Source organism: Bacillus sp. 7_6_55CFAA_CT2 (genome assembly GCF_000238655.1).
Taxonomy (GTDB): domain Bacteria; phylum Bacillota; class Bacilli; order Bacillales; family Bacillaceae_G; genus Bacillus_A; species Bacillus_A cereus.
The window spans coordinates 1-44,720 of record NZ_JH414711.1 but is presented as its reverse complement, the minus strand read 5'-3'; the positions used below and the strand labels follow the sequence as shown (position 1 = coordinate 44,720).

Below are 44,720 nucleotides of genomic sequence, written 5' to 3'. Positions count from 1 at the left end.
GGTATAGTTTTTTTTATTTACTTAATTGCTTCATGAACTTTTAGTTGTTTCCCTTTAATCGTTGTAGTCTTCATGACTTTCAAGACAAGTGGTCCTTTTCCATTTAATATTTCAACGTAAGAAACATTATCTTGTATCGTAATAATACCTATATCTTCTGCTGTAACACCTTTAATTTTAGCAATTGTACCGACGAAATCTACCGCCCTAATTTTCTTTTTCTTCCCGCCATTAAAGTACAGCTTCATAATGCCTTTGTTGATATCTGCATTTTTATCTTTCTTTATAATTGGTTTAGCATGTATCTTTTCTTCAAATGCAGCTTTCTCTTTCATAACTTCTTCTTTTGAAGGTCCAATTGCCTTTGGAATTTCAAATCCAATATACTCCTCAATCTCTTCTAAAAATCTATTTTCATATGGTGTTATAAATGTAATAGCTTTTCCACTATTTCCAGCTCGTCCCGTTCTTCCAGTACGATGTACGTAGCTTTCTTTTTCAAGTGGAATATCATAATTAATAACATGTGTAATATTATCAATATCAATTCCTCTCGCAGCTACATCTGTTGCTACTAAATAACGGAATTTTCCTTTTCTAAAATCATCCATGACTTCAAAACGATCTTCTTGTACCATACCACCATGTATTTTGTCACAAGGATAGTTAGCTCGTTTTAATTGTCTATATACATGATCTACATTTTCTTGTGTACGACAGAAAATAATACAGCTATCAGGATTCTCAATCGTTGTTACATCTTTAAGTAGTGAAAGCTTCTCGTCTTCTATCACCTCAAAAAGAGTATGTTCAATTTTATCCGTCGTAATCCCAGCTGCTTTAATTTCAATATAAATTGGTGAATTCATATATGTACGAGACAATTTCTCAACATCTTCTGGAAGTGTTGCTGAAAATAACATCGTCATTCTTTTTGTAGGTAATTCATCAATAATTGCCTCTACTTGATCGATAAAGCCCATATTTAGCATCTCATCTGCTTCATCAATAACTAAATACTTCAAACACTCTAAAGAAAGGGTACCCTTCTCAATATGATCCAACACACGACCAGGAGTACCAACTACAATATGTGTCTTTTGCTTTAATTCTAATTTTTGACGTGCAAATGGAGATTTCCCATAAACTGCCGCAGCCTTAATCCTTTTGAATCGACCTATATTTGTAATATCTTCTTTTACCTGTACCGCAAGCTCTCTCGTTGGTGTTAAAACTAATGCTTGTGGTTTATTCTCTTCCCACTCCACCATTTCACAAAGTGGAATACCAAATGAAGCTGTTTTTCCACTTCCAGTCTGGGACTTCACAACAAGATCCTTCTTTTCTAATGCAACTGGAATAACCTCACCTTGTACTTCTGTTGGATGATTATATCCTAACCCAGTAAGTGCCCTTACGATTTCCGTACTTAGTTTATAATCAGAAAAACTTTTTTTACTCATATATTAACCTCATTTTATTTTGTATTATTTTCTTTTTTATCTTTTGTATACATTACTATCACCCTACTTATTATACTTGAAACCTCATATAAAAAGGTGGATCATGCCAGATTCATCTTTTTATATAGAAATAAACCTTATCATTTCATATAATGTTCAACTACTTGATAACATCTTTTGCTCGTATTGTTAGCATTAACCTTTTCATAGTATCCTACATCCACTCCAAAAAAATAAAAAGAATACATACAACCTTGTATAATTATCTTAATTTTTCAACCTTTTTCATAAACGAACAATAAAAATAAAAAAACGTTTTAAATTCGTTTTTAACGTTGTTTTTCAGATATAAAATCTACTTTTTCAAAAAATGTTAAGAAATACTTTGACTTCTTAATAAAAATAATGTAAATTATCCTATGGACGAACATTTTTGATTAATAAAAATAAAATATTCGTATTTTAGGGGTGTAAATGATGGAAAACGTATTCGACTATGAAGATATTCAATTAATTCCTGCAAAATGTATTGTAAATAGCCGCTCTGAATGTGATACAACTGTCACTTTAGGAAAACATAAATTTAAATTACCTGTCGTACCTGCAAATATGCAAACGATTATTGATGAAAGAATTGCAACTTATTTAGCTGAGAACAACTACTTTTATATCATGCACCGTTTCCAACCAGAGAAACGAATCTCATTCATTAGAGATATGCAATCACGTGGATTAATCGCTTCTATCAGCGTTGGTGTAAAAGAGGACGAATATGAATTTGTACAACAATTAGCTGCTGAGCAACTGACACCTGAATATATCACGATTGATATCGCACACGGTCATTCTAATGCTGTGATTAACATGATTCAACATATTAAAAAACATTTACCAGAGAGCTTCGTTATCGCTGGAAACGTTGGAACTCCAGAAGCGGTAAGAGAATTAGAAAATGCTGGTGCCGATGCAACAAAAGTTGGTATTGGACCTGGTAAAGTTTGTATTACTAAAATTAAAACAGGCTTCGGAACTGGTGGTTGGCAGCTAGCTGCACTTCGCTGGTGTGCAAAAGCTGCAAGTAAGCCAATTATCGCTGATGGTGGTATTCGTACACACGGCGACGTAGCTAAATCTATACGATTTGGGGCAACTATGGTCATGATCGGTTCTCTATTCGCTGGTCACGAAGAGTCTCCAGGGGAAACAATTGAAAGAGATGGCAAACTTTATAAAGAATACTTCGGTTCTGCTTCTGAATTCCAAAAGGGTGAGAAGAAAAACGTTGAAGGTAAGAAAATGTTCGTTGAGCATAAAGGTTCTTTAGAAGATACGTTAATCGAAATGGAACAAGATCTTCAATCTTCTATCTCTTACGCTGGTGGAACAAAATTAGATGCTATTCGTACTGTAGATTATGTTGTCGTGAAAAACTCGATTTTCAATGGTGACAAAGTATATTAATTCTTAAATTAACTTGAACCTTTCCGTAAATCGTTACTAGAAATACTACAAAAAAGGCAGCACACACTGCATCCACTGCAGTAGCTCAAATGATTAAAGAGGAAGTACAACCTGCTATCGATCGCTGGTGGTACAATGAAACATGCCGGAGTAGATATGTCAAAACCAGATGCAATCCGTAAAGCTGTTTCTTACGTTGGTTCATTAATTGATAAATTAGAGCATTCTTATCAAGTATAAAAAATAAGCCCTCGCTTTATGAGGGCTTATTTCATATTTACTTCCCAAACCGTTTGCGATATCCACATTTCCTGCAAAGTTCTTCAACCGCAACTCTTTTCGAAAATCCATCGACAATGTTTGTTGCTCTTTCACCTTCGATAATGTTAGAAAATGAATCATTATTAATATTCCCAAGGTTAATAATCCCTTCACCATCTAAACAACAAGGAATAACTGTTCCATTCGCTAAAATACCCGCTTGATTACGAAGTCCATGACAGAATCCTTTCCCATCATCCTCTTCTTCATGTAATGCTGGCCACTGGAATTCATAGTCTTGATTAATAAAGACACGTTCTGCAATTTTTATACCTTTTCCTGGTGTAAGCTTCTCTTCAATTTGATAAGATAGATCAAATTCATTTTCAATTATAGATAATAACTCTCTATTTTTCTGGATTTCAGCATTCGTTTTATTATCCTGAGTTAAATTCCATAACCTTAACGATACAATTAAATCTGATTGACTTGTCGCTTCCCTAATGAAGGAAAGTATACTCCTTACATAGCCCTCTTTATCTTGCGAACCTGGATGTCCATCAAAACTATGCAGTGAAAAATTCATTTGTCTTAACGCAGGCTTATTTAACAGCCTATGTCTTCTCTTATTAATTAACGTTCCGTTCGTTGTAATATTAACTTTAAACCCTTTTTCATGACTTAAGTCTAATAGTTGATCTATTTTCGGGTGGAGCAACGGCTCACCCTTCACGTGCAAATAAATGTAGTCTGTGTGAGGTTTAATTTGGTCTAATCTTTTAGCAAAATCCTCCACAGAAATGAATTGCTTCTGCCTTTCCGTCGGCGGACAAAAGCTACACGCAAGATTACATACACTCGTAATCTCCAAGTAAAACTTCTTAAACTTCTTCACCTTTAATTCCTCACTTCTCTAACTACTTATACTTTTTCCTCTTCATATTACAGCATATTTTTATGGAAATAGAAACATACTTATTTTAGGAAATCTACATACCATCTAATAATATTTAAAAGACCATCGGTAATTTTTGTCCAATGGTCTTTTTATCCTTTTATATGCAAAGAATAAATTTATTTATGATACGGTTCATCGTAACTATTCTAAATAAGGTTATTTTTTATTATTTTTATAATTAAATTTAACAAAAAAGGTAGTGCCTTCCGATCCTGTTTGAATTTCTATTTTTGCATTATGGCGGGCAGCAATGGCATAACATACACCTAACCCCAATCCAGTTCCATTATCTTTGGTCGTGTAAAACGGCGTACCCAGTTTCTCTAATACTTCAGGCCTGATACCTTTTCCTTGATCCCGCACTGCAAGCACCACACAATTTTGACCTTCCTTGTAAGTGCCAATGGTTAGAACTTTCCCTGTATTCATCGCTTCTAAGCCATTACGATATAGATTCATTAATAATTGCCGTATTTCATTACGATTTAAAAGTAATTCTGGAATGTCATTTGTATCGACTTGAATATATTTATTTTGATTGTACGTATCAATCTTTATTAAAGGAATAATATCGTGGATAATTGAATTTAAATCTAACATCTGCAAATCCGATTTCCTTGTATTACCCATTGAGAGAAATTCAGTAATAATAGAATTGGCACGGTTAAGTTCTTCAATCATTAAATGAAAGTACTTATTATGTTTCTCATAGGTATTCTCTTCTTTTAATAACTGTAAAAATCCTAGTACTGTTGTCATTGGATTTCTAATTTCATGGCTGATACCTGCTGCCATTTGCCCTATTAAATCTATGTTGGATAATCTTTTCAATTCCTGTTCATATTTCTTTTTTCCGTTATGTTTTTAAAAATACAACAAATACCATCATCATACGGGTATGCAATAACTTCATGCCAATATTCATCTGCAGTAGAAAGAAATTCGAAATGAACTGTAGTTCGCTCTGACATCGCACGATGAAATTCCTTATACATAACTGTGTCGATTTCACTCGGGAAAACATCCCATATATTCTTTGCTAATACATCTTTTGCTGTTTTTCTTTTCGGAAAATATTGGTGCTTATTTACGTATGTAAATTCCCATTTATTATTTAAAATAAAAAATCCATCCGTAATACATTCAATCACACTTGTAACTTTTTCATTAGCAGCAGCTAGCTCTCTCGTTCGCTCTTCCACTATGCTTTCTAGTTGATCCATATATGACAAATTCGAAAACGTAGGGGCTGTGGCATCAACGATAGATTTTGCTAGTTGAAGTTGAGAATGATCATAATTGTGAGCTTTTCCTTCTTTGCCAACGACGATTACCCCTAATACTTCTCCAATTGAAACCAATGGAATCATCAATAGACCCTTATTATCTATATTTTTTGTTTGAATAACTTCTTGAATCTTGGCTTCATAGCTTTTCTCTGTCCAATCCGCTTCTGTCCAATGACAGCCCTTACTTAATTTCGTTGTTTTAATTGTTGTTTTATCTAGCGGATCTAGAAGATGGGCAGTCATATTTTTACTCTCTAAAATCTGTTCTAGGTAAAAAAAGCATTTATCAAAACTCTCCTGTATCGAGGAACACATTGATAAATCACGTGTAACATTTAGTAACAGCTGCTTCTCAGCAATAAGGTTTTCCTTTTGTTTTAAATTATTTGTGTTTTGAATTGCAACCGCAGCCATATTTACATAAGCTTCAACACTTTGAATTTCTGAATCTGTTAAGTTCATCGGAATTCCATAATCAAATAAAAAAACTAGACCAAATAACTCTTGCCCAAATGAGATAGGCAGAGCTAATAAGGACTTAATTTTGAATGCATTAACCGGTCTCGGATCTGGTCGATGATCCTTTGAGGTATCAGGAATATAGATGGTTTTTTTCGTTTCAATAACCTCTTTTGCCAGTAAGTCTATTTCAGGATCAATTACTTGAGTATCGAGCGTTACGCCATTTATAGTCTCTGGTTTTCCTGCAAACCCTCTAAATGTTCCATCTTCCTGGGGTAAATAAATTCCAACAGCATCGCACCTAACAATTTCCTCTGATATCGCCATTGTCACCCGCTGCAATACGTCACGTAGTTCTAATTTCGTATTTATTATTTTTGTTATATTTGCGAGTCTAGAATATCTCTTCTGATCACTTACCATTCACATAGCCTCCAATTATAGGCATAATAAAATAAATATGATAATATCAGTGTTTTACATAGAATACATTACTTATGATACGGTTCTCCACGATTAATCCGAAACGCTCTATACACTTGCTCAAGCAACACTAATCGCATTAATTGGTGTGGCAATGTCATCTTTGAAAAAGAAAGTGATTCATTTGAACGCTTCATCACTTCTGAGCTTAGTCCCAGTGATCCACCAATTACAAATGCGACTTTACTCTTTCCGTATGTAGCAAGGCGATCTAGACTTACCGCAAATTCTTCTGATGACTTTTGCTTTCCTTCTATAGCTAATGCAATCACATGCGTGTCATCAGAAATTTTATCGAGTATACGTATACCTTCTTTTTCCTTTACAATTAACATTTCTGCTTCACTTAAATTTTCTGGCGCCTTTTCATCAGGTAATTCAATTACTTCTACTTTTGCGTATGCAGATAATCGTTTTAAGTATTCTGCTATACCTTGTTTCAAATATTTTTCTTTTAATTTCCCAATTGAAATAATCGAGATATTCACACGTATCCTCCACCTTACAAACATGTTATCCACAAAACTTATCCACATATCCACAAATACTACCCACATATTGTGTGAGAATCTGTGTTCGATACAACATATGTCGCCTCATTTTGACAAAATTCACATGTTTTTTTCTCTTTTCCTGAGTTATCCACATTGTTGATAACTGGTGCAACTTCACACTCATCCACAATAATATCTAACGCTAATTCAACATGTTCTAAACAACAAGGTAAATTCATTTTCTACACCTCACTTTTCTACAATAGAAAACAGGAGGTAGGCCCTCCTGTTTTTAATACTTTTGAATGCCTAATTTCACTGTTGTTGTTACTCTTTTTGTACCACGATAAAACGTAAGAGTCATTTTATCATTAATTTCCTTATCATATAAGGCCGTACGGAATCCAATAATATCGCGAATCGGTTTTCCATCTACTGCCACAATAACATCATGTTCTCTTAAACCAGCATCCGCACCTGGCGAAGGACTTTTCACATCCAAAATACAAACGCCCTCTGTTACAGTACCTGGTAAATGTAATGTTTTTGACCAATAATAGTTTGGGATTTCATTTAATGACCTAAGTTCAATCCCAACATACGGTCTTCTTACTTTTCCATACTTCTCAAGTTCATTCATAATTGGAACAGCTCTAGTCACCGGAATAGCAAGGCCGATTCCTTCTACTTCTTTTGCAGCAATTTTCATTGAATTAATACCAATTAATTGTCCTGCTGCATTTACAAGCGCACCACCACTATTCCCCGGATTAATCGCTGCATCTGTTTGTAACACTTCTACTTGCCAATCATAATGTCCATCTTGATCTAAATCTACAGGGACAATACGTTCATTAGCTGAAATAATACCTTGTGTAACTGTTCCAGAAAATTGCAGTCCAAGTGGGTTTCCAATCGCAATAACTGGTTCTCCTCTGCGAACAGTATTAGAATCGCCAATTTCAATTATTTTTTTCACATGCTTTGCATCTATTTCTAATACAGCTAAATCTGTGACTACATCGGTTCCTAATACTTTTCCAGGAACCTTCTTACCATCACTTAGACTTACTTCAATACGATTCGCTCCAGCTACAACATGATTATTCGTTACAATATAAGCTTGACCATCTGTCTTTTTATAAATTACTCCTGATCCTGTACCGGCCTCTGAATCTGCCTCTGAAAAATTATCTCGTTGAATGTTAATAACACCCACAACAGCTTCAGATGCACGATCAACAGCATCTACAAAGCTAATCTGTTTAATCCCTTGAGCTTCAGCCATATTACTTCCGCTTGCTTCAGCTTGCGGAAGCGTATCAGCAGAATTCGAAAATAAAGGCGCTCCAAACGCAAATAAAGAAGCTCCTACAATTGTTCCCGCTATACTCGAAAGAACTATACCTTTGTGCTTCTTTTTTCCTGCACGTTTCATACGATAACTTTCTTCATCAATAAAGGACATATTTGTTCACCTATCTTCCTGAAAACAACTATATTCACCTTTATTGTTTACTAAAATGAAGAATTATACGTATTGAATTTTTGTAGGCATTTTTGGATCTGTATCGTGAATTTCAAATGATTCACCCACTCCAAATCCTTTTTCCTCTAGTACTTGTGATACTGACATACGCGCTAGTTCTTTCATGTTATTATCTAAGCTTAAATGGGCTAAATAAATATGCTTTGTCTCATCTGTAATTACATCTGCCATCGCTAATGCAGCATCCTCATTACAAACATGCCCAACGTCACTTAAAATACGTCGTTTAATGCTCCATGGATAACGTCCCATACGAAGCATTTCTACATCATGATTACTTTCAAATACGAAAGCATTAGCTCCCTTAATAACGCCCTTCATACGGTCACTTACGTATCCCGTATCTGTAATAAGCGCTAATTTCCTATTATTGTTATGGAAAGCATAAAACATCGGTTCTGCCGCATCATGAGAAACTCCAAATGACTCGACTTCAATATCACCAAATGTTTTCACATCACCAACTGAGAAAATAAACTTTTGTTCAGTTGGGATATTTCCTATTAAATGTTCCATTGCATTCCATGTTTTCTCATTCGCATAAACAGGTAAATCATATTTACGTGCCAATACACCTAATCCTTTAATATGATCACTATGCTCATGCGTTACAAGAATACCTGATACATCATTTATATTTAGTTCTGCTTGTTTAAATAAAGCCTCTGTTGCTTTACCACTTAAACCTGCGTCGACTAGTAATTTTTTTTCATCGGTTCCTACGTATAGCATATTTCCTGTACTTCCACTTGCAAGTACGCTAAAATGCAACCCCATTCTTTCTCACTCCAGTATGTTCATCAACCACTTGATTTTCCTTTTCTCCTAATTCCATAACTTGTCCTTCAATTGCATTCACAAAGAAGTCCTGCTTCTGCTCCGTTTTTAAATTCCACGTTGGAGCAAGTACTTGGTTATTAGAAGTAGATGCGGTAAGAGTGGCATAACCAATTTGCGCTTCTTTAACATGCGTATTTCCATGAATTTTATTTTTTAAATACAAATTTTCTAAAGCTGTTTGAGCCGTAATAATTTCTTGCTCTTTCGTTTTTTCACCTTCGCCCATTTCTTTTAAATCAGTTAGCATTGTCTGCGTATATGAAACAAGTTCATTTTTTTCATTTAATTCCACAACAATCATCGCCTGATTATTATAGAAAATAGGCTTATCTTTATATTTTTGGAAGAAATAAATTTTAGAGTCTTTCACCGCTCCAAATTCATATTTTTGTCCATCCAATACATAGTTCTTCAAAAATTCATTATACTTATCTTTTGATAATGATTTCGTATTTAAAAAAGGCTCTTTTAGCTTACTTTCTATCTTGTACATATTTTGTATATGCACCGTTTGATTTTTCAAAGACTGTATATCTTCTTCTTTAAAGGCTTTATTTTCCGCTCTAATAAATGACTCTTTTTTCGGTTCTTTAGGGATATTTCCCATCGTAATTTTATTTGCTTTTAATTCTTGATCTATCTTTGTTTCTGCAATAAGCTCCAATTGATTACTATCTTGCTTTTGAATGAATTGGAAAATGAGAAAGAGGTCCAAAACAAAAAAGGTCACAATAAATATGGTTTTAATCCGATCCCAATCCATTTAGTCCTCCCTCACTCCACTCATAGATTTTCTGTTTACCTGTTTCATCTTCAACAAGCTTTACATACCAAATTGGTTGTAGTCGAACCACTTGCCCATCTAGTGATAACTTGTATCCAATGCCAATATCCTTAATTACTTGTTTCTTTATCTCTGGATTATTTTCTAGGGATGCTATTACAACATGCCCTGACGGAAGAGTAACCTTCTGTTCTATACCTTTAGTATTTAAAGACAGCAACGGTCTTTCATATTCCATTACTTCTTCTGATCCCCATACTTGTCTTAATTCCGCTAATCCATCTGCATTGAATACTGGATATCCATCTTCATTTAAGCGAAATACTGTCTCTCCTTTATTCATATAGTCCAAACGATATGAATCCAAACTCCCACTGTGACCACTTACAAATTCAAAGCTTTTTTGTAAAAGCATTAAATTATCTATCGTTTTCTCAGTTAAGACAGAAGAGTTTTTATACTTTAGCATGTGACGATCGTTTTCAATTTCCATGGATCTAATACCATCTGTAAATGTTTCTTTCGACATCTCGGTAATCGGACTTAAATAACGAGGATCACTAAACAGAGCATTCTTAAACGTATCAACTGCTAAATTAGATGAAATATATGTTATATTGCTTAACTCTGTCGTTCCATCTGGTAAAAATAATTTTTTCATATCATTGAGTTGATAATCAAAATAAGGTTTTGCTGATACTATAAATTGATTTTGGGCATTTACAATATCTTTTAAATACAAGCCACTTAATTTTGCCTCGTATATTTTAAAGTTATCACCATCAGAAACAAAGTTAATTTTAATTTCTTGATCCTTACTTCTAGAAGGATCAAGGAGAATACGATTAAAGTGTTTAGGCTTATCTGTACTTTTCTCTTTCATGTTAAACATGGATTTAACTGCATCAAATGGGATATCGGTAGGGAAAACAAGTTCAACTTTCCCTTCACCATGCACATATGAAAGGAAATCACCCTTAGTGATTGATATCTCTCTAAAATCATGTAGTTCCCCTACTTCCAGGGGCTTATAGATTGATTCTATATCTGCCTCTCTTCTGCTCCCATAATGATTTTTATCTTTATGCACGATGATAGAAGTAGGACGGACAACATCGGAAATTTTAGTTTGGTTCATTCCTTCATTCCCCTGTACAAATTTCGCGTTTTGCATGGATGTAGAATCTGGCACATACGTCCATAGATTAAAAGTAAGAAATAGGCTAATTACAACTAGGTTAATTAAAACTATTGTTTTAAAGTTTTCCATACTCATTCCCAATCGTCCTCTTCATCTGCTGCCATTGGTAACGTGAAATAAATAGTTGTCCCTTTTCCTTCTTCACTCTTCGCCCAAATAGAGCCACCATGTGCCCCAATCATTTCTTTTGCAATTGCTAATCCAAGTCCCGTACCACCCATTTGTCTTGAACGAGCTTTATCTACGCGATAAAAACGTTCAAAGATTTTATCAACGTTTTCTTTTGGAATACCCATTCCTTGGTCACTTACACTAATTTCTAATAAATCACCGCGATCACGTAAACGATATGTTACTGTTCCACCTTCTGGTGAATACTTTAATGCGTTAGAAATAATGTTATACAGCACTTGAGTAATTTTGTCAGTATCCATATCAATAAATCTAGATTTCTTAGAGAAAGATCGTTTGAAACTTACATTTTGCTCTTTAGACATTTCAAAGCGATCAATAATATTATTAAAGAAATCAGTAAAGTCGACCCATTCTTTCATTAAACGATGCTCTGTACTATCCAGTTTAGATAGCTGTAACAACGCATTTACAAGTCTAATCATTCTTTCTGTTTCTTCTTGTGTAACCGTTAAAAATTGTGGTGCAATATTTGGATCCTGCCATGCTCCATCTGTAAGTGCCTCTAAATAACTGCGCATCGTCGTTAATGGCGTCCTTAATTCATGAGAGACATTTGCCACAAACTCACGGCGTTCCCGTTCTATACGTTCCTGCTCTGTTACATCATATAGTACAGCAATTAAGCCGTTTGCCTTCCCTGTTTCTTTTTGAATAACAGAGAAACTAGCACGTAAAATATATGGTTCATTTCTCGTACTAAAATCTAATAAAACAGAATCTGGCTCTTCATATAAATGATCGAGCGTAAATTCTTCCTGTATCCCTAATACCTCTAAAACAGATTGATCGAGCGCTGTTTCACGAGAAACATTTAACATCTTTTCCGCAGGGTCATTTAGTAAAATAATATCCCCTTTTCGATCAGTAGCAATTACTCCATCTGTCATATGTGATAAAACAGATGATAATTTACGCCTTTCACTTTCTGTAGAAGAACGAGCTTGTTGTAATTTTTTCGATAAATTATTGAAGGATAATGCCAGTTGTCCAATTTCATCATGGCTATGCACTTTTACTTTTCTGGAATAATTTCCTTTTGCCATTTCGATTGCTTGTCTCCGCATATCTGAAATTGGTCTTGTAATTGTTTGAGCCAACAAAATCCCAAGTACGGCCGTTACTAATAAAGCAATTACTGTTCCCGTAGCAAAAATTTGATTTATATCCTTCATTTGTTTATATACATCTTCCATAGATGCCACAATGTAAATAACACCAAGCGCATCCTTACCGTTATCATCTAGAATCGGAGTAAGCATAACTTGAACACGATGACCTGTACTACCATCCTTCTCAATTTTCACTTCTGGCTTTTTTTGTACTAACACTCGCTGAACAGCTATATCAGTTGATGTTCGATTCACCTTATTCTGCTTTGATTCATCTGAAATAGCCAGTAACTTTCTGTGCGAATCAAATACACTTACCTCTTGTATAACTTTCTTCTGATCAGAGGCAAATTTTCGAATTGACGTTTTAATCGTTTCATCTGTTGACTCTGTTTCTGCTTTTGTATAACTTTTTTTAAACTCTTGCTTCAAATTATATGATAATAAGTTTGTTTGCTGCGTTAAAGAATCCCTAAAACCTTGTACTAAGCTCTTCTCTAATTCCCTTACGAAATATACTCCAATAACTTGCATCGCTATTAATATTAATAGCATATATATAAGCACAAATTTTAAATGAATAGATTGAAAAAAACCAACTTTCTTCATATACTATTCCTGCTCTGGGTCACGCAAGTAATACCCTACTCCACGTCTAGTTACAATTAAAGTAGGATGGCTTGGATTATCTTCAATTTTTTCACGCAAACGACGTACTGTAACGTCTACTGTGCGCACATCTCCAAAATAGTCATAACCCCAAACTGTTTGTAATAAATGTTCGCGTGTCATAACTTGTCCTAAATGTTTCGCTAAATAATGTAGCAACTCAAATTCACGATGTGTAAGCTCGATATTTTCCTCGCGCTTCGTTACACTATATGCATTTGGATTAATCACAATTGGTCCAATAACCATTTCTGTATTTTCTTCTTTTTCCGCAGCACCACCTTGTTGATGGCGGCGTAAATTCGCCTTCACACGAGCAAGTAATTCCCTTGTACTAAATGGCTTCGTTACATAATCATCTGCCCCAAGCTCAAGCCCTAATACTTTATCAATCTCAGAGTCCTTTGCTGTAAGCATAATAATCGGCATTTCTGAGCTTTTACGTATTTCACGGCAAACCTCTAAGCCGTCTTTACCTGGTAGCATAATATCTAATAAAACCATATCTGGTTGCTCTTCATTAGCCTTTTCAATTGCTTCATCACCATCATGTGCCATTACTATTTCAAAACCTTCTTTTTCTAAGTTAAACTTCAAAATATCTGCAATCGGCTTTTCATCATCAACTACTAAAATTTTCTTTCCCATCATCGTCTATTTCCTCCTTATAAAAATATGGTCAATAATCCCTAAACATATTGATGTTTACATAGTATGTCCTATATGACCGCATCCTTTGTTTAAGTATTTTCTCCTCTATTCTCATAGACTCATGTATGATCCACTTTTACACGGCATCTTATACGATCTATAGAAAAACCTCTAGCTTCAACTGCTAGAGGCTCCTCGTTCTATTTTAAAATAACTACTCAGTTTTGTAAAATTACATAAATAAAAAGGATATTAAGTGGGCCCACTTAATATCCTGAGAGTGGCTCGGGACGGAATCGAACCGCCGACACGAGGATTTTCAGTCCTCTGCTCTACCGACTGAGCTACCGAGCCAAAACTATATATAAAACCACTAATGGTGGTATAAACAAAAGTGGCGGTCCCGACCGGGGTCGAACCGGCGATCTCCTGCGTGACAGGCAGGCATGTTAACCACTACACCACGGGACCAAAAATAAGCAAAAAAAACATGACCCGTACGGGATTCGAACCCGTGTTACCGCCGTGAAAGGGCGGTGTCTTAACCACTTGACCAACGGGCCACGAAAAATAAAATGGTGAGCCATGAAGGACTCGAACCTTCGACCCTCTGATTAAAAGTCAGATGCTCTACCAACTGAGCTAATGGCTCATACTCACCAACGTCATATTTTCGTGACGACAAGATGTATCATAACATGTATTCTGTATTTATTGCAATACTTTTTTCGTTTTTTTATAAAAGAATAAGAAAAAACTCATGCGGACATGAGTTTTTTCTAAACACTATTAATTAAGCTTCGTATACGTTACGAACAATATTTGTTTGGTTACGATCTGGTCCAACTGAGAACATAGATATTTGAATTCCTGTTAACTCAGAAACACGTTCTACGTATTTTCGTGCATTTTCAGGAAGTTCATCTAATGATTTTACACCAGTAATATCTTCTTCCCAACCTGGAAGCTCTTCATATACAGGCTCACATTTTGCTAAAATGTTTAAGTTAGCTGGAACTTCATCAATAACTTCACCATTGTATTTGTAAGCAACACAAATTTTAAGAGTTGGAATACCTGTTAAAACGTCGATAGAATTTAATGATAGATCCGTTAAACCACTAACACGACGTGCATGTCTTACAACAACGCTATCGAACCAACCTACGCGGCGTGGACGACCAGTTGTCGTTCCATACTCGCGACCAACTTCACGAATTTGATGACCAATTTCATCATGAAGCTCAGTAGGGAATGGACCATCACCAACGCGGCTTGTATATGCTTTACATACACCTACAACGCGAGTAACTTTCGCAGGACCAACTCCAGTTCCAACTGTTACACCACCAGCAATTGGGTTAGAAGATGTAACGAACGGGTACGTACCGTGGTCAATATCAAGCATAACACCTTGCGCACCTTCAAATAATACACGGTGATTATTATCTAATGCATCATTTAATACAACAGATGTATCACATACATATTGCGCGATTTGTTGCCCGTACTCGAAGTACTCTTCGAAAATTTCTTCTACAGTGAAACCTTCTGTATCGTACATTTTTTCAAATAAACGATTTTTTTCTACTAAATTGCGCTCAAGCTTCTCTTTAAATGCTTCACGGTCTAAAAGATCAGCCATACGAATACCAATACGAGCAGCTTTATCCATATATGCAGGACCGATACCTTTTTTCGTTGTACCGATTTTGTTATCACCTTTACTTGCTTCTTCTAACTCATCTTGCTTTAAGTGGTAAGGTAAAATAACATGTGCACGGTTACTTACACGTAAATTATCAGTACTTACACCACGATCGTGTAAGTATTTTAACTCTTCAAGTAATGCTTTTGGATCTACTACTAATCCGTTTCCGATTACACAAATTTTCTCTTTATAGAAAATACCAGATGGAATTAAGTGTAATTTATATTTAACTCCGCCGAAAACAATTGTATGTCCCGCGTTATTTCCACCTTGATATCTTGCAACTACTTCCGCATGCTCAGAAAGAAAATCAGTGATTTTACCTTTTCCTTCGTCGCCCCATTGTGTTCCTACAACTACTACTGAAGACATTATTAAAGCACCTCCGCAATTTTCAAACGATCTATTCAAACAATATAATTGTACCAAAACCGAAAAAGAAGTCAACCGAAAAGCGAACATTTTTTCATAAAAAAACTTTTTCGTTCGTAAGAATTATATATTTAACTTATGAAAGCCTTATCTTTCTTATAAAAAAAAGAAACACATCTTATTATAAGAAATGTGTTTCTTTTTTATACTGCCTTTATGCCGGCGGAGCATGTCCATCCTCAAAACGACGTTCTAAGTTAACGAACTTATTGAACTCTTTGACGAATGCAAGTTCCACTGAACCTACTGGACCGTTACGCTGTTTTGCAATAATAATTTCAATTGTATTTTTGTTTTCCGTTTCTCGATCATAGTAGTCTTCACGATATAGGAAAGCTACAATATCAGCATCCTGCTCAATACTTCCAGATTCACGAATATCAGACATCATCGGGCGTTTATCTTGACGAGATTCTACACCACGAGATAACTGTGATAAAGCAATAACAGGCACTTGCAATTCACGTGCAATCCCTTTTAAGGTACGAGAAATCTCAGATACTTCCTGCTGACGGTTTTCTCCTGATTTCCCACTTCCTTGAATAAGCTGCAAATAGTCAATCAAAATCATACCAAGACCTTGTTCTTGCTTTAATCTACGACATTTTGCTCGAATCTCATTTACTTTAATACCTGGCGTATCATCAATATATATACCAGCATTTGAGAGACTCCCCATTGCCATTGTTAATTTTGCCCAATCATCGGAAGTTAATGAACCAGTACGAAGTCTTTGTGCATCAATATTCCCTTCTGCACAAAGCATACGCATAACAAGCTGATCAGCACCCATCTCCAAACTAAAAATCGCTACATTTTCATCGGTTTTCGTCGCTACGTTTTGTGCAATATTTAATGAAAATGCCGTTTTCCCTACTGATGGACGTGCTGCCACGATAATTAAATCATTTCGTTGGAAACCTGCTGTCATCTTATCTAATTCAGTAAACCCAGTTGGTATCCCAGTAACTTCACCCTTTTGATTATGCAAAAGTTCAATTTTGTCATAAGCATCTACAAGAACATCTTTAATGTTTTGGAATGCTTTTGCATTCGTTTGATGGGATACTTCTAATATTTTTTTCTCAGCCTCATTTAAAAGACCATCCACATCATCTTCTCTCTCGTATCCATCCGATACAATATGAGTCGCCGTGCGAATTAAACGACGTAAAAGCGCCTTTTCAGCGATGATGCGTGCGTAATATTCTACGTTAGCTGCAGTTGGCACAACTTCTGCTAACTCTGCTAAGTAAGAAACCCCACCAACTTCTTCTAGTAATCCTTGATCAGCCATTGCTGATGTCATCATTACTAAGTCGATCGGCTCTCCCTTATCAGATAGCCCAAGCATGACTTCAAAAATCTTTTGATGTTTCGTTCGATAGAACGAATCAGGTACCAATAACTCTGATGCTGAAGTTAACGCATCTTGATCAATCAATATGGCCCCTAAAACCGCCTGCTCAGCCTCTATATTATGCGGAGGGGTACGATCAGCAAGTACATCACTCATACGCAATCCTCCTTGCTTAATTTATTTTTATTGTTCACTAACATGAACTTTTACTGTTGCTGTTACTTGTGGATGCAATTTCACAGTAACGTTTGTATAACCTAACGCGCGGATTGCATCGTCCATTTCAAATTTACGTTTATCAAGCTTAATCTTGTGTGATTTTTGCATTGCATCTACGATTTGTTTGCTTGTGATAGAACCAAATAAACGGCCACCTTCTCCAGATTTCGCCTTTAATTCTACAGTTAATTTCTCTAAAATCTCTTTTAACTCTTTTGCATTTTCAAGCTCTGCTGCTGCATCTTTTTCTTCTTTACGCTTTTGAGCTTCTAAAGTTTTCATACTGCTATTTGTTGCTTCAGCAGCTAATCCTTGTTTTAATAAGAAGTTATTTGCATAGCCATCTGGTACGTTTTTTACTTCTCCTTTTTTACCTTTACCTTTTACGTCTTTTAGAAAAATTACTTTCATGATTGTGTGCCTCCCTGTAAATAGTCATCAATAACAAATCGAAGCTTCTCCTCAGCTTCATCTACTGTAACATTTTTCATCTGTGTGGCTGCATTCGTCAAATGCCCGCCACCGCCTAAGTTTTCCATAATTAGCTGCACATTCACTTCACCTAAAGACCTGCTGCTAATTCCAATGAGGTTCTCGCCACGTTTCGCAACAACAAATGATGCAATAATCCCTGTCATCGTTAATAACGTGTCTGCCGATTGCGCAATAAGCACTTGATCGTAGTAATCATCACTATCAACTTTAGCAATCGCAATTCCATTTTTATAAATGTACGCATTTTTTATAGCTTTTGCAACCCGTAAATACTGATCCATATCTTCCTTTAAAAGTTCTTGTACAAGTACAGTATCTGCACCATGCGAGCGTAAATAAGAAGCAGCATCAAATGTACGAGCCCCTGTCCGGAATGTGAAACTTTTCGTGTCGACAATAATACCCGCTAACAATGCCGTCGCTTCTAACATTGTCATCTTTAAATTTTTAGGTTGATACTCAAGTAATTCTGTAACCAATTCTGCTGTTGAAGAAGCATATGGTTCCATATAAACTAGCAATGGGTCTTCAATAAAATCTTCTCCACGGCGATGATGATCAATAACTACTACATTTTCAATTTTACGTAACAGTTTTTGCTCCATCACCATCGAAGGTTTATGCGTATCGACAACAACAAGTAACGACTCATCATTTGCAAATTCCATCGCTTGCTCTGGAGTAATAAAACGAGACCATAACTCCTCATTTTGTTTCACTTTGTCCATCAAACGCTTAATTCCTTTATCGGAATCATTTTCATCTAACACAATATATCCTTTACGCTCATTTAATTGAGCTACTTTTAAAATACCAATCGCAGCACCAATTGCGTCCATATCGGGAGCCCTATGCCCCATAATAATGACATTACTACTTTCTAATACTAAATCCTTTAACGCATGCGAAATGACCCTAGCGCGTACACGGGTACGTTTTTCAACCGGATTTGTCTTACCTCCATAGAACTTAACTTTACCTGTCGCTTGTTTAATAGCTACTTGGTCTCCCCCACGCCCAAGCGCAAGATCTAAACCAGATTGAGCCATTGCTCCAAGCTCTGATAAAGGTAAATCACCTGATCCGACACCCACACTTAATGTAAGTGGTATATTCCTTTTAGATGTTTCTTCACGCACCTGATCTAAAATGCTAAATTTCCCTTTCTCCATCTGCGTCAAAATACTTTCATTTAGCACAACGAAGAATCTTTCTGAAGATGCACGTTTTAAATACGCACCATACTTAAGTGCCCATTCATTTAGTCGCGATGTCACAAGACTTGTTATATTCGTACGTAATTGATCATCTAATCCTTGTGTAACTTCATCATAATTATCCAAATAGATGACAGCTAAAACAGTCCTTTGATCCTCGTACATCTTTTCGATTTCTGTTTGTTCCGTTACATCAAAGAAATAAATTAACTTTTCTTCTTTCCTTACAAAAACGCGAAACTTTCGATTATTTAAAGAGACTATATCATCAGAAGTTTCTCCTTTAATGAAAAGAAGTAATGTTTCTGATACATCGTAAAGGTGCCATCCAGCTAATGCATGCTGTCCCAGACATGAAGATAAATAAGGATTTGCCCAATCAATCCCATAATCCTTATTGTATAACAAAATACCAATCGGCATCTGGTTAAATGCTTCATTACTCACTTTCTTTACCCTTGTAATCATATCTGTCGTATGCTTTTCGAAATTCCTTTGAAAATTAAGTTCAAATCGTATAACGATAAAGAATACGATACAAAAAATGACAAAAGCAGCTATCCCCATAATTAAATGAAAATAACAGAGAATTGAAATGAGCACAAACACAAAAAATGCCAATACATAAACAGGATATAAAAACCACTGTTTCTTATCAAATTCAGGCATGTATACAACTCCTATAAAGTAAAACTAACTCACCTTCCAGTTAGTTAAACAGATTAAAATAGTATAAGGAATATTATTTTATCCCCCTATTTTAGAACGCAATGAAATCCCTAAGTCAATTATACCTAAGATTGTCACAAGAGGAAACAGCATCGGAATAAACATGCATGCAATAAAACTAATAATAGGAACCCCTTTAGTAAAACCTTTTCTATACGCTAAAAAGGCGATAAATGTCAGACCTTGCAGTACAAGCAATAGTGCAAATATGACATTTAGGTTAGAAAATACCATATGTAAATATGATGTTGGTTCTACTTTTATAAAAGTTGCTAACAAAATAAATATAACGTAATACCAAATGATACTCTTTGGTAATTGTATATGTTTAAATTTAGGCCAAGATATAACGTCATGTTTTAACTTTTTCAAAACACTACCTGATATTATCACTGTAATCCAAGAAAAACATACTGAAACTAGCACAAGTATACTCGGAAGTAACGATTGTAATATATCATTCATTTGTGCAAGTAACTCTTTTTGTTCCTTACTAATCGGCATACCTGTAGCACTTACTATCTTTTCGCTTTTCGCCATACTTTCACTAAATATACTTTGTCATTTGCTTCATTATATCTATGTTGAAAAACTTTATACTCGCAACATAAATAAGTACAAAACCAATTAATTATGCAAGCGTCCCAGCTATTAAGATTTCCACTGGCTTTTTTCTTGTTTTATACATATATCCTAAAACAATCCCTATCAATCCAAACATAATTATCTTCACTAAATTCATCGGTTGACTCACAATAATAGTAACAAAAAGTGCCGCTACAAAAACCACGAGCACATTAGATAGTTTATGTCTTATCATTAATAGTATAAATGGTAACGGCAACGCAAAAGTTACAACTGTACCCAAAATCGGAACATACATAGATATAAACAATAACATTACATATATAGTCAACAACGCGGCACCTTCAGTAATAAATCTTGCTTGTTTCACATTTTAACCTCTCTTTCAAAAAAGAAAAGCATAGCAAAATGCACAGTAGAGTCCGACTCTACTGTGCATTTCATACGCTATTATTCACCAACATATGGTAAAAGTGCCATTTGACGAGCACGTTTAATTGCAACTGTAAGTTTGCGTTGGTATTTCGCGCTTGTTCCTGTTACACGACGAGGTAAAATTTTACCACGCTCAGAAACGAAACGTTTTAATAAATCAACATCTTTATAGTCAATGCGAGTGATGCCGTTAGCTGTGAAGAAACACACCTTACGACGTTTCGCACGTCCACCTTTGCGTCCTGCCATGTCTATTTCCCTCCATTCTTTGTTAAAACTAACAAATTTACTGTATTAGAACGGTAAATCGTCGTCGGAAATGTCGATCGGTTGACCTACATTTGAAAATGGATCGTCATTCTTCGTAAATCCAGAGTTACCTTGGTTACCTGAATTACTAGATTGACCAAATGGGTTAGAGCCTTGGTTACCGAAACCAGCTCCTGATGGTTGCTGATTAAATGAACCACGTTGCTCCCCACCGCCATTACGCGGCTCTAAAAATTGCACGCTTTCCGCAAGAACTTCTGTTACGTATACACGTTTACCATCTTGTCCCTCGTAATTACGAGTTTGAAGACGTCCATCTACGCCTGCTAAGCTACCTTTTTTTAAATAATTTGCTACGTTTTCTGCTTGTTTACGCCATATTACACAATTAATAAAGTCAGCTTCACGCTCACCTTGTTGATTGGCAAATGCGCGATTCACAGCTAACGTAAAAGTAGCTACTGCAACACCATTGGGCGTGTAACGTAAGTCAGGGTCCTTAGTTAAACGACCAACGAGGATAACACGATTCATCAATCGAACCACTCTCCCTTATATATCAATTATTTTTCTTCTTCTTTAACAACGATATGACGAAGGATGTCTTCGTTGATCTTAGCTAAACGGTCGAATTCATTAATCGCTTCTGCGTTAGATTTCACGTTTAAGATCATGTAGAAACCTTCACGTAAGTCGTTGATTTCGTAAGCTAAACGACGCTTACCCCACTCTTTCGTGTTAATGATTTCTGCACCATTGTTTGTTAAAACACCTGCAAAACGTTCAACTAAAGCTTTTTGAGCTTCTTCTTCAACGCCAGGACGAATGATGTACATAATTTCGTACTTTCTCATTACACTTTCACCTCCTTTTGGTCTAAACGGCCCGTAATGGGCAAGGAGCAATTAATTTATAGTAATTACTCACGAGTTTAGATTATATCATAGTAAGTTATATGAATCAACTCACCAATACATAAAAAACTTGGCAAACATATAATATATTTGCCAAGCTCATATCTTTATTTTTCCTAGGAAATATTAAATTAAACGTTAAAACGGAAGTGCATAACATCTCCGTCTTTTACGATATATTCTTTTCCTTCTAAACGTACTTTTCCAGCTTCTTTTGCAGCTGTCATAGAACCGTTTGTCATTAAGTCATCGTAAGAAACTGTTTCTGCACGAATAAATCCACGCTCAAAGTCTGTATGAATAACACCAGCACATTGCGGTGCCTTCATTCCTTGTTTAAATGTCCAAGCACGTACTTCTTGAACGCCAGCTGTAAAGTAAGTAGCAAGTCCTAATAGGTCATATGCTGCACGAATTAATTGATCTAAACCAGACTCTTCAATTCCTAATTCTTCAAGGAATACTTTTTTCTCTTCTTCGTCTAATTCAGCGATTTCTGATTCGATTTTTGCACATACAACGATTACTTGAGAATTTTCATTTGCTGCAAATTCTTTTACCATTTGTACGTATTTATTTTCCGAAGGATCGATAACATCGTCTTCACTTACATTCGCTACGTATAACATTTCTTTTGTTGTAAGTAAATGAAGGCCTTTAACAACCTTCATCTGCTCTTCTGTAAATTCAACAGTACGAGCCGGTTTTCCCTCTTCAAAAGCTTCTTTTAAACGAACTAAAATTTCATGCTCATATACCGCTTCTTTATCTTTTTGTCTTGCTAATTTCGCAACACGCTCGATACGCTTATCAACAGACTCTAAGTCCGCTAAAATTAGCTCTAAATTGATTGTTTCAATATCATCAATTGGATCTACTTTCCCTGAAACGTGCGTAATATTTTCGTCTTCAAAACAACGAACAACTTGGCAAATTGCATCTACTTGACGAATGTGAGATAAGAATTTATTTCCTAAACCTTCACCTTTACTAGCACCTTTTACGATACCTGCAATATCAGTAAACTCGAATACAGTCGGAACAGTCTTTTTCGGTTCTACTAATTCCGTTAATTTATTTAAACGCTCATCTGGTACTTCTACAATCCCTACGTTTGGATCAATTGTACAGAATGGATAGTTCGCAGATTCTGCTCCTGCTTGTGTAATTGCATTAAATAAAGTGGACTTCCCTACGTTAGGTAATCCAACAATCCCAGCCGTTAATCCCATATTTTTCACTCCTATGTCTCAATCTTTCATCATTATAGATAGTAACGAAAAAAATGACAAGTTTCCGCCAAACGAAAAAAAGTAACAGTTACCTACTGTAACTGTTACTCTCCCTCTATTCTTCGTGCTTCACAAGTATTTTTTTCACCTTACGATCAAACTCTCTTCGAGGAATCATTACTGAATGGTCACACCCCTCGCACTTAATGCGGATATCCATTCCCATACGAATAATTTTCCAACGATTCTCGCCACATGGATGGGCTTTCTTCATTTCCACAACATCATACAAGTTATATTCCTTTTGCTCCACTCTCCAAACTCCTCTCCATACTAAATTGCTTTTCCACTAACTAATTCTTCACGATTATATAAAACCATACGCGGATATGGAATTTCAATTCCATGTAAATCAAGACGATTTTTAATCTCTTTACGAAGTGCCCTTGCAATAACTGCATGTTGCATCGGTTCTACTTCAGCAATAACACGTAATATAACTTCTGATGCAGCTAATGTTTGCACACCTAATAATTGAGGCGTTGTTACCATTTTTTCGTACTTTGAAGGTAATTCTACTAATAAATCTTCAATAACCTGCTCTGCTTTCGCAATATCAGCCTCATATGAAATAGATACATCAACAAACGCTACACTATTACTAACTGAGTAGTTAGTAACTTGAATAATACTTCCATTTGGTAAAGTATGAATTTCACCTGTCCAACTCTTTACTTTCGTTGTACGAAGTCCAATTTCTAAAACGACTCCTTCAAATTGACCGATTTTAACATAATCGCCAACTGAAAACTGATCTTCTAACAAAATAAATAAACCTGTAATAACGTCTTTCACTAAACTTTGAGCACCAAATCCGACTGCTAAACCAATTACCCCAGCACCCGCTAATAAACCTGATGCATTAATATCAAACACACCTAAAATCGCAATTAGCATAATGAACATAACAACGTACGCTACAATATTTTCAAGTAATTTTGCTACTGTAACTGTACGACGTTCTGAAATTTGAATTGGAGAACGACTTCCCATGCGAAACGCATTTCGTACAACCGCTCTTGCAATTCGCACAACAACCGCACCAATTATTAAAATAATGCATATTTTTAATGTCGCAACTCCAATATGAGCCCAACGATCAGCATCTAATAAATACTGTTTCATAGAATTAAACCACTTCGTTAATAAATCCATGTACCTCTACCTCTCTAGCTAAAATTTCTTTTTAGTTACCCTTATTATTGTATCAGAAGTCCCCTAATTGCTGAAAAAATTTTATGATTTTAATCCTATTTTATCCCCGATATCCAGGTATAAAATGGAACGAATATATATATACTAGTACTATTATTTCCGTTTTCATTCACATTTTGCAAAAATTACGCACTTATAACTTTCCATTTTCCTCACCATATAACATATATTGAAAATTTATTAAAAGGATGGGTGCTTCATGAATATTGGAAGTTTTCGCTTACCATTTTTTGAGAAAGAAACTCAAAACGTTATGCACCAAGATCTAGAAGCCTCTGAGATAATCAGTAATTTCTTACTTACCCATATTCCTATTAAAACTAATATACCACTCATTCTCGTTTGTATCGGCACAGATCGCTCTACAGGTGACGCACTCGGCCCATTAGTTGGTACAAAACTTGAACAAATAGACATCCAAAACCTCCAAGTATTCGGTACACTAGATGAGCCAGTACATGCGCTAAATTTAGAAGAGAAAATTCAGAATATACAGAAAGAATATCCTACTGCATTTATAATTGCTGTTGATGCATGTTTAGGAAAGTCCCAAAATATCGGATCAATCACTACTGGAAAGGGACCTAGTAAACCTGGAGCTGCCATGAATAAGAAATTACCTGCAGTTGGTGATTTGCACATACACGGTATCGTCAATCTAAATGGGTTTATGGAGTTTTTCGTTCTTCAAAATACAAGATTAAGTTTAGTCATGAAAATGGCTGATGTAATCGCACAAAGTATAAAAGAGACGGATCAAAAATTATCCGCATTAAAAAAAGCAAACCATCTATAAATAATAAGATGGTTTGCTTTTTAATTTTTCTGTGCTAATAGTTCTAAAATACGATTTAAATCTTCTTTATTAAAAAATTCAATTTCGATTTTACCTTTTTCTTTTTTCGTCTCTTTAATTTTCACATCTGTGCCAAACTTTTCTCTTAAGAACGTTTCACGTTCTACGAAAAATATATTTCGCTCTTTTTTCACTTTTTTTGTTTCACGTGAAACGTGTTGATTAATCTCTTGGACGATTTTCTCTAATTGACGAACATTTAATCCTTCTTTTTCAATGCGTTTCAATAAGGACTTCAATTGTTCTTCATCTTTTATCGTAAGTAAAGTTCTCCCATGCGCCATTGAAAGTTGACCATTTGCAATCATATCTTGTACGAAAGAAGGTAGGCTTAATAACCTAGTATAATTTGCAATGTAAGGTCTGCTTTTACCAAGACGTTTCGCTAATTGTTCTTGCGTTACATTTAGCTCATTCATTAACATCTGGTATGCCATTGCCTCTTCCATAGGATTTAAATCTTCTCGTTGTAAGTTTTCTAACAAAGCAAATTCCATCATTTGCTGTTCAGTTAATTGTCTTACAACCGCAGGTACTTTTTCTAAACCAGCCTCTTTTGCAGCACGAAATCGTCTTTCACCTGCAACAATTTCATATCCTTTAATACTCTTCCTAGCAATTAATGGTTGTAGAATACCGTGTTCCTTAATCGAAATTGCTAATTCCTGAATCGCCTCTTTATTAAAGTGTTTACGCGGTTGATATGGATTCGGCCTTAATTCAGTTACAAGAATCTCCTGAATTGTTTCCTCTTCTTTCACATCTAAATCAGGAAAAAACACATTAATTCCTCTTCCTAATCCTTTAGCCACCTGCAATCACTTCCTCTGCTAAATCTATATATACTTCTGCTCCTCTTGATTTAGCGTCATACTGCATAATAGGTTTCCCATGACTTGGAGCCTCGCTCAAGCGTACATTACGCGGAATAATCGAGCGATATACTTTATCCCTAAAATACTTTTTCACTTCATCTATAACTTGGATCCCTAAATTTGTACGGGCATCCAACATTGTTAACAATACACCTTGAATTGCTAAATTTTTATTTAAATGTTTTTGTACAAGTCGAACTGTATTTAATAGCTGACTTAACCCTTCTAGTGCGTAATATTCACACTGTACAGGAATAATAACAGAATCTGCTGCTGTTAATGCATTAATCGTTAATAACCCTAAAGATGGGGGACAGTCGATAATAATATAGTCATATTCATCACGAACTGGCTGTAATGCTCTTTGCAAACGTACTTCCCGGGAAATAGTCGGTACCAATTCAATTTCAGCACCAGCTAATTGAATTGTAGCGGGTAGAACATCTAAGTTTTCAGTTGCGGTTTTCTGTATAACCCCTTGAACATCTGCATCTTCCACAAGAACGTTGTAAATACATTGATCTAATTCAGATTTTTCAATTCCCACACCAGTCGTTGCATTTCCTTGAGCATCAATATCTACAAGAAGGACTTTTTTACCTACTTGCGCCAATCCAGCCCCTAAATTAACAGATGTTGTTGTTTTTCCAACACCGCCTTTTTGATTAGCAATAGCAATGATTTTTCCCATGATGTCACCTACTTTCAACCTTTCTATCTTATTCTAGTAACAATTACGTTTATTGTAACATGAAATAAAACTTTTTCTTTTACGTCCTTTATTAAACTTCAAAATTTATTTCTAAACTCCTTCTTCATTTAACAAGAAAATATAGTAAAAGAGACCTCTCCAATAGGATAAGGTCTCTAGCACGTCATTATTATTTTTTCTTTGGAATTTTAATTGTAATTTGATAGTACTCATCAAATTCTTCTTCCTCAGAATTAACATTCAAACCACTTTCAGTAACCATTTGTAAAGATTGTCTAATTGTATTCATAGCAATCCTCGTATCTCGACTTACTGCTTTTTGCTTTGCCTTACGCTTCGGTTTCGCTTCCTCTAGTAACTTCGCAATTCGTTCTTCTGTTTGCTTTACATTTAGTTGTTTCTCCACAATTTCCTGTAAAACTTTCAGTTGTAATTCCTCATTTTTTAAAGGAATGAGAGCGCGGGCATGACGTTCTGTAATGCTTTTTTCTAATAATGCACTTTTTATTTCTTCAGGCAACTTTAACAATCGCAACTTATTTGCGATTGTAGATTGTCCTTTTCCAAGTCGTTGTGCCAATGCTTCTTGTGTTAAATTATGTAACTCAATCAGCTTTTGATATGCCACAGCTTCCTCGATTGCCGTTAGTTCCTCACGTTGCAAGTTTTCAATTAAAGCTACAGAAGCTGTCTCTGTATCATTTAAGTTCTTTATAATTGCAGGAACCTTTTCCCAACCTAACTTTGTTGCCGCGCGAAAACGTCTTTCTCCAGCAATAATCTCGTACTTATCATCCTCATATTGCCTTACAACAATCGGCTGAATAAGTCCATGTGTACGAATTGTTAATGCTAGCTCATCAATACGCGCATCATCAAAAACTGTTCTTGGTTGATAACGGTTAGGGGTAATATTTACTATCGGAATTTCTTGTATTTCTTCATATACCTTTTTATCTATCTCTTCATGGCTTTCGTCTTGTAATTCGAATTCGCTCTCTTTATCTCCAAAGCCAAATAAACGAGAAAACGTATTTTTCATACATATTCCACCACCTTTTAGGCCTATTGACTATTCTCCATAAAATGTTTCCTATGAAACATTTACGTTTTCATTTATATAATTTAATCTTACGTCTAATAAGATTTATTTTTCAATAGGTAATTTATTGGGTGTTCCCGGTTTGCGTGGATATTTCTTTGGTGTCTTGCGCTTTTTCTCGATTAATAAAATATTACGTTCACTCTCTTCAAACGGTAATTGGAACGTAGACATCTCTTTTAACTCTCCGCCTAGCACCTCTAAAGCATACTTGCCATTTTCAATTTCTTCGTTTGCTGCTGCACCTTTCATTGCAATGAATGTTCCTCCAACTTTTACAAGCGGTAAACATAGCTCACTTAATACAGAAAGACGCGCAACTGCACGTGCCATTACAATATCGTATGATTCACGTACACCTTCTTTTTTCCCAAACGTTTCAGCACGATCGTGACAAAATGCAACATCACTTAATTCTAACTTTTGTGCTAAGTGATTTAAGAAATTAATACGTTTTTGCAACGAATCTACAATTGTTACTTTTAAATGCGGGAAACAAATTTTTAAAGGAATACTTGGGAATCCAGCCCCTGCACCAACATCGCAAATTGAGAATGGTTTTGAAAAATCATAATAAAAAGCAGCTGTAATGGAATCAAAAAAGTGTTTTAAATATACTTCTTCTTTTTCTGTAATAGCCGTTAAGTTCATTTTTTCATTCCACTCTACTAATGTTTCAAAGTAGATTTTGAACTGCTCTAACTGTCTAGAAGAGAGGGTGATTCCCTTCTCTTCTAGCATAGATTGAAATTGTTCTATGTTCATCTAGCAATATCTCCTTACTATTTATTGGTTCGATACGCGTGCAATTTTTCCTTGTTCTATATACACAAGTAAAATGGAAATATCCGCTGGATTTACGCCAGAAATACGTGAAGCCTGCCCCATTGAAAGTGGACGAACATCTTTCAATTTCTGTCTAGCTTCTGAAGCAATGCTAGAAATCGCATCATAATCAATATCTACAGGGATTTTTTTATTCTCCATTTTCTTCATACGCTCTACTTGCTGTAAAGATTTTTCAATATATCCTTCATACTTAATCTGAATTTCAACTTGTTCTTTAACTTCATCACTTAATTCTACTTCACTTGGTACTAAAAGATGAATATGCTCATATGTCATCTCTGGACGACGTAATAAGTCACTTGCACGTATTCCATCTTTCAATTCACTTCCGCCAATATTGCGAATTAATTCTTGAACTTCAGGACGTGGTTTAATAATAATGCTGCTTAAACGTTCCTTTTCCTGTTCAATTTGTAATTTTTTATTTGTAAATCGCTCATAGCGCTCTTCTTTAATTAATCCAATTTTACGACCAACTTCAGTTAAACGAAGATCAGCATTATCGTGGCGTAATAATAGACGGTATTCTGCACGAGACGTTAATAAACGATATGGTTCATTTGTACCTTTCGTTACAAGATCATCAATTAAGACGCCAATATAAGCATCCTCGCGACCTAAAACAACTTCTTCTTTACCTAAAGAACGGCATGCTGCATTAATTCCAGCCATAAGCCCTTGTCCGGCCGCCTCTTCGTAACCAGAAGTTCCATTAATTTGTCCTGCTGTATATAAATTTTTAATCTTTTTCGTTTCAAGTGTTGGCCATAGTTGTGTTGGCACAATTGCATCATATTCAATTGCATAACCTGTACGCATCATTTCAACATTTTCTAGGCCTGGAATTGTTCTAAGCATGTCACGTTGTACATCTTCTGGTAAGCTTGTGGATAAACCTTGTACATATACTTCTTGTGTATTACGCCCTTCTGGCTCTAAGAAAATTTGATGACGTGGTTTATCATTAAATCTTACTACTTTGTCTTCAATAGAAGGACAGTATCTAGGACCTGTTCCTTTAATCATACCAGAATACATAGCTGAACGATGTAAATTTTCATCTATTAAACGGTGTGTTTCTGTACTTGTATATGTCAACCAACATGGAATTTGATCCATAATAAATTTCGTTGTTTCAAAAGAGAATGCACGTGGCTTATCATCACCTGGTTGAATTTCTGTTTTACTGTAGTCAATTGTATTACTGTTTACACGAGGAGGTGTTCCTGTTTTAAATCTCACAAGATCAAATCCAAGCTCCTCTAAATGCTCAGATAATGTAATAGACGGTTGCTGGTTATTTGGACCACTTGAATATTTTAAGTCGCCCATGATAATCTCGCCGCGTAAAAATGTTCCAGTTGTAATTACAACTGTTTTTGCTGTATATTCTGCACCAGCTTGTGTAACTACCCCTTTACATACACCTTCTTCAACGATTAAACGCTCTACCATTCCTTGGAACAACGTTAAGTTTGGTGTTTCTTCAATTGTTTTCTTTAATTCATGTTGGTAAGAGAATTTATCAGCTTGCGCTCGAAGTGCACGTACGGCTGGTCCCTTACCTGTATTTAGCATACGCATTTGAATATGAGTTTTATCAATATTACGTCCCATTTCTCCGCCTAATGCATCAATTTCACGAACAACAATCCCTTTTGCTGGTCCACCAACAGAAGGGTTACATGGCATGAATGCTACCATATCCAAGTTAATTGTTAACATTAATGTTTTTGAGCCCATTCGTGCTGCCGCAAGACCAGCTTCACATCCTGCATGACCTGCACCGATTACTATGACATCGTATGAACCGGCATTGTATCCCATTGTTTATTCCTCCTAATAATCTCTATCTTTCTACAAATTCACTATATTATTTTCCTAAACAAAATTGAGAGAACAACTGGTCAATTAAGCTTTCATGCACTGTGTCCCCAGTAATTTCACCAAGTATTTCCCACGTTCTTGTTAAATCAATTTGTACCATATCAATTGGTACACCATTTTCAATCGCCTCAACTGCATCACCGATTGTTTTTCCTGCTTGTGTTAATAATCCAATATGTCTCGCATTAGAAACATATGTCATATCTGCAGAATCGATTGTTCCTTCAAAGAATAAATCAGCTATTGCCTTTTCGAGTTCATCTATTCCTTGTTCCTCAATTAAGGATGTTGTAATAACACGATTTCCCGCGGCTAACTCTGTAACACGTTCCATATCAATCGCTTGCGGTAAATCAGTTTTATTCACAATAACAATAAAGTCTTTTCCTTGTACCGCACGGAATAGATCTTCATCCTCATTTGTTAAAGCCTCGCTATAGTTGACAACAACTAATACTAAATCCGCTTGGCTCATCATTTCTTTTGAACGTTCCACACCAATTCGTTCAACAACATCTTCTGTCTCCCGAATACCGGCTGTATCTATAAGTTTAAGAGGTACACCACGCACGTTAACGTACTCTTCAATAACATCACGAGTTGTTCCTGCAATATCAGTTACAATTGCCTTTTTCTCCTGAACAAGACTATTTAATAACGATGATTTCCCAACGTTGGGTCTACCGATAATTGCTGTAGCAATACCCTCACGTAAAATTTTCCCTTGTTTTGATGTTTCTAATATTTTTTCGATTTCCGAACGAACATGTGTCGCTTTCTCAATTAAAATATTATGTGTCATCTCTTCTACATCATCGTATTCTGGATAATCTATATTTACCTCAACATGAGCTAATGTTTCTAATATTTCTTGACGCAAAAGACCAATTAATTTAGATAATCGCCCTTCCATTTGATTAATTGCTACATTCATCGCACGATCTGTTTTTGCTCGAATCAAATCCATAACAGCTTCTGCTTGTGATAAATCGATACGTCCATTTAAAAAAGCACGTTTTGTAAATTCGCCCGGTTCTGCCAATCGTACTCCTTGTGCTAGAATAAGTTGCAATACTTTATTTACTGAAACAAGTCCACCGTGACAGTTAATTTCCACTATATTTTCACGTGTAAAAGTCCTTGGTGCGCGCATAATAGACACCATAACTTCTTCAATAACTTGATTTGTATCTAAATCAACAATATGACCATAATGAATAGTGTGAGAAGGAACCTCTGTTAAATCCTTCCCCTTAAAAATACGATTAACTTTCTCAACCGCATCATCCCCACTTACTCGAACAATGGCAATTGCACCCTCTCCAAGCGCTGTGGAAATCGCAGCAATTGTATCAAATTCCATGTCCTTTCACCTCACTTGCTTATTTATCTCTATTTCAACATGATTATTTCTTTCACTAAATTATTAGGATACCATAACGAACCTATCTACAAAAGAAGAATAACTCATTTTATTATATCCCCATGTAAAAAACACTAAACTTATTCACAGTGGATAAGTTTAGTGTTTTTTAGTTATCCACATCTATTTTCCGCTCAAAAAAACCGGCACTCATTTGAGCAACCGGTCATTTAGGAGATATTACAACATGCCGATGTGGTTCATTTCCTTCAGAAGTTGTATTGATACCTTGATGATTTGATAATGCCTGATGAATAATTTTTCGTTCAAAAGATGGCATCGGTTCTAAAATAACTCTTTTTTTCGTATTAAATACTTGTTTCGCTAATCGATAAGAAAGTGATTCTAACGTACTTTTTCTTTTACTACGATAATTTTCAGCATCTATTGTAATACCGATATACTGCTTCGTGTTACGATTTGCGACAAGTTTTGTTAAATACTGTAAAGAGTTCAATGTATTACCTCTTTTTCCAATTAAAACTCCTACATCATCACCAGAAATTGTAAATTCGATCTCGCGTCCTTTTACAATTTTACTAATTTCAACTTCCACACCCATATTGTGAATAACATTTCTTAAATATTCTTCACATTCTTGAATTGGATCTTTCTTCAATACAACTTCTACTACTGCAGGACGATTCCCAAATAAACCTAAGAACCCTCTTTTACCCTCATCGACAATATTTATATCTACTCGATCTTTTGATGTGTTTAATTGCCTTAAAGCATCCTCTACTGCCAGCTCGACTGTTTGTCCTTTAGCAGTAATTATACTCACTTGCTTGAGCCTCCAGCTTTGTTAGCCTTAATCTCTGGCCCTTTGATAAAGTACATTTGAGCAATACCAAAGATATTACCAACAACCCAGTAAAGTGATAATGCGGCTGGGAAGTTAATTGCAAAGATTAAAATCATAATCGGCATAAGCCAAAGCATCATTGCCATTTGCGGATTTTGACCAGCTGTTCCTGCCATTGCAAGCTTTTGCTGAATAAATGTCGTAATTGCCGCAACAACTGGTAAGATATAGAACGGATCTGCCTGTCCTAAATCAAACCATAAAAATGTATGTTCACTAATTGCTGTTGTTCTCATAATCGCATGATAAAACGCGAATAAAATAGGCATCTGAACAAATATCGGTAAACATCCTGCCAATGGATTTACACCATTCTTTTGATATAACTGCATCATTTCTTGTTGTAGTTTTTGCTGTGTTGCTTGATCTTTAGAACTATATTTCTCTTTTAACTTCACCATTTCTGGTTGTAACGCTTGCATTGCCTTTGTACTCTTCGTTTGTTTAATCATTAATGGTAATAATGCAAAACGAATGATAAGAGTTGTAATAACAATTGCTAAACCGTAATTACTGTTAAATAAGTCGGCAAAATACGTGATTAACTGAGAAAGCGGATATACGAAATATTCATTCCAAATCCCAGTACTTTTCGATGTAATCGGCTGACCCGTTTCACTACAACCGGTGGCAATCGCCATTAATGCAACGACCATGGCTAGTAAACCTAATTTCTTTTTCAAAGCCTACTCCTCCTTGTATCGGTATGTATATAGTGTAATTCATTTCCTTACGCTACCTTTTTATTCTTTTCATACCAGAGCGTTTAAAGACATGAATTAAGCTTTTCTTTACTTCTTCATATGTCATCTCTGCACAAGGCTTCCTTGCTATTATAACAAAATCTTTCCCAGAATCTATCTCATCTTTTAACTCTGTAATAGCCTGACGGACCATGCGCTTAATTCGATTACGAACTACTGCATTTCCAATTTTCTTGCTAACAGAAAGGCCGATGCGAAAGTTTGGCTGTTCTTCTTTATCTAATTGGTATACAACAAACTGACGATTCGCATTTGATTTTCCTTTTTGAAAAACCGCCTGGAATTCATCATTCTTCTTTATACGATGTTTTTTCTTCATATCAATTGACACTCCTGTATTTCATCAGCGGAAATTCACTATTATTAGAAAAAAAGACCACTGAACGATCAGTGGTCTACGCAGATAATACTTTTCTTCCTTTACGACGACGAGCTGCTAGCACTTTACGTCCGTTCGCTGTGCTCATACGGCTGCGGAAACCATGTACTTTGCTGCGCTTACGTTTATTTGGTTGGTAAGTTCTTTTCATTATATGACACCTCCCTGAGGAATATCTGTTAAAGACAGTCCTATAAATTATAGTTAATCAACTAGGAAAATGTCAATGGTTCTAGAAATTTTCATCAAATATTCATTTTGAACCTATTCACATACTTTTACACAGCACCTATATTTCCTTGTGGATAAATGTTTTTTCACGTTTTTTATATCCACAAACTTTTTTCGCACTTTTACACAGTATATCGTGTTGTGGACAAGTTTATTCCACAAGGTATTGATTTTGTGGATAACTTTCTTAAATTCATTGCTATAGCCACTTTTTTTTGATATTATAGTTGTGTTTTCACTTTGAATAAGTTTTCCACACCTTTATTTTATCCACAGTTTGTGTATAACATGTGGACAGTTTTAATCACATGTGGGTAAATAGTTGTCCACATTTGCTTTTTTTGTCGAAAACCCTATCTCATATACAAACGACGTTTTTAGGTTTTAAAATACGTTTCGTATAAATATACATTTTATATTTATTGGGTTGTACATTTGTTGCGCAACCTTATTCTTTTACCATCTTAGTAAAGGAGGGACACCTTTGGAAAATATCTCTGATTTATGGAATAGTGCCTTAAAAGAATTAGAAAAAAAGGTAAGCAAGCCTAGTTATGAGACATGGTTAAAATCAACAACGGCTCATAACTTGAAGAAAGACGTATTAACGATTACAGCTCCAAATGAATTTGCTCGTGACTGGCTAGAATCTCATTACTCCGAACTAATTTCAGAAACACTATACGATTTAACAGGGGCAAAATTAGCAATTCGCTTTATTATTCCTCAAAGTCAAGCTGAAGAGGATATTGATCTGCCTCCAGTTAAGCCGAATCCAGCACAAGATGATTCAGCTCATTTACCACAGAGCATGTTAAATCCAAAATATACATTTGATACATTTGTTATCGGCTCTGGTAACCGTTTTGCCCATGCAGCTTCATTAGCTGTAGCCGAGGCGCCAGCTAAAGCGTATAACCCACTCTTTATTTACGGGGGAGTTGGGCTTGGAAAGACGCATTTAATGCACGCAATTGGTCATTATGTAATTGAACATAATCCAAATGCAAAAGTTGTATATTTATCATCAGAAAAATTTACAAATGAATTTATTAACTCTATTCGTGATAATAAGGCTGTTGATTTTCGTAATAAATATCGCAACGTAGATGTTTTATTGATAGATGATATTCAATTTCTTGCTGGAAAAGAACAAACTCAAGAAGAGTTTTTCCATACATTTAATGCATTACACGAAGAAAGTAAACAAATTGTAATTTCTAGTGATCGACCACCAAAAGAGATTCCGACTTTAGAAGATCGTCTTCGTTCCCGCTTTGAATGGGGGCTTATTACAGATATTACGCCGCCAGATTTAGAGACACGAATTGCGATTTTACGCAAAAAAGCAAAAGCTGAAGGGCTTGATATACCAAATGAAGTTATGCTTTATATCGCAAATCAAATTGATTCAAATATTCGTGAATTAGAAGGTGCACTTATCCGAGTTGTAGCTTATTCATCTTTAATTAATAAAGATATTAATGCTGATTTAGCAGCTGAAGCACTTAAAGATATTATTCCAAATTCTAAGCCAAAAATTATCTCTATTTATGATATTCAAAAAGCTGTCGGGGATGTTTATCAAGTGAAATTAGAAGATTTTAAAGCGAAAAAACGTACCAAATCAGTTGCGTTTCCTCGCCAAATTGCAATGTATTTATCGCGCGAGCTTACAGATTCCTCTTTACCAAAAATAGGTGAAGAATTTGGTGGACGTGATCATACAACAGTTATCCATGCCCATGAAAAAATCTCTAAACTACTAAAAACCGATACGCAATTACAAAAGCAAGTTGAAGAAATTAATGGTATTTTAAAGTAGTAGCTGAATAGTGTGAATAACTTACCTTGTTTTACGCACAGTCTATCCACATGTAGATAGACTGTTTTTACATCCTTTATAGGGGTTATCCACATATCCACAAGCCCTATTACTATTACTACTATTTTTTATCTTTATTAATTAAATAAAATCTTATACTTACCGGAGGTTTTTCTTTATGCGTTTTACAATACAAAAAGACTATCTTGTAAGAGGTGTACAAGATGTAATGAAGGCAGTTTCTTCTCGTACAACAATCCCCATCCTTACGGGAATTAAAGTTGTAGCTACTGAAGAAGGGGTTACATTAACAGGAAGCGATGCTGATATTTCTATTGAATCTTTTATTCCAGTCGAAGAAGATGGAAAAGAAATCGTAGAAATTGCTCAATCAGGAAGCATTGTTTTACAGGCAAAATATTTTAGTGAGATTGTAAAAAAACTACCTAAAGACACTGTCGAAATTTCTGTAGAAAATCATTTTATGACAAAAATAAAATCTGGAAAATCAGAGTTTAACTTAAATGGTTTAGATTCTGCAGAATATCCGTTATTGCCACAGATTGAAGAACATCATGTATTTAAGATACCAACAGATTTACTTAAGCATATGATCAGACAAACTGTATTTGCAGTTTCTACTTCTGAAACAAGACCGATCTTGACAGGTGTAAACTGGAAGGTATATAACAGCGAGTTAACTTGTATTGCAACAGATAGTCATAGACTGGCACTTCGAAAAGCAAAAATTGAAGGACATAACATTGCAGATGAATTCCAAGCTAATGTTGTTATTCCAGGTAAGAGCTTAAATGAATTAAGTAAAATTTTAGATGAGTCTGAAGAAATGGTAGATATCGTTATTACGGAGTATCAAGTATTATTCCGTACAAAACATTTATTATTCTTCTCAAGATTGTTAGAAGGAAATTATCCTGATACGACACGTTTAATTCCAGCAGAGAGTAAAACGGATATTTTTGTAAATACAAAAGAATTCCTACAAGCAATTGATCGTGCTTCACTATTAGCAAGAGATGGCCGCAATAACGTTGTTAAATTATCAACTTTAGAGCAAGAAATGCTAGAGATTTCTTCGAATTCACCAGAAATCGGAAAAGTTGTCGAAGAAGTACAATGCGAAAAAGTAGATGGAGAAGAGTTAAAAATATCTTTTAGTGCAAAATATATGATGGATGCATTAAAAGCTTTGGATAGTACAGAGATTAAAGTTAGCTTTACTGGGGCAATGAGACCGTTCTTAATTCGTACAGTAAATGATGATTCAATTATTCAATTAATTTTACCGGTTCGTACTTACTAGGTAAGGAATAAGGGTTGCTAGTTTAAAGATGCTAGTGGCCCTTATTTGATTTTTGGGTATTACTTTCCTAATGCTAGTTTATTTAGTACAATGAAAGAATGAACACTTTCAGAAAGTGAGCGATTTTATGAAACGTATTAAAATTTCAACAGAGTATATTACACTAGGACAATTTTTAAAGTTAGCTGATGTAATTGATACAGGTGGCGCTGTAAAATGGTTTTTACAAGAATATGAAGTGTACGTGAACAACGAACTTGAAAATAGAAGAGGTCGCAAACTATATGCGAATGATGTTATTGAAATTCCAGGAAGCGGAACTTTCCAAGTTCAGGCATAAAGGGGGAGCCCTTTGTTTATTTCAGAAATACAATTAAAAAACTATCGCAATTATGAAAAATTAGAGCTTTCCTTTGAAGATAAGGTAAATGTAATTATCGGCGAAAATGCACAAGGGAAAACAAATTTGATGGAAGCTATTTATGTTTTAGCGATGGCGAAATCTCATAGAACCTCTAATGATCGCGAACTTATCCGCTGGGATGAAGATTTTGGTCAAATAAAGGGGAAATTACAAAAAAGAAACAATTCTTTGTCTTTGGAATTAAATATTTCGAAAAAAGGTAAAAAGGCAAAATTAAATCAACTTGAACAACAAAAGTTAAGTCAATATATTGGCGTGATGAACGTTGTCATGTTTGCCCCAGAAGATTTAAATCTTGTAAAAGGAAGCCCTCAAGTAAGAAGACGCTTTTTAGATATGGAATTAGGACAAATAGCTCCTGTATATTTGTATGAATTAAGTCAATATCAAAAGGTGCTCACGCAACGAAATCACTTGTTGAAAAAAATGCAAGGGAATAGTAAGAATGAGGAAACGATGTTGGATGTATTTACACTTCAACTAATTGAGCATGGTGCGAAAATACTGCAAAAACGTTTTGAATTTTTGCATTTGCTACAGGAATGGGCAGCTCCAATTCATCGAGGTATAAGCCGTGGATTAGAAGAGTTAGAAATTGTCTATAAACCAAGTGTAGATGTATCAGAATCAATGGATTTGTCGAAAATAAAAGAAGTATACTATGAAAGTTTTCAATCTGTGAAACAACGTGAAATTTTCCGTGGTACGACTTTAATTGGTCCTCATCGTGACGATTTACAATTCTTCGTTAATAGTAAAAATGTTCAAGTCTTTGGTTCGCAAGGACAACAACGAACGACCGCACTATCCCTAAAATTAGCTGAAATTGAATTGATTTATTCAGAGGTTAAAGAATATCCAATCCTTTTGTTGGATGATGTTTTATCAGAATTAGATGATTATCGTCAATCACATCTTTTAAATACAATTCAAGGAAAAGTGCAAACATTTGTTACAACGACGAGTGTCGACGGAATTGAACACGAAACATTAAAAGAAGCGAAAACAATTCATGTAACGAACGGCACTGTAGATTGTGAAATAGATAGGGAATAACCCCTGTTTAAATGGAAAAGTAGGTGATCTTTGTGTCAATGGAACAAAAGCAAATGCAAGAAAATGCATATGATGAAAGTCAGATACAGGTGCTTGAAGGACTAGAGGCAGTTCGGAAACGCCCTGGTATGTATATTGGATCTACAAGTGGAAAAGGGCTTCACCATCTTGTGTGGGAAATCGTAGATAATAGTATTGATGAAGCACTTGCAGGTTATTGTGATGAAATTAATGTTAGTATCGAAGAAGATAATAGTATTCGTGTAACGGATAATGGGCGTGGTATTCCGGTTGGTATACAAGAAAAAATGGGACGTCCAGCTGTAGAAGTTATTATGACTGTTCTCCACGCCGGTGGTAAATTTGGCGGTGGCGGTTATAAAGTTTCTGGTGGTTTACATGGTGTTGGGGCATCGGTTGTAAATGCTCTATCAACAGAATTAGAAGTATTTGTACATCGTGAAGGTAAAATCCATTACCAAAAATACGAAAGAGGTATTCCGGTTGCGGATTTAAAAGTCATTGGTGACACAGATCAAACAGGAACAATAACTCGATTTAAACCAGATCCGGAAATTTTCCAAGAAACAACAGTATACGATTTTGATACGCTAGCAACTCGTATGCGTGAATTAGCGTTTTTAAATCGCAATATTAAATTAACAATTGAAGATAAACGTGAACATAAGCAAAAGAAAGAATTCCATTACGAAGGTGGAATTAAATCATATGTTGAGCATTTAAATCGCTCAAAACAACCGATTCATGAAGAGCCTGTGTACGTAGAAGGTTCAAAAGATGGTATTCAGGTTGAGGTTTCTCTTCAATATAACGAGGGATACACAAATAATATTTACTCATTTACGAATAACATCCATACGTATGAAGGTGGTACACATGAGGTAGGTTTTAAAACAGCTTTAACTCGTGTAATCAACGACTATGGTCGTAAAAATAGCATTTTAAAAGATGCGGACAGTAATTTAACTGGTGAGGATGTTCGTGAAGGTTTAACAGCAATTGTATCAATCAAGCATCCAAATCCACAATTTGAAGGACAAACGAAGACAAAACTTGGGAATAGTGAAGCGAGAACAATTACAGAGTCTGTATTCTCAGAGGCGTTTGAAAAGTTCTTACTAGAAAATCCTAATGTAGCGCGAAAAATTGTAGAAAAAGGTACGATGGCTGCACGTGCACGTGTAGCTGCGAAAAAAGCGCGTGAATTGACACGTCGAAAGAGTGCGTTAGAAGTTTCAAGTTTACCTGGTAAATTAGCTGATTGCTCTTCGAAAGATCCAGCAATTAGTGAAATTTACATCGTAGAGGGTGACTCTGCGGGTGGATCTGCAAAACAAGGACGCGATCGTCATTTCCAAGCAATTTTACCGCTGAAGGGTAAAATTATTAATGTGGAAAAGGCACGCTTAGATAAGATTTTATCAAATGATGAAGTTCGTACAATTATTACGGCGATTGGTACAAATATTGGTGGAGACTTCGATATTGAAAAAGCACGCTATCATAAGGTTATTATTATGACCGATGCCGATGTTGATGGTGCACATATTCGTACCCTATTATTAACGTTCTTCTATCGTTATATGCGTCAAATAATTGAGTGTGGTTATATCTATATTGCACAGCCGCCGTTGTTTAAAATACAACAAGGTAAAAAAATTCAATATGCTTACAACGATAAGGAACTTGAAAAAATCTTAGCAGAATTACCGGCCCAACCTAAGCCAGGGATTCAGCGTTATAAAGGTCTAGGGGAAATGAATCCAACTCAGCTATGGGAGACGACAATGGATCCAGAAGTACGTTCATTACTTCAAGTTTCCCTTCAAGATGCAATTGAAGCAGACGAAACATTTGAAATTTTAATGGGAGATAAAGTAGAGCCGCGTCGTAACTTTATCCAAGAGAATGCAAAATACGTGAAGAACCTTGATATTTAAATGAGTAATGACAGGAATCTAAGTATTCCTGTCTTCTACATATAAATCAATGTATGTGTAACGGAAATGTAAGAGGAGGTGCTCGTTGATGTCAGACAATCAACAACAAGCACGAATTCGAGAAATTAATATTAGTCATGAAATGCGTACCTCATTTTTAGATTACGCAATGAGTGTTATCGTATCTCGTGCATTACCAGATGTTCGTGATGGATTAAAACCTGTGCATCGTAGGGTTTTATATGCGATGAATGATTTAGGAATTACAGCTGATAAAGCGTATAAGAAATCAGCACGTATTGTCGGTGAAGTAATCGGTAAGTATCACCCTCATGGTGATTCAGCCGTTTATGAAACAATGGTACGTATGGCGCAAGATTTTAGTCAACGTTATATGCTTGTAGATGGGCATGGTAACTTCGGTTCTGTAGATGGAGATTCAGCAGCTGCAATGCGTTATACAGAGGCAAGAATGTCTAAGATTTCTATGGAATTAATACGTGATATTTCAAAAAATACAATTGATTATCAAGATAACTATGATGGTTCCGAAAGAGAACCGATAGTACTACCAGCGCGTTTCCCTAATTTATTAGTAAACGGTACAACAGGTATTGCTGTTGGTATGGCAACAAATATACCGCCGCATCAGCTTGGCGAAGTAATTGATGGTGTGTTGGCATTAAGTCATAATCCTGATATTACTATCGCGGAATTAATGGAATATATTCCCGGTCCAGACTTTCCGACGGCAGGTTTAATTTTAGGAAGAAGTGGAATTCGAAGAGCTTATGAAACAGGTCGCGGTTCCATTATGCTTCGTGCTAAGGTTGAAATTGAAGAGAAGTCAAACGGTAAACAATCTATTATCGTAACTGAACTACCTTATCAAGTTAATAAGGCACGATTAATTGAAAAAATCGCAGAATTAGTTCGCGATAAGAAAATTGAAGGTATTACAGATTTACGTGATGAATCAGATCGTAATGGTATGCGTATTGTCATGGAAGTACGTCGTGATGCTAATGCAAACGTACTATTAAACAATCTATATAAACATACAGCGCTTCAAACAAGTTTCGGTATTAATATGTTGTCTCTTGTAAATGGGGAGCCACAAGTACTAAATTTAAAACAAAATCTATATCATTATTTAGAGCATCAGAAGGTAGTAATTCGTAGACGTACTGCTTATGAATTAGAAAAAGCAGAAGCACGTGCTCATATTTTAGAAGGATTACGAATTGCTTTAGATCATCTTGATGAAGTTATTACGTTAATTCGTAGTTCAAAAACGGCAGATATTGCCAAGCAAGGCTTAATGGAACGTTTTGGTTTAAGTGAGAAACAGGCGCAAGCAATTTTAGATATGCGTCTGCAACGCTTAACTGGATTAGAACGTGAAAAAATTGAGCAAGAATATCAAGACTTAATGAAGTTAATTGCTGAATTAAAAGCGATTTTAGCAGATGAAGAAAAAGTTCTTGAGATTATTCGTGAAGAATTAACAGAAGTAAAAGAGCGTTTCAATGATAAGAGACGAACAGAAATTACAATTGGCGGTATGGAATTTATTGAAGATGAAGATTTAATTCCTGAACAAAACATTGCGATTACGTTAACTCATAACGGTTATATTAAGAGGTTACCAGCTTCTACGTACAAAACACAGAACCGTGGGGGACGTGGTGTGCAAGGAATGGGTACGAATGATGATGACTTTGTTGAACATTTATTAACAACGTCTACTCATGATCATATTTTATTCTTTACAAACAAGGGTAAAGTATACCGTACGAAAGGATATGAAATTCCAGAGTATAGTCGTACTGCAAAAGGACTACCAATTATTAACCTATTAGGGGTAGATAAGGGTGAGTGGATTAACGCTATTATTCCGATTCGTGAATTTGGTGACGATCAGTTCTTATTCTTTACGACAAAACAAGGGGTTTCTAAGAGAACGCCACTTTCATCATTTGCAAATATACGTACAAATGGTTTAATTGCAATTTCTCTTCGTGAAGAGGATGAGGTAATATCTGTACGTTTAACATCGGGTGATAAGGATATTATTGTCGGGACAAGTAACGGTATGCTAATTCGTTTCAATGAACAAGATGTTCGTTCTATGGGACGTAATGCTGCAGGTGTTAAAGCTATTACGTTGGGCGATGAAGACCAAGTTGTAGGTATGGAAATTGTCGAAGAGGATGTAAATGTTCTAATTGTAACGAAAAATGGTTACGGAAAGCGTACACCAATTGATGAATACCGTCTGCAAAGTCGCGGTGGTAAAGGTCTGAAAACTTGTAACATTACAGATAAGAACGGTAAATTAGTAGCTGTTAAATCTGTTACAGGTGAAGAAGATATTATGTTAATTACAGCGGCAGGCGTTATTATTCGTATGCCAGTTGATCAAATCTCTCAAATGGGACGTAATACACAAGGTGTTCGTCTAATTCGATTAGAGGAAGACCAAGAGGTAGCGACGGTAGCAAAAGCACAAAAAGATGAAGAGGAAGAAACGAGTGAAGAGGTTTCTTCAGAAGAATAAGAGAGGGGATTTTCCCTCTCTTTATTTTTTTATAATAATACTTGCATAGGGAAAAGAAAGCCTATATAATAGGCAGAGTCAGCAAATGAGAGATATAACTTATCGAAAAAACTTGTTGACGAAAATAATATACTATGATATATTATAAAAGTCGCTGAAACGCGATGTTGAACTTTGAAAACTAAACGAAACAAACAACGTGAAACGTCAATTTTTATTTTAGATGCTAGACAAACTAACTTTATTGGAGAGTTTGATCCTGGCTCAGGATGAACGCTGGCGGCGTGCCTAATACATGCAAGTCGAGCGAATGGATTAAGAGCTTGCTCTTATGAAGTTAGCGGCGGACGGGTGAGTAACACGTGGGTAACCTGCCCATAAGACTGGGATAACTCCGGGAAACCGGGGCTAATACCGGATAATATTTTGAACTGCATGGTTCGAAATTGAAAGGCGGCTTCGGCTGTCACTTATGGATGGACCCGCGTCGCATTAGCTAGTTGGTGAGGTAACGGCTCACCAAGGCAACGATGCGTAGCCGACCTGAGAGGGTGATCGGCCACACTGGGACTGAGACACGGCCCAGACTCCTACGGGAGGCAGCAGTAGGGAATCTTCCGCAATGGACGAAAGTCTGACGGAGCAACGCCGCGTGAGTGATGAAGGCTTTCGGGTCGTAAAACTCTGTTATTAGGGAAGAACAAGTGCTAGTTGAATAAGCTGGCACCTTGACGGTACCTAACCAGAAAGCCACGGCTAACTACGTGCCAGCAGCCGCGGTAATACGTAGGTGGCAAGCGTTATCCGGAATTATTGGGCGTAAAGCGCGCGCAGGTGGTTTCTTAAGTCTGATGTGAAAGCCCACGGCTCAACCGTGGAGGGTC

The 44,720-nt window shown here is 35.7% G+C and carries 38 protein-coding genes, 4 tRNA genes, 1 rRNA gene and 3 pseudogenes; 10 read left to right on the top strand and 36 right to left on the bottom strand.

The features are described from left to right. Positions 1–17: 17 nt before the first annotated feature. Positions 18–1,463 carry a DEAD/DEAH box helicase gene (locus tag HMPREF1014_RS20900; RefSeq protein ID WP_000039355.1) on the bottom strand — a complete coding sequence of 482 codons (1,446 nt, stop codon included), beginning with the start codon at positions 1,461–1,463 and terminating at the stop codon, positions 18–20. Between the two features lie 477 nt (positions 1,464–1,940). Here HMPREF1014_RS20900 and guaC point away from each other — a divergent pair, with 477 nt between their 5' ends. Both guaC and HMPREF1014_RS32630 read left to right on the top strand, forming a co-directional pair. Beyond that, positions 1,941–2,924, top strand: a complete 984-nt coding sequence (gene guaC / locus HMPREF1014_RS20895; protein WP_000432447.1) for a GMP reductase — start codon at positions 1,941–1,943, stop codon at positions 2,922–2,924. 47 nt (positions 2,925–2,971) lie between these two features. Further along, positions 2,972–3,164 (top strand): annotated as a pseudogene (locus HMPREF1014_RS32630) (oligoendopeptidase F); the annotation flags it as partial. Between the two features lie 37 nt (positions 3,165–3,201). On the opposite strand, the gene HMPREF1014_RS20885 reads toward HMPREF1014_RS32630, so the two are convergent. From HMPREF1014_RS20885 to HMPREF1014_RS20765, 25 genes and pseudogenes are all read right to left on the bottom strand, one after another. Then, on the bottom strand, positions 3,202–4,080 hold the full coding sequence (locus tag HMPREF1014_RS20885) for a radical SAM/SPASM domain-containing protein (RefSeq protein ID WP_000713633.1): 879 nt from the start codon (positions 4,078–4,080) through the stop codon (positions 3,202–3,204). A gap of 219 nt (positions 4,081–4,299) precedes the next feature. Further along, positions 4,300–6,317, bottom strand: a pseudogene (locus HMPREF1014_RS20880) (GAF domain-containing sensor histidine kinase). Between the two features lie 68 nt (positions 6,318–6,385). Then, positions 6,386–6,865, bottom strand: coding sequence for a 23S rRNA (pseudouridine(1915)-N(3))-methyltransferase RlmH (rlmH, locus tag HMPREF1014_RS20875; protein ID WP_001027003.1), 480 nt, complete (start codon positions 6,863–6,865; stop codon positions 6,386–6,388). 59 nt (positions 6,866–6,924) lie between these two features. Beyond that, a complete protein-coding gene (locus HMPREF1014_RS20870; RefSeq protein ID WP_001052831.1) occupies positions 6,925–7,110 on the bottom strand; it encodes a CxxH/CxxC protein in 186 nt (61 codons plus the stop codon). Positions 7,111–7,163: 53 nt separating this feature from the next. After that, positions 7,164–8,339 (bottom strand): S1C family serine protease, encoded by a 1,176-nt coding sequence (locus HMPREF1014_RS20865; protein WP_000008042.1) that lies wholly within the window; start codon positions 8,337–8,339, stop codon positions 7,164–7,166. Positions 8,340–8,402: 63 nt separating this feature from the next. Next, positions 8,403–9,197: an exodeoxyribonuclease YycJ gene (locus HMPREF1014_RS20860; protein WP_000522837.1), complete on the bottom strand. Its 795-nt coding sequence runs from the start codon at positions 9,195–9,197 to the stop codon at positions 8,403–8,405. After that, positions 9,181–10,023, bottom strand: coding sequence for a two-component system regulatory protein YycI (locus tag HMPREF1014_RS20855; RefSeq protein ID WP_000383740.1), 843 nt, complete (start codon positions 10,021–10,023; stop codon positions 9,181–9,183). Before HMPREF1014_RS20855 ends, HMPREF1014_RS20860 begins: the two co-directional genes overlap by 17 nt. Continuing rightward, a complete protein-coding gene (locus tag HMPREF1014_RS20850; RefSeq protein WP_000061563.1) occupies positions 10,004–11,320 on the bottom strand; it encodes a YycH family regulatory protein in 1,317 nt (438 codons plus the stop codon). Before HMPREF1014_RS20850 ends, HMPREF1014_RS20855 begins: the two co-directional genes overlap by 20 nt. Then, complete coding sequence (gene walK / locus HMPREF1014_RS20845) at positions 11,317–13,158, bottom strand: cell wall metabolism sensor histidine kinase WalK (protein WP_000755368.1); 1,842 nt, start codon at positions 13,156–13,158, stop codon at positions 11,317–11,319. The genes HMPREF1014_RS20850 and walK overlap by 4 nt, the downstream gene beginning before the upstream one ends. Before the next feature lie 3 nt (positions 13,159–13,161). Next, on the bottom strand, positions 13,162–13,869 hold the full coding sequence (gene walR / locus HMPREF1014_RS20840) for a cell wall metabolism DNA-binding response regulator WalR (RefSeq protein WP_000971865.1): 708 nt from the start codon (positions 13,867–13,869) through the stop codon (positions 13,162–13,164). A gap of 281 nt (positions 13,870–14,150) precedes the next feature. After that, positions 14,151–14,223: transfer RNA gene (locus tag HMPREF1014_RS20835), tRNA-Phe, on the bottom strand. Positions 14,224–14,264: 41 nt separating this feature from the next. Then, a tRNA-Asp gene (locus HMPREF1014_RS20830) sits at positions 14,265–14,340 on the bottom strand. Between the two features lie 20 nt (positions 14,341–14,360). Then, a tRNA-Glu gene (locus HMPREF1014_RS20825) sits at positions 14,361–14,432 on the bottom strand. A 13-nt stretch (positions 14,433–14,445) separates the two neighbouring features. Beyond that, a tRNA-Lys gene (locus tag HMPREF1014_RS20820) sits at positions 14,446–14,521 on the bottom strand. A 141-nt stretch (positions 14,522–14,662) separates the two neighbouring features. Continuing rightward, positions 14,663–15,952 carry an adenylosuccinate synthase gene (locus HMPREF1014_RS20815; RefSeq protein ID WP_000100238.1) on the bottom strand — a complete coding sequence of 430 codons (1,290 nt, stop codon included), beginning with the start codon at positions 15,950–15,952 and terminating at the stop codon, positions 14,663–14,665. 214 nt (positions 15,953–16,166) lie between these two features. Further along, a complete protein-coding gene (gene dnaB, locus HMPREF1014_RS20810; protein ID WP_001286148.1) occupies positions 16,167–17,528 on the bottom strand; it encodes a replicative DNA helicase in 1,362 nt (453 codons plus the stop codon). 27 nt (positions 17,529–17,555) lie between these two features. After that, positions 17,556–18,002, bottom strand: a complete 447-nt coding sequence (gene rplI, locus HMPREF1014_RS20805; protein ID WP_000864227.1) for a 50S ribosomal protein L9 — start codon at positions 18,000–18,002, stop codon at positions 17,556–17,558. Beyond that, complete coding sequence (locus HMPREF1014_RS20800) at positions 17,999–19,972, bottom strand: DHH family phosphoesterase (protein WP_001113789.1); 1,974 nt, start codon at positions 19,970–19,972, stop codon at positions 17,999–18,001. Before HMPREF1014_RS20800 ends, rplI begins: the two co-directional genes overlap by 4 nt. A gap of 78 nt (positions 19,973–20,050) precedes the next feature. Continuing rightward, positions 20,051–20,987: pseudogene (locus tag HMPREF1014_RS31375) on the bottom strand (YybS family protein). Positions 20,988–21,067: 80 nt separating this feature from the next. Next, the gene (gene rpsR, locus HMPREF1014_RS20790) at positions 21,068–21,301 is read right to left on the bottom strand and encodes a 30S ribosomal protein S18 (RefSeq protein ID WP_000918873.1); all 234 of its coding nucleotides are present in this window, start codon (positions 21,299–21,301) and stop codon (positions 21,068–21,070) included. 45 nt (positions 21,302–21,346) lie between these two features. Continuing rightward, entirely contained in the window at positions 21,347–21,859 is a 513-nt protein-coding gene (gene ssb / locus HMPREF1014_RS20785) for a single-stranded DNA-binding protein (protein ID WP_000981966.1), read from the bottom strand. Positions 21,860–21,885: 26 nt separating this feature from the next. Continuing rightward, entirely contained in the window at positions 21,886–22,176 is a 291-nt protein-coding gene (rpsF, locus tag HMPREF1014_RS20780; RefSeq protein WP_001233778.1) for a 30S ribosomal protein S6, read from the bottom strand. A gap of 191 nt (positions 22,177–22,367) precedes the next feature. Next, positions 22,368–23,468, bottom strand: a complete 1,101-nt coding sequence (gene ychF / locus HMPREF1014_RS20775) for a redox-regulated ATPase YchF (RefSeq protein WP_000524672.1) — start codon at positions 23,466–23,468, stop codon at positions 22,368–22,370. A gap of 115 nt (positions 23,469–23,583) precedes the next feature. Then, positions 23,584–23,781 (bottom strand): DUF951 domain-containing protein, encoded by a 198-nt coding sequence (locus HMPREF1014_RS20770; protein ID WP_000435485.1) that lies wholly within the window; start codon positions 23,779–23,781, stop codon positions 23,584–23,586. 20 nt (positions 23,782–23,801) lie between these two features. After that, positions 23,802–24,683: a mechanosensitive ion channel family protein gene (locus HMPREF1014_RS20765; RefSeq protein ID WP_000365108.1), complete on the bottom strand. Its 882-nt coding sequence runs from the start codon at positions 24,681–24,683 to the stop codon at positions 23,802–23,804. Between the two features lie 259 nt (positions 24,684–24,942). On the opposite strand from HMPREF1014_RS20765, the gene yyaC reads away from it, so the two are divergent. Next, positions 24,943–25,539, top strand: coding sequence for a spore protease YyaC (yyaC, locus tag HMPREF1014_RS20760; RefSeq protein ID WP_001020715.1), 597 nt, complete (start codon positions 24,943–24,945; stop codon positions 25,537–25,539). A 20-nt stretch (positions 25,540–25,559) separates the two neighbouring features. Here yyaC and spo0J read toward each other — a convergent pair whose 3' ends face one another. The 10 genes from spo0J to rpmH all read right to left on the bottom strand — a co-directional run bounded on the left by spo0J (position 25,560) and on the right by rpmH (position 34,606). Then, a complete protein-coding gene (gene spo0J / locus HMPREF1014_RS20755; RefSeq protein WP_001051832.1) occupies positions 25,560–26,411 on the bottom strand; it encodes a stage 0 sporulation protein Spo0J in 852 nt (283 codons plus the stop codon). Beyond that, positions 26,404–27,165 (bottom strand): sporulation initiation inhibitor protein Soj, encoded by a 762-nt coding sequence (soj, locus tag HMPREF1014_RS20750; protein ID WP_000516114.1) that lies wholly within the window; start codon positions 27,163–27,165, stop codon positions 26,404–26,406. The genes spo0J and soj overlap by 8 nt, the downstream gene beginning before the upstream one ends. A gap of 190 nt (positions 27,166–27,355) precedes the next feature. Further along, positions 27,356–28,228, bottom strand: coding sequence for a nucleoid occlusion protein (gene noc / locus HMPREF1014_RS20745; protein WP_000799016.1), 873 nt, complete (start codon positions 28,226–28,228; stop codon positions 27,356–27,358). Positions 28,229–28,333: 105 nt separating this feature from the next. Next, positions 28,334–29,053 carry a 16S rRNA (guanine(527)-N(7))-methyltransferase RsmG gene (gene rsmG, locus HMPREF1014_RS20740; RefSeq protein WP_001019628.1) on the bottom strand — a complete coding sequence of 240 codons (720 nt, stop codon included), beginning with the start codon at positions 29,051–29,053 and terminating at the stop codon, positions 28,334–28,336. A 21-nt stretch (positions 29,054–29,074) separates the two neighbouring features. Continuing rightward, positions 29,075–30,964 carry a tRNA uridine-5-carboxymethylaminomethyl(34) synthesis enzyme MnmG gene (mnmG, locus tag HMPREF1014_RS20735; protein WP_000541055.1) on the bottom strand — a complete coding sequence of 630 codons (1,890 nt, stop codon included), beginning with the start codon at positions 30,962–30,964 and terminating at the stop codon, positions 29,075–29,077. 46 nt (positions 30,965–31,010) lie between these two features. Next, positions 31,011–32,387 (bottom strand): tRNA uridine-5-carboxymethylaminomethyl(34) synthesis GTPase MnmE, encoded by a 1,377-nt coding sequence (gene mnmE, locus HMPREF1014_RS20730; RefSeq protein WP_000393769.1) that lies wholly within the window; start codon positions 32,385–32,387, stop codon positions 31,011–31,013. A gap of 226 nt (positions 32,388–32,613) precedes the next feature. Next, a complete protein-coding gene (gene jag / locus HMPREF1014_RS20725) occupies positions 32,614–33,231 on the bottom strand; it encodes an RNA-binding cell elongation regulator Jag/EloR (RefSeq protein WP_000022794.1) in 618 nt (205 codons plus the stop codon). Further along, positions 33,228–33,995 carry a YidC family membrane integrase SpoIIIJ gene (gene spoIIIJ / locus HMPREF1014_RS20720; protein ID WP_000727740.1) on the bottom strand — a complete coding sequence of 256 codons (768 nt, stop codon included), beginning with the start codon at positions 33,993–33,995 and terminating at the stop codon, positions 33,228–33,230. The genes jag and spoIIIJ overlap by 4 nt, the downstream gene beginning before the upstream one ends. 52 nt (positions 33,996–34,047) lie before the next feature. Beyond that, positions 34,048–34,395 carry a ribonuclease P protein component gene (gene rnpA / locus HMPREF1014_RS20715; protein WP_000726622.1) on the bottom strand — a complete coding sequence of 116 codons (348 nt, stop codon included), beginning with the start codon at positions 34,393–34,395 and terminating at the stop codon, positions 34,048–34,050. Between the two features lie 76 nt (positions 34,396–34,471). Continuing rightward, entirely contained in the window at positions 34,472–34,606 is a 135-nt protein-coding gene (gene rpmH, locus HMPREF1014_RS20710; protein WP_000831901.1) for a 50S ribosomal protein L34, read from the bottom strand. Positions 34,607–35,170: 564 nt separating this feature from the next. On the opposite strand from rpmH, the gene dnaA reads away from it, so the two are divergent. From dnaA to HMPREF1014_RS20675, 7 genes are all read left to right on the top strand, one after another. Then, positions 35,171–36,511, top strand: coding sequence for a chromosomal replication initiator protein DnaA (dnaA, locus tag HMPREF1014_RS20705; protein ID WP_000428017.1), 1,341 nt, complete (start codon positions 35,171–35,173; stop codon positions 36,509–36,511). A 178-nt stretch (positions 36,512–36,689) separates the two neighbouring features. Beyond that, positions 36,690–37,835: a DNA polymerase III subunit beta gene (gene dnaN, locus HMPREF1014_RS20700; protein ID WP_001212884.1), complete on the top strand. Its 1,146-nt coding sequence runs from the start codon at positions 36,690–36,692 to the stop codon at positions 37,833–37,835. A gap of 127 nt (positions 37,836–37,962) precedes the next feature. Beyond that, positions 37,963–38,175, top strand: coding sequence for a ribosome maturation protein RlbA (gene rlbA, locus HMPREF1014_RS20695; RefSeq protein WP_000821364.1), 213 nt, complete (start codon positions 37,963–37,965; stop codon positions 38,173–38,175). 12 nt (positions 38,176–38,187) lie between these two features. After that, positions 38,188–39,315, top strand: a complete 1,128-nt coding sequence (gene recF, locus HMPREF1014_RS20690) for a DNA replication/repair protein RecF (protein ID WP_000470740.1) — start codon at positions 38,188–38,190, stop codon at positions 39,313–39,315. Positions 39,316–39,353: 38 nt separating this feature from the next. Next, positions 39,354–41,276: a DNA topoisomerase (ATP-hydrolyzing) subunit B gene (gyrB, locus tag HMPREF1014_RS20685; RefSeq protein ID WP_000435982.1), complete on the top strand. Its 1,923-nt coding sequence runs from the start codon at positions 39,354–39,356 to the stop codon at positions 41,274–41,276. 88 nt (positions 41,277–41,364) lie between these two features. Next, positions 41,365–43,836: a DNA gyrase subunit A gene (gene gyrA / locus HMPREF1014_RS20680; RefSeq protein ID WP_001282864.1), complete on the top strand. Its 2,472-nt coding sequence runs from the start codon at positions 41,365–41,367 to the stop codon at positions 43,834–43,836. A gap of 241 nt (positions 43,837–44,077) precedes the next feature. After that, a 16S ribosomal RNA gene (locus HMPREF1014_RS20675) occupies positions 44,078–44,720 on the top strand; the annotation flags it as partial.

Excerpts from the sequence above, each read along its gene's own strand:
- HMPREF1014_RS20900 (WP_000039355.1), bottom strand. The coding sequence starts at position 1,463 with ATGAGTAAAAAAAGTTTTTCTGATTATAAACTAAGTACGGAAATCGTA.
- guaC (WP_000432447.1), top strand. The coding sequence starts at position 1,941 with ATGGAAAACGTATTCGACTATGAAGATATTCAATTAATTCCTGCAAAA.
- HMPREF1014_RS20870 (WP_001052831.1), bottom strand. The coding sequence starts at position 7,110 with ATGAATTTACCTTGTTGTTTAGAACATGTTGAATTAGCGTTAGATATT.
- HMPREF1014_RS20865 (WP_000008042.1), bottom strand. The coding sequence starts at position 8,339 with ATGTCCTTTATTGATGAAGAAAGTTATCGTATGAAACGTGCAGGAAAA.
- HMPREF1014_RS20860 (WP_000522837.1), bottom strand. The coding sequence starts at position 9,197 with ATGGGGTTGCATTTTAGCGTACTTGCAAGTGGAAGTACAGGAAATATG.
- HMPREF1014_RS20855 (WP_000383740.1), bottom strand. The coding sequence starts at position 10,023 with ATGGATTGGGATCGGATTAAAACCATATTTATTGTGACCTTTTTTGTT.
- HMPREF1014_RS20850 (WP_000061563.1), bottom strand. The coding sequence starts at position 11,320 with ATGAGTATGGAAAACTTTAAAACAATAGTTTTAATTAACCTAGTTGTA.
- walK (WP_000755368.1), bottom strand. The coding sequence starts at position 13,158 with ATGAAGAAAGTTGGTTTTTTTCAATCTATTCATTTAAAATTTGTGCTT.
- walR (WP_000971865.1), bottom strand. The coding sequence starts at position 13,869 with ATGATGGGAAAGAAAATTTTAGTAGTTGATGATGAAAAGCCGATTGCA.
- HMPREF1014_RS20815 (WP_000100238.1), bottom strand. The coding sequence starts at position 15,952 with ATGTCTTCAGTAGTAGTTGTAGGAACACAATGGGGCGACGAAGGAAAA.
- dnaB (WP_001286148.1), bottom strand. The coding sequence starts at position 17,528 with ATGAGTGATGTACTTGCTGATCGTACCCCTCCGCATAATATAGAGGCT.
- rplI (WP_000864227.1), bottom strand. The coding sequence starts at position 18,002 with ATGAAAGTAATTTTTCTAAAAGACGTAAAAGGTAAAGGTAAAAAAGGA.
- HMPREF1014_RS20800 (WP_001113789.1), bottom strand. The coding sequence starts at position 19,972 with ATGCCTGAATTTGATAAGAAACAGTGGTTTTTATATCCTGTTTATGTA.
- rpsR (WP_000918873.1), bottom strand. The coding sequence starts at position 21,301 with ATGGCAGGACGCAAAGGTGGACGTGCGAAACGTCGTAAGGTGTGTTTC.
- rpsF (WP_001233778.1), bottom strand. The coding sequence starts at position 22,176 with ATGAGAAAGTACGAAATTATGTACATCATTCGTCCTGGCGTTGAAGAA.
- ychF (WP_000524672.1), bottom strand. The coding sequence starts at position 23,468 with ATGGGATTAACGGCTGGGATTGTTGGATTACCTAACGTAGGGAAGTCC.
- HMPREF1014_RS20765 (WP_000365108.1), bottom strand. The coding sequence starts at position 24,683 with ATGGATTTATTAACGAAGTGGTTTAATTCTATGAAACAGTATTTATTA.
- yyaC (WP_001020715.1), top strand. The coding sequence starts at position 24,943 with ATGAATATTGGAAGTTTTCGCTTACCATTTTTTGAGAAAGAAACTCAA.
- soj (WP_000516114.1), bottom strand. The coding sequence starts at position 27,165 with ATGGGAAAAATCATTGCTATTGCTAATCAAAAAGGCGGTGTTGGAAAA.
- noc (WP_000799016.1), bottom strand. The coding sequence starts at position 28,228 with ATGAAAAATACGTTTTCTCGTTTATTTGGCTTTGGAGATAAAGAGAGC.
- rsmG (WP_001019628.1), bottom strand. The coding sequence starts at position 29,053 with ATGAACATAGAACAATTTCAATCTATGCTAGAAGAGAAGGGAATCACC.
- mnmG (WP_000541055.1), bottom strand. The coding sequence starts at position 30,964 with ATGGGATACAATGCCGGTTCATACGATGTCATAGTAATCGGTGCAGGT.
- mnmE (WP_000393769.1), bottom strand. The coding sequence starts at position 32,387 with ATGGAATTTGATACAATTGCTGCGATTTCCACAGCGCTTGGAGAGGGT.
- rnpA (WP_000726622.1), bottom strand. The coding sequence starts at position 34,395 with ATGAAGAAAAAACATCGTATAAAGAAGAATGATGAATTCCAGGCGGTT.
- rpmH (WP_000831901.1), bottom strand. The coding sequence starts at position 34,606 with ATGAAAAGAACTTACCAACCAAATAAACGTAAGCGCAGCAAAGTACAT.
- dnaN (WP_001212884.1), top strand. The coding sequence starts at position 36,690 with ATGCGTTTTACAATACAAAAAGACTATCTTGTAAGAGGTGTACAAGAT.
- rlbA (WP_000821364.1), top strand. The coding sequence starts at position 37,963 with ATGAAACGTATTAAAATTTCAACAGAGTATATTACACTAGGACAATTT.
- gyrB (WP_000435982.1), top strand. The coding sequence starts at position 39,354 with ATGGAACAAAAGCAAATGCAAGAAAATGCATATGATGAAAGTCAGATA.
- gyrA (WP_001282864.1), top strand. The coding sequence starts at position 41,365 with ATGTCAGACAATCAACAACAAGCACGAATTCGAGAAATTAATATTAGT.